Source organism: Paenibacillus mendelii (assembly GCF_024498075.1).
In the GTDB taxonomy this organism is placed as follows: Bacteria; Bacillota; Bacilli; order Paenibacillales; family Paenibacillaceae; genus Paenibacillus_Z; species Paenibacillus_Z mendelii.
The window spans coordinates 1-57671 of sequence record NZ_JANHOF010000008.1 but is presented as its reverse complement, the minus strand read 5'-3'; the positions used below and the strand labels follow the sequence as shown (position 1 = coordinate 57671).

Here is a 57671-nt window from a genome sequence, read left to right as displayed (position 1 = left end):
AGACAGCTGGCTTGAAATTATCGGTCGCTATTTAGTTACCAAGCGTGACAGTAAGAAGCAGATCATATCAATCATATTCCCTCGCTTTCATCAACTGGATGCCACGCGCAAGCTAATAGCGGATGTGTTCAAGGAAGGCCCAGGTCAAAAGTACCTTATTCAACATTCCGCCGGTTCCGGAAAAACAAATTCAATCGCCTGGACGGCACATTTTCTTGCCGATCTGCATGATGCCGAACATAAAAAAATGTTCGACTCGGTGCTAGTAGTTAGTGATCGAAATGTACTGGATGCACAACTGCAAGAAGCGATTTTTGATTTTCAGCGTACCGCAGGAGTTGTCGAGACCATCAAAGGCGAGTCTCAGAGTAAAAGCGGTGAGTTGGCAAATGCGCTATCAGGCGGCAAAAAAATTGTTGTTTGTACAATTCAAACATTCCCATTTGCTTTAAAGGCGGTGCAGGAGCTTGCTGCCACCCAGCATAAGCGTTTTGCCGTCATTGCAGACGAGGCGCACAGCTCACAGACAGGCGAGGCGGCCTCTAAGCTGAAGCAGGTGCTTTCAGCTGAGGAATTGAAAGAACTGGCCGACGGCGGCGAAATAGACACGGAAGACTTGCTCGCAGCAAACATGGCTGGACGATCGAATGTGTCGGGCATTACCTATGTTGCCTTTACCGCAACACCGAAATCGAAGACGCTAGAACTGTTTGGTCGGCGCCCCAACCTTGATATACCCTCCGGTCCGGATAACCTACCCGCACCATTTCACGTATACGGAATGCGCCAGGCTATTGAGGAAGGATTCATCCTCGATGTATTGAAAAACTATACTCCCTATAGTTTGGCGTTCAAACTGGCAAATGACGGGCTTGAATGGGACGAGAAGGCAGTCGAGCGCAGTGAAGCCATGAAGGGGATCATGCGTTGGGTGCGGTTGCACCCCTATAACATCGCTCAGAAAGTACAGGTGGTAGTGGAACATTTCCGTGAAAACGTGTCGCTTCTATTGAACGGTCATGCCAAAGCGATGGTAGTAGTGGCCAGCCGTATCGAAGCGGTTCGCTGGCAGCTGGCAATCGAAAAATACATTAGGGAGCAGGGTTACAAAATGGGAACATTGGTTGCCTTCTCCGGAGAGGTAAACGACAAGGAATCAAGCCCTGATCCATTAACAGAAAACAGTAAGATGCTGAATCCGAACTTGCGCGGGAGAGACATGCGCGAGGCATTTGCGACTGAAGAGTATCAAATCCTTCTGGTAGCCAACAAATTTCAGACGGGTTTCGACCAACCTCTGTTGTGCGGCATGTACGTTGACAAGCGATTAGGAGGCATCCAGGCTGTGCAGACGCTTTCGCGATTGAATCGTGCGTATAGCGGAGAATATGGTAAAAAGGACACAACGTATATTCTCGACTTTGTAAATGACCCAGAGGATATACTAGAGTCCTTTATGACCTATTATGAAACGGCGGAACTGGCGGGCGTCACAGACCCCCATTTGGTCTACGACTTGCGCGCAAAGCTCGATGCAACGGGTACGTACGACGACAACGAAATAGAACGTGTGGTAGCGGTGGAGATGAATCCGAAAGCGTCGCAGGCTGAACTTTCTACCGCTATAGAGCCAGTGGCAGATCGGCTGCTTAAGCGCTATAAGGCTGCTCAGGATGAACGTGCGATTGCGAGAGCGAAGCAAGATGCAAAGCGTGAACGGGAAGCGCAAAACGAGATAAATGCACTTATCTTGCTCAAGCGGAACCTAGGGACTTTTCTGCGCGTCTATGCATTCCTCTCGCAAATCTTTGACTATGGTAACACCGCAATTGAGAAGCGAGCGATCTTCTTCAAGCGTTTGATGCCGCTTCTTGAGTTCGGACGGGAACGCGAAGGCGTTGACCTTTCAAAGGTTGTACTGACCCACCACAAGCTTAAAAACAAAGGTAAGCTCGACTTGCCACTTCGTGACGGTGAGGCTGAGAAATTAAAACCGCTTACGGATACCGGAAGCGGTGAGGTGCAGGAGAAAGAAAAGGCTCTTTTGGCCGAGATTATTGCAAAGGTAAACGATCTCTTCGAAGGTGAGCTGACCGACGACGACAAGTTGGTCTATGTAAACAACGTACTGAAGAGTAAGCTGCTAGAGTCGGACGTCCTAGTACAACAAGCTGTGAACAATACAAAGGAGCAATTCGCCAATTCGCCTGATCTGTCGAGAGAACTGATGAATGCCATTATGGATGCCTTCGCCGCGCATAGCACTATGAGTAAGCAGGCGTTGGATTCAGAGAAGGTGCGCCATGCTCTTAAGGATATACTCCTTGGACCAGCTGGGCTATATGAAGCACTTCAACAGCGTGCTGACTTAAATGTAAGTTAGGACGGAGAGTATCCACGGATATAAGCATATGCAATGAATTGATAGCTAGCGGAGAAGGGATCCACGGTTTCGGATAGGGGAAATCCCTTCTTTTTTATCCCGCTTGGTTTCGCGTTTGCCATTCAGCTGTGATGTCGCGGCGTCACCAGCCTCGTTCGTTCCGGATCTCATCCCCGAGGTTATCGGATACACTCGCTAATCGGCCGGAGAGCTGTTCCGCAGTCGCCGCGTGTATCCTTGTCATTCCCCGTCCTCCGTGGGTTAATCTTCTCCTCTAACTGCATATTTGGGCAGCCTAACCGATTCCAAGCTGCTATTTTCTTTCGTTTTCTAAAGTATCCTTTCGATTCATGCATTTAGTGGGAGGGGGCTGTAGTATGGACTGGTCTTATGTGTCGGAAAATTCGTCTACTGATCAGGAGCTTGATGTTATTGTTGGAGAGTTAAAAAGAATTGCACCACATATCAGATGGAGGATCTAACGCAACGATTACGAAACACTTGACGGTACATTAACCTATTACACCAGCCTTGTCGTGCCGGACGATCAATTGGAGGAGGCTGAGGAAATAATCGAGCTTTGGGAAAATGGCGAAGATCTCGAGCACTACTCATAGTTAGATCGTTATGGGGACTTGTATATTAAGCTGGAGGGTGAGCGTTTACTTAATCCCGCGGTTAAAAGGTTCCAATCTTTGATATGGGAGTACAATAAAATACTGAAAAATGCTCGAAATATTAATGTTGAAGAAGCCATAAAAGAGATTACTAAAATCATTTTGACTATATACGCAGCCGCGCTTGATTTACCCAATATAAATATAAACAACGACTCAGAAGAGGAAGAATTTACAGGAGAAATTTTTGATGAGGAAGCAATGATGGATGAAAAATTCACTTCTTGTAGAAATGAGCTTAGGGAGTTTGCGGCCAATTTAAGTGAAATTTATGCGACTCTAAATATTATCAATGATTCGTGGTATGAGTACCAGTATAAAGGAGGCTCATTGATTGGAGAGCTTACACTGAATGGATTAGCCCAGACGTTAGACCAATGGAGATTTTACTTTTTTGCAGAATATGATTGGGGCATAGGTAACATGTGAATAGACACTTTAAGATTAGCAAAAACGGTATTGAAACAATTAAAGTAATCTAACAGCAGGCCATCTGGTGAGTCTGATAGCTGTGGATAGTCTTTAATCCGACAGGGGCGGGGGGAGTTGTACGGAACTCGGTTGGAGTAGCCAGAGAATTTCAAGAAATATGCAGGGCAAAGCATACAGGGAAGACGTGACAGGTACGTTTGAATCAAACGACTTGTACCGGAAATATTAAAAGGGTATAAAACAGCCCATTCATTCAATGGCGATACGCATCCATGTCCACTACGTACCTAGTTTATTCCATGATCCGTCGCAGGTTCAGCGGCTAAAGACGAACTGGGCGCTCCGAGATCTCCTCTTCAAGGTGGCATGTCCTCCAGCTCATAGGAATGAACCGCACCAATCACCCAATCAAATGAAAAACCGCTCAAATCGGCTTAACCTCCATCGCGGCAATTTTTTCTTGTTCTTTAACCTCTCCCTCAAACGCATTTGAGGTAAGCCCGAGATCGTGGCTCACCTCAAATTTACTAAATGAAAGCCCCCTAAATACGGGGGGCTTCGGTGATCTTACTAGCTGACTTTAGCGTCCAATACAGCTGGAATTGACTTGATGGCTGCGCGTGTACCGATAAATTGCATCCGACCTTTGTTAAGATTGCCCCCACCGTGTTTCGCATAATCTACGTTGTCATATCCCCAATTAAAGTCAGATAGCTTCTGGAGAACAGTCTGACGGTCATTACGTGGCATATTGAAGAGCTTATGTCCCCAAGCTGCTAGCCCTTGGATATAGACCGACTTGGTGATCATGTACTTCCCTCGGTTATTGTAATCATCGGGGAGTACGGCAAGGAGGTCCTCCCAGAATGCTTTGAGTTTAGCCTTTGTAGTGTCGTAGTCGCGTTCTTCATCATCCCACTCCTTGGCAAGATCGGTTTCTTTCGGGCCATTTATCAAAATACGGTTAACGCGGTTCCAAGTTGCCAGCGTTGAAATATATTCAAGTTTATCCGAAAGCACTTTCGATTCGATGTCGACACCAAACTTCGCGATATCAGGAATTTCATTTGCCAGCTCTTTGGCCAGCTTATTATATATATCACGTTTGTCATGCTGCAGGGCTTTGGATTGATTTACCGGTGTTGCCTTAAAGTTCATATCCGAAAAAAGTTGCTCCTCCTCATCCAGAGTCAGCCCTGTGTAGATGACAACAGGCAGGGTACTTGTCCCGAACGCATTGAAAATGCGTTCCCAGTTTTCACGCTCCCCTTCTTCATCAATTTCCCAGCGCATATTCGAAGCCCTTTCATAAGCTTGAATAATTCCATAGTATCGATGCTGCCCGTCGCAAATAAAGAATCGGACCCCCTCATGCTCGTCAGGTAGGTAAATTGTTCCAGTTTTTTCGTCGTAATTTAGCTCACCGTTTCTTAATGAAACCGCGATAGCGTTAAAACCGGAGTATTGCCCATTGAATCCATCGATCACGTACTTTTCAAGGTCATCAACCTTCTTTGGGAATACTCGTCTTTGACGAGCAGTGTCGATTGTTAACCAACTCTTCAGTCTGTTGTAGGGGAGCTGTGTAACGAATGTTGTCTTTCCGTTTTGTTGACCCTTGCTGGCACCTACTGTAATACCTCTGTTAGAGTCCGTTGTTGTCATCGATGCTGCCTCCTTGATGTTTTGTTGCAGCAGCACCGACTTATCGTTGCTGCATGTTGGTTATCGTCTCGCAGCAAGCGTCAATATACTCTCGGTAAATTATGGATTAAAATAAAGGCGGACTACTATCGATAAGCTGTAACTTCTTGCCGTCTTTAGTGATAAAAAGACACAGGAAGCTGATAGGGCAAAATTGCAATGGGTAAGCAATAACGGCTGTAATGTGTATCTTTTTTCAAATGACGAGGTATGGCGGTTCGTTACAGTGGACGGTGTGATTGTCGGATATCAACATTATAAGCATCAACTGATGGAAGAAAAGGAAGTAAAAAGAAATGCAACAGAAGCTATAGCCACTGTTTTCTCAGCTCTTGAAGTCGAGGAACAAGGGTACTTGCAATAAGAAAAAGAAAACCAACGCGCTTCAGTTGGTTTTCGTGATTTAATAATTTGTAGAATTAACTACTCATCCTCGAGTATGCTGGCCATATCGGCTAGTGGTGGAACATAGCGCATGGTGGTTGCTACATCATTCTGGCGTAGCTGATTTTGAATATCAGTGATATTCATGCCGGCGGTTTGCATTAAATATCCTGCTGTTCGTCTGAGGTCATGCGGACGTATGTGCCGAGATAGCCCAGCATCACGGCTTAACTCGGATAATATCCGGTTAACCGTATAAACAGTCATGGTTTTTCCTTGTTGATGAAATAGGAATTCATCCCCCTGATTGGCATATTTTAAATAATCAGGATGTTGTGTATATCGTTTAAGCTCCTTGCTGAGATCTTTCGGGATCGCAACAGGCCGTTTATCGTTTTTTTGTGCTTCAAATACATGTACAATCCTTGTCTCCAAATTTATCCGCTTCCGCCGAAGGAAGCGGACCTCCGAAATGCGCAGACCCCTGATCAGCATGAACCAAATAAACACGAATTCTTGCCTACAAAAAGGGTTTTTCCGCAAAGCAGCTTTAAGAAGGGCGTAGCACTCTGCTTTGGATAATGAGGTATTCTGAATGGGACTCTCAAATTTAGGTCTAGGATAACCTAAAAGGGGATTGTGCTCAATTAAATCCATTTCGTAAAGAAAATCAAAAAAACGTTTAAGAGGGGTAATGGTTTCCGCTATCAATCTATATTCTAAACCCTTTTTCTTTAAATCAATAACAAAGCGGTCAAATACTTCTCGCTGAATAGGAATGTACCTATTAGGATGTTCATGGCTGGCATGAAAGTGATCAAAATCAAGCGAGTCTTCGAAGCCTTCACTCAGCAAGAAGGCCTCTAATCCGCTTTAGGGCAATGATATATTTCTCTTTGGTGCTTTTACTCAAAGTGAAATGAGCATTTCAGAATTGAAAATAACCGGACTGAAACAGAATCCCCATACGGACTTCCTCCAATGTCAAAAGAGATCGCTTGCTTTAAGCTGAGCAAGGGGATGTTGATCAATCGCCTTCAGGCTGCGGCTCTTACAACCAATTTAACTATCTCCAGCATTTCCGTATTTAATCCGAGCTTAGGTGCATTGACTATATGGCAATCGGGGGAAGAAAGCTATCCCATTTCTTCGAAACGCAAGCCTATGAGCTGGTGATCGAGAAGAAGCAGGATTTGGAGCTCGTGTTTCATCATGAGCATGCTCCGCCAGGCGGTTAAACCGCTCGGGAAAACAATTCTATCGGGTATTCTAAACTTTCAGAACGAAGTCGGTCTGACGGAGCTTGCGCTGAAGTTGAACGGGCAGGTGATCTTTCAACTGCAGCTCGAGATTTTCCCGTCGAAAATGGATTATAAAAAGGATTATCAAATGATCCTTCATGACGTGAATTAGCAGATCTATAATCTGTCCTTTGATTTTTTGCGTAAGACCTACCATCTGACAGGATTGAAAGAGACGAGAAATCAAAGCTTAACCGAATTTTTCACCATTTTGCAGCACTTGTTTAATCAACTCATACAGGCCGTGGAACGGATTCAAAGCGCGCCTCACTCCAAGCTCAATGTCGAGAAACGAGTCTTGGATGCGGCAAGGGCAAGGAAGCCTAGTAAAGAGAACATCGCCTTCCTAACCAAGCGGCCTCATTATTTGGTCAACGACGAGAAGCTTGGCTTCATTCATAATAACGGTCAATGGTTTCTTCCGAGCCATGTGCTGGAGACGAAGCGGCAAGTCGATTACGATACGATGGAGAATCGTTTTGTTCGGTGGGTATTGGTGCGCATCTCTCAGAAGCTCATCGATTTGAAATCGAGGCTGAGCGAAAAAGGCCGGCTTCAAGATCCGCTGCTGCTCAAACGGTTGGATCTGATGCAGTCCCATTTTCGGCGATTGCTAAAGCTGGATTTTCTGAACGTTGGTGAAATGAAACAGCTCTCGATCTCCTTGGTTCTGCAGATGGCCCCGGGATATCGGGAAGTGTACCGGAATTACTTAATGCTGATGAAGGGCTTGTCCATTCAATCCGATCTATTCCGGCTGTCAATGAAGGACTTAGCTCAGCTGTATGAATATTGGTGCTTCTTGAAAATCCATGATTTGCTCAGCCGGAAGTATGAGCTGCTCAAGCAAGATATCATCAAGATCAATCGTACGGGAGTATTCGTGACGCTGGATAAGACGCAGAAGGCCAAGATGGTTTATCGAAATCCTAAGAACGGCGAGCTATTCACGCTTTACTACAATGCTCTGCCGAAGGGTGATCAAAGCCCGACGCTGTCTCAACGTCCCGATAACGTGTTGACGCTTAAGAAGAATGATTCTTCTGCGGAATATAAATATATTTTCGACGCAAAGTACCGTATGAATCCGGCTTATGAAGGCACGCCCTATTATGAGAAATACAAAATGCCCGGTCCGGAAGAAGACGATATTAATACGATGCATCGTTATCGAGACGCCATTGTCTATATGGATGGGCAGCATCGCGAATTCGAACGGAGTATGTTTGGCACGTACGTGTTGTTTCCCTATCATGATGAAGCGCAGTTTCGGGAGCACCGCTTCTATAAGAGCATTGAATTGATTAACATAGGAGCGTTCCCCTTCTTACCGAATTCGACTGCGCTTATGGAAGCCTTCCTGGACGAAATCATTCAGGATAGTCCGGAGAAAGACTATGAGCGTTCGACCCAGCCGCGGGGGACGAAGGACTATTATCGGAACAAGATGACCGGCAAAAATGTTGCAGTCGGCTCGTTAAGGGAAGCATCGCAGCTAGCTGCTGCCTTGAAATATGGATTTTACCACGTACCATTAGAAAATATCTCAGACCATAAACTATTAACCCAATTAGAGTACGTCGCGCTCTATCAATCGAGAAGCCAATTTCAGTCAACCGGGGAAATGGGCATCCATTGGTATGGGAAGGTGTTGGATTGGAAGGTAGTAAGACGGAAAGAAATTACCGAAATTCCTGCTAGAAAAGGCACGGAAGAAAAACTATACGTGAAGTTTACCGTGGAGCAGTGGATGAAGCGGGACAAGCCGATAATCTCCGGTGGGCGAGGGATTTACACCTTGCTGTATACGTCCAAGTACATGTTCGATCGTGCTTCCGAAATTGCAGAGCTGAAATTGGAGACCGATGAGGATCTTGTAAAGTGGCGTGAGCACAGGCGAGTAGGGCAGGTTAAAGTGAACTTGAACCATGAGCAGGTGGACTTGGCCAGTAAGGTATTGGGGATTGATTTTATGGAATCGTGATAGGTTGCTTAGGGCTACCGCAATAATCCATATCACAACTAGACGGCGATGGTGGTCGTCTTTTTGTCATAATCACAAGTACCACAGGAGGAACATGCATTCGCTGACAGCTCATTTTCATTCTATTATCGTATAATAGAGTTATAACACTTCTATCATTCATTCGGAGCGTGATTCAGATGACAGCAGAAGAACTGCTTATACAGGCCAAGGAATTTATCATAGATGAGAACGAAATAGAATCAATCGAGGCGGAAAGGTTAGCGTTTCTACAGCGTTTTCCGAAAGAATCACTGGCAAATATGACAGTGGAGGAATATGCCGACACCAAAACGAAAGACTGTTTTATTTACTGGCTTGAGCAGCGAAACCTCATTGGCGGCATTGGTGGTGGGAACTCGTCTAAGTTTGGGATCTACCGGTCGGCGAACGGTCATTACAGCAAGGGATCCGGTAAGAACCGTGTAACCTTGCTGGGGGATGTACTTCAGGAAGAGTTTCTCAAGCTAAGAGAGGGGTACCTCAAAGTGTTCGAGCTCGCTGACGGCGATCGCTTCGGTGAGATCCAACAGCTCAAGCTGCCGATTTTTAATACCGTATTGTTGAAGGTACTGCATATTTATTATCCGGAAAAGTTCCTTAACGTATTTGCAGCACCTGTCCTGAAGAAGCTTGGGGAGTCACTGAAGGTGGATTCGGCTCTATTCGAGCCCCATCGTCTCGTTCAGCTCAACCACACCGTACTACAACTATTAAAGCAGCATGAAGAGCTTTCAGATTGGTCTACCGGCAAGCTCGGACGATTTGTGTGGGAGAGGTTCTCCTCTGCCGAAACCGCCGAAGACAAAGATGCCGCCAGAAATTATTGGCTAGTAGGCCATACATATGAAACGGATGGTTCTCAGAAAGATTATTTCATCCAGAACGAATGTGTAGGCATCGGCTTTTTGCGTGAAGATTTGTCTGATTATTTGGAAGAAGACAATCTTGCGGACATCATTGAAGTGAAGGAACCGGAACTGAAGGGTCAACAGGCACTCAAAGCTTTTCTCGAAATAAAACTCGGAGACTATATTGCACTAAAATCAACCTATACCCGTAAGGACGGCGGAGTAACGAAATCTGTACTGAAGGTCAGTGCGATTGGCCGGGCAAAAGCGGATGCCGTAGATGGGTATAGCTTCAATCCTCAGCGCGGTCATTTACTTCCGGTCGAATGGTTCAATCTAGAGGAGAAGGAGTTTATCGGCTACGGCGGCTATCGGAAGACGATTGCCAAGACGAAGAATCGGAACACGGTCAACTATGTATTCCTAGGTCAGTCCATTACAGCTCCGGAGCCTAAACAAGTATTAAAGGCGGAAGCTGCGACCCCTCGAAATATCATCTTGTACGGTCCCCCGGGAACAGGGAAGACTTATGAAGTTTCCCGTAAGGCGCTGGAATTAACAACGGATACCCAAACCTTCGAGGAAATCTCTAACGATGGGCGGGAAGCGATTCAGAATGAATATACGCGTCTGACTCGAATTGGACGAGTAAGGTTCGTAACCTTTCATCAATCGTACTCCTATGAGGATTTCATTGAGGGACTCCGCTCGGACGGACAGGGCAATTTTATTCCAGAGGACGGGCTTTTTAAACGGGCTGCCATCGAGGCGTTATATGCCGGACTGAATAAGAACGTACAGGAGCTTTCGGATGAAGTACATTTTGAACGCATGTACGATTATTTGGTTGCAAGAGGTAAGGAACTACAGCCCCAATTCGTATCCAAGACAGGAGCAGTTAGTTACATATCTGGTATTTCGCCGCAAGGGAACCTGATTGTAACCAGTGAAGGGGCTCAAACGGAGAGTACCATTTCTAAAGATCGTCTTCTACGTATTTTTCGTTATGCCCACGAGCATCAGGTGGAGTGGCAGGATGAAGTTCATTTTATTAAGAAAGCGATTGGCGGTAGTAACGAGACCCGCTATTGGTCTGTTTTTAAATGGATGATGGACAATAGGAATGAAGAGCAGGGTACGCAAGTTGACGATCCTGCCGTATCGTATTCCTATAAGGAGAAGAAGGAAATTGTGATGAAGGCGCTGGAACAGGGCGAACCCTTTGATTTCACGAATGCGGAATCCTTTGTCCTTATCATTGATGAAATCAACCGCGGGAACATTTCTAAGATTTTCGGTGAGTTGTTAACACTCATCGAAGAAGATAAGCGGCTCGGCAAGGATAATCAACTTATTGTTGAGCTCCCTTATACGAAAGAGCGATTCACACTGCCGCCTAATTTGCACATCATTGGGACGATGAATACAGCAGACCGTTCCATTGCTTTAATGGATACGGCATTGCGTCGCCGATTTCTGTTTGAGGAGATTATGCCGAATCCAGAATTGCTGGATACTGTTGGCAGCTTGGATCTCGAAGGACTGCTTACGATTATCAATAAACGGATCGAAGTTCTGTACGATCGCAATCATACGATTGGCCATGCTTATTTCATTAACGCGAAGACGGAAGAAGAGGTGATTGAGGTTGTCCAGCACAAGATTATTCCTTTACTTCAGGAGTACTTCTACGATGACTGGGAGAAGATCGGAATGGTGCTGGGCGGTATTGGGAAGAGCAAAGAAGGTCCGTACCTTATATACGAGGAACAGATCGATTATTCGCATTTGTTTAAGCAGTCCTTCACGTACCCGACTAGAAAGCAATATCGTGTCAAAAGCAAAATAACTAGCCAGGAGATAACTGCTATTTATGAAATCTGACTTAATCACGATAAGGGAAGCGTATGACTGGATATCTGCGGATGCACTTCCCCCAGGGTATTTTATGAAGCTGTGTGATTATCTTCGCGAGAAATACCCGACCGAGGATGTTGTGGAGTATGGCGCATACAACCGCCTTCGGTTTATCAACTATGTTGGGGTTATTTGCTTGGAAGGCATAACAATTGAAATTTTGCCGAAGATTGCTGTGTCAGCGATGGATAACCGAAAAGCACTCCTATCCATGCTGCATCACGCACGATTTTTATCCGTTTCCTTCTTTGAGCAGGTATCGAACGGATGGGGACAGGATCACCTACTAGATGCCTTGCTGGCTGCTTACATTCTGCGGCTTCAAGAGGAGCTGCAGCGAGGCATCTTCAAGAGCTATATGGAGCATGTTGAGAACCGGGGCGTACTGCGCGGGAAGGTACTTCTATCGGAGCATGTACGGAAGAATGCTTTCACTCCGGCGCGAGTGATGTGTCAATTCGATGAGCATTCGGAGAACAACTTGTTGAATCGACTGCTAAAATACGCCCTTCGGATTGGACAGAAGCAGATTGCTTACCGGATGCACCTCCAAATTGAACGATGCCTTGCTCTGCTGGATGAGGTAGAGGACGGTACCGTACACAAGGAAGATATAGGTCGACTGGAGTGGAATCGGCAGAATGAACGGTTTAGAGACGTTGCGCTGTTCGCGAAGCTCATCATTGAGAAGGCCTCCGTCCATCATCTGGGAGAGCATCACCAGTCGTTCTCGTTCCTGTTTGAAATGAACAAGCTGTTCGAGGCCTATGTCGGGGAAGCCTTAACGGAGGTAGTAGGGGCTGGTCACGTGTTCAGTCAGCATACGGAAAAGAGGCTGTTACTTAATAAGCATACGAACCGAATGAACATCCAGCTCAAGCCGGATTTTGTTACTTCAGGTGGCATCATCTTAGATACAAAATGGAAAAGTGCTGTCATGAATGCTTACCAACAGTCGGATCTCTATCAAATGTATGCTTATGTAACGGCTTATAAGGAAGCGTCACGATGTATCTTAGTCTATCCTTACCAAGAGGAGCTTGCCGCTCCAGTCTGGAATGTTATTGATACCGATAAGACGATTGAGATGGTTTGGGTTCGACTCGACGATTATACAGCCACGAAAGAGGATTTGAGAAAGATCCTGGGGCAGCCGAGTTCATAAACTACTACTAGGTAGATGAGCCCCCTCAGCATTGAGGGGGATAGTTCTATGAGGACATCACGGCAAGAAAACAGATGGCTTATGAGATATTCTTTGGTAATACTTTTTGAAAGGGGATAGGAAGGCTCCGACTCGGGATCCCATGATTTGTTTTAGGAGTTCCCTCTATCCACGGGCATCTCGGCTAGAGCGGCGCCGGCCAAGGTATGCAGCACCGAACTATCCATCGGTGGGTTGTGCAGGCCGGCGCGAACATCCCGGTAGAACCGTTCCAAAGGCCGCTTGCGCTCCAGACTTGCGGCACCGACAATTCGCATCGCCAGATCCACGACTTTGATCGCGTTGTTGGTGGCCACATATTTGGCCATGCCGAGCTCCGGTTTCAATGCGGGCCGGTTGTCTATCTCCCGATCCCAACGATCCGCCGCCGCGTAAAGGAGTGAGCGTGCGGTTCGCAGCTCGATTTCCATTTCTCCAATCGAATGCTGCACGTAGGGGAGAGCGGCGATCGGTTCGTTCATATGATTAGGGCGATAGGATCGGGCAAAATCAAGGGCATAATCACGTGCCGCCATAGCAATACCTATGTAACAGGCCGGAATATGCAGAAACCAGCCGCCCCCGTCATCGATGCCTTTTTCGGAAAGCCTCATGTCTTTGTCCACAAAAACACCATCCAAGACCACATCGTGGCTTCCGGTCGCGCGCATGCCAAGTGTATCCCAAGTATCCACCAAGCTAACCCGGTCCGTCCGGTGAACCAGAAAGTCTGCCGTACCCTCTTCGTCCGGAATATACGCCGTAACGACAAAACGGTCGAGGATCGGGGAAAGCGTACTGTAGGTTTTGCGTCCCGTAATCAGCCAGCCGCCTTCTGTAGGGATCGCCGTCGTTTCAGGCTTTCCGCCCCGGCTGGGACTGCCGGATGATGCTTCGCTGGCGAAGGTGTTGATCATCGCCCCGTCGCTTACGACGGAACGGCACAACTCTGCAAATATGGCCTCAGGCCACTTCCGGCTGGTTCGGAGATGAAGAATCTGACCGATATGCCAGCCAACGGCGAGTGCAGTCGATCCGTCTCCATAGGCGAGCCGTTCCTGCAGCATGACGAGGTCGTACAGCGTAAGCCCATCTCCGTCGAATTCTTGAGGGACAGTAATCTTTAAGTATCCGGCCTCATGCAGGTCGGCAAAATTCTCAAAGGGGAAGGAGCCCTCCCGGTCGTGCATCGCGGCTCTCTCCGAGAAACGGGCAGCCAGCTTCTCCACTTTGTCGGCCCTGGTCCTTTCTTCCCCGCTGCGTATATAGTCATCGATGATTCGATTCATGCCATGCACACTCCTTTCCTTTGTATTATAGCCGCTGTCGTATAAGCGCGTACAACAGGAAATACGGATTTTTAGCTGTTTTTTGGGGATGCTGACTGTTTGCATCCCGGTACAGGCATCTACTGTATGCAGAAACAGTATGAATTGGCGGCTTAGTATTTCATGCGAGCCAAGACGGAAGCCCCGAATACGGTCTGGACGATACAGCAGCTGCTAATTGCCAACATTCATCTAGTACTTGAATTAATAATAGGATTTCTTCCTATAATCGAACAAGAGAGCGCGAACCAATCGCACTCTTTTTTTTCGGCGTTTTCAGAGTGAAATGGAACATTTTTCTCAAGTCGTAATACTTTCACCATGTTCGTTCCCTTAAAAATAAGCGAATATAGGTACATAAGGCCGACACGAAATGGTGTTAGCTTTAAACAAGATCATCGAGGCGCTTGGAAGGGTTACTTCGACTTTTAATCGGCGTGTCGTTGGTTCGAACCCAGCTTCCTCCTAACGGAGGAATAGCTCAGTTGGTAGAGCAGCATTGTGCCTTTCCGACCAACTTCCTCGATGATCTCCAAATGAAGTACATAACGAAGCGAGGCGACCGAAAGGGCTACTTCGACTATAGGGATAATTGATGGTGTCTGTCAGACACTAACGGTGCCTTTTCAATCAATTCCTCGCTTCGATTCTTTAATAATTGTATAACCGGTGAGGCGCTGGAATGGGTTACTTCGAGCTAAATCGACCAATGGTAATACCACCCGGGCAATACGGCAGGTTCGACTCCTGCAGCAAACCTATTCCGCTCTTTCCTCACCGGTGTTACATGAAGGAGGATTCCATCGATGAGTATAGCCAAGAAGCTGTTCGGCTCTGTTAGGCCGAATACATTCAATAAAGATCATTACCCGGCGTTCATACGATCTGCGGAGGAGCAGTACGTACAGACGCTGATGACCAATACAATGAGCAACACTTATTATGCGGATCAACATGAGCTTCTCCGTGAGGCAGCGCAGCTGCATCATGAGATGGCGAATAGCAATCCGACTTTCATGGCGCAAGCGATCGTGTATGCACGGAATGAAGGCTTCATGAGGCTGCAGCCGCTATTCGGCCTTGCTATCCTTTCTATTTATAACCCGGACTTGTTCGCGAAGATTTTCTTGCAGGTCGTGCGATACCCATCCGATCTGTCCGACTTCTTAACGATATTAAAAGGGCTTGGACGCGGGGAGGGCGGCCGTGCTGTGAAACGGCAGGTGAACCGCTTCTTGTCCGGTGTATCCGAATACTGGGCGATCAAGTACAACGGCCGCGGACGGGGGTACAGTCTGGGAGACGCCATTGCAACCGCACATCCGAAGCCGCAAGAGTTGAAGCAGCAGGCGTTGTTCCGTTATTTGCGGGGATTGGATACGAACCTTGCCTTACTGCCGCAAGTAGAAGCGCTGGAGAATCTGAAGTTGGCTGCAACGGAGGAGGAACAGATTGCTTGGATTGAGCGCGGCAAGCTCCCGTACGAGACAGTTACCGGGGCGATCAAGCCATCGAAAGCCGTCTGGGAAGCGCTCCTGTACCAAATGCCGACCTTTGCTATGCTTCGTCATATGAATGCTTTGCAGCGGGCTGGTGTGCTCACGGATAAGCGGAACCTGGATTATATCGTGAGCCGGTTGACCGATCAACAGGCACTGAATAAAGCGAAGATCCTGCCGTTCCGGTTAGCTACTGCTTTCCGGCAGGTTGACCATCCGGAGCTTCGGGATGCTTTGCGCGAAGCCGCTGAGCTCACTTTCGATAACCTTCCGGAGCTCGGTGAACGTACGGCTATCTTCTTAGATATCTCCGGTTCCATGGAGGGGCAATACCTGGAGATCGGCGCAGTGTTCGCTTTGGCCCTGTATAAAAAGACGCAGGGGAACTCTCTGTTCTGGTTGTTCGATACGGAGGTTGTGGATGCGAAGCCCTCCCGTAAGGATAGTATCTTAACACAGGCCGCACAAATCCGCACCCGCGGGGGAACAGATACAGGGGCGCCTATACGGAAGCTGATCCAGGATCAGAAGAAGGTGGACCAAATCATCATCATAACGGATGAGCAGCAGAACAGCGGCAGCCCGTTCTATAAACAGTTGAAGCAATACCGTGCAAAGATCAACCGGGATGTGAAGGCCTTCATCGTCGACATTGCTCCTTACCGGCATGCGATGGTACCGGATCACGATCCTCAAACCTTCTACATTTATGGGTGGAGTGACACCGTGCTTTCCTACATTGCACAATCTGTTCAAGGGTATTCGTCGCTGATGGAGCGGGTAGCCGAGCTTAGTTTAGGTGATTAATATATCACGCCAGGATGGGTTGGAAGTGACGAATTGGGCGAAACAACGAACCCTAAGCAGGGGGATCCAAGAAGGAGTTCATTACACTCCTCTAGGATCCCCCTGCTATTTGTTGTATAGTTGAAACTCTCCTGCCCGCCTACGAGCCGCCGCCGCGCACTACTTCTTCCTCCCATACTGCCTGGCATAGGACATAATATTACGATACATGCTCTTGTCCTTCATATTCTTCAGCGGATAGAACTGGGGTCTGGTATTCACCTCAAGAATCCACACTCTACCTTCCTTGTCGAGGGCTACGTCGAGGCCAAGCTCTCGAAACCCTCGGCTATATCCGTCGAATAATCGTCCGACCGATACGCCAAGCCTCTTCAGCTCGGCTTGCTTCTGCGCGATACGGTCCTTGCTGAATCCTGCTCCAGACAGTGTTTGCGGGAAAAAACCGATCTTGCCGCCTTGCGTGTAGTTTGTCGCAACCTTGCCTGGCTTGCCTATTTTCGTGAAGAGCGCCGTGCTGTTCCAGGCACCCTTGTTCGTTTTTTGAACCATGACACGAATGTCAAAAGGCCTGCCTTTCGTTTCGGCAAGCTTGATTCCCTTCTGCAGCAAATAGGAGCTACCACGGGCACGCTTCTTCAATTGCTCATAGAGTGCGTCGAGTGTCACGTAATGAGTTTTCGTCGAGTTGTGCTGGATCTGATAGCCTTTCGCCTGCTTTTTGATACGAAAAATATTAAAACCGCCCGTTCCGCCGGTAGGCTTGAAGAAGACAGTAGAATATTGAGCAAGCATGCTGCTGAGGCTGCTTCGGCTGAATGGCAAGGTTTGAGGAACATATTTGCGTAAATTTGCGCTTCTATTGATCCACTTCGTTTTCGTCCATTTGCTCTTAATGGTCGTGCTTTTATAATTCATCCCGCATCCCCACTCCTCTCTCCCCAACATATGAACGGTGGTTGAAGCCTGCTCGTGCTCCTGTCTAGCAATTCCGCCTAATGGTGTGTAAAAATGTAAGGGTATACCTCGCACTGTCAGCTCACTATCACTCTCGATTCGGGAACATACTTTCGCTGACAAGATCCAGTCATTGGAGTATGGGATGATTGTGTGAAGAATAGCGGGCGTGAGGAGAAGATCGTATGAATGAACCTATTTATGTTGCGGTAACGGGAACCAATCATTATTTCGGAACGAATTTTATCAAAATCGGTTATCCGCTTCGGCTGGTGAAGGACCCGGATAATCCTTATGATCAAGAAGCGATTCGAGTTGAAATGACGCCGCTAGGCAAAATCGGTTACGTGGCGAACAGCCCTCATACGGTTGCGAAAGGCTGCAAAAGCGCAGGGCGTATTTACGATACTTTCGAAGTGACGCTATATGGCGTTGTTCGATTCGTTGTGAAGGATACGGTAATCGTTGAGCTAACCGGTCAGACGACCAAGGATGGTCTCCTTCTCCAATCCTTTTAGTAACGGAGCCGGACCGAAACTGGAAACGAAGCCCTTTCTAACACGAAGGCTGGAACTTTTTCCGATCATTCATTATAGGAGGAATTGAAAATATGAATCATGAAACAGAACTGAATTTGGATCGTTACCAAGGATGTCTTATTGGATTAGCGGCAGGGGATGCGCTAGGTACAACGGTTGAATTCAGTCCGCCCGGCACGTTTGCACCTGTCACCGATATGGTTGGCGGTGGCGTATTTAATCTCGTTCCCGGACAATGGACGGACGATACATCGATGGCGCTATGTCTGGCGGAGAGCTTGCTTGAGGTGGAGGGATTTGATCCAGCGGATCATATGTCCCGTTACCGGAAGTGGATGCGAGAAGGATACTTGAGCAGCACCGGAGTCTGTTTTGATATCGGCAATGCTACCCGTGACGCCATTCTGCGGTTTGAACGGTCGGGAGAGGGATATTCCGGCTTGGACGATCCGCGATTGGCCGGCAACGGCTCGATTATGCGCCTTGCTCCCGTTCCGATGTATTACGCCGAGCAGCCCGCTATGGCTGTTCAATATGCCGCGATGAGCTCACGCACGACTCATTCGGCCAGGGAATGCGTAGACGCATGCCGATTATTCGCAGCCCTGATTGTTGCCGCGTTGAGCGGCTTACCGAAGGACGAAGTCCTGCGACCTGAAGCACACGCAGTGTGGTTAGGAGAAGAGCCGCTCGCACCAAAGGTTCAGGAGATTCGCGATGATTCTTATCGGGTCAAGCAGCCGCCGATCATTCAGGGAACCGGGTATGTCATCCAATCACTGGAAGCGGCATTATGGGCCTTTGCCCAGACCTCGTCGTTCGAAGAGGGAGCACTGCTGGCCGTAAACTTGGGCGATGACGCGGATACAACGGGGGCCGTATATGGTCAGCTTGCCGGCGCCTATTATGGATTAGGAGGCATTCCTGTCCGGTGGGTTGAGATGATTGCGAAGCGGGAGCATATCTCGTCGTTAGCTGAGAATCTCTATTGGAAGCGGTCATTCTAGTAAGAGATGGTTAAGAAGGCGGAAGGTCTGAGGCTAAGAAGCGCCGGCCAGGGATATGCCAGCGCTTCTTAGGTCGGGACGATGATTATGGATCAATACTGTCTCTTATAATACTCTAGCGTAACGGCATATGTGATGTTTGTAATAATTAACACGCCGAGAAGCATCATTCGGTAGGTTTCAACAGAGAAGTCGATAAAAATGCCGAGTCCGATTAGAACACATAGCGTCATCATGACGATGGAGAAAGTAACACCATTGGAATGGCTTCTTATTTTAGCGGCACGTTCATCCTTCCCTTCTTTTTTTAAGAAGATCAATTGGGACAACAGACTGAAAAAAGCGGCTGCTAGTGAAACGATGGAAATGATTGTTCCGACCATGATTACGGCTCCTCCTCGTACTTGGTATATTGAAAGACTTCATTGATATCGACTTCAAATAATTGAGCAATTTTAAAGCCAAGGATTAAGGACGGATTATACTTATTGGCTTCAATGGATGCGATTGTTTGCCTGCTTACGCCTAAGCGGGAGGCGACTTCCTGTTGGGACCACTTCTTGGTGGCCCTTAATAAGTAAAGCGAATTTTCTAGCTCGCCGTAGGTCTCCATATTTTCCCTCCCTCTTCTTGTAATGTATACTATTTCTAACAGAATGTAAATTATTTTTTACAATATGTAATTTATTTTTAACGTGAGGTGCCTCACAATGAAACTCTTATTCTGCTCCGATCCATTGAATGATAGACAGGTTGATCCGGAGTATGAGATGGAATACAACATGGCGAAGGAGTTGAGCATACCCGTCGAGCTTGTCTCCTTAGAGAGCTTGCTTGAGGGGAATTCATCCAAGGCGATTAAGCGGATTCCAACCTCCGAATCGCAGGAAACGGTCATTTACCGGGGATGGATGATGAAGCCGGCGTATTACGAACAGCTGTATAATGCGTTAACAATAAAGAATCTCTTCTTGATCAATTCACCGGAGGCGTATGTGTACGGTCACTATTTTCCTAACTCCTATGAAGTGATCCAGGCTGCGACTCCACTCAGTATTTGGCTGGACATCGAATCGCTTCATGAAGGACTCGAACCCATCCATGAGAAGCTGAATGTATTCGGCAGCCGGCCAATCATCATCAAGGATTACGTGAAATCAAGAAAGCATGAATGGGAAGAGGCTTGTTACATACCGGATGCATCGGACAAGCATCAGGTGCAATACGTGGTCGGGAATTTGATCGAGCGGCAGGGCGAGGAGCTGAGTGGAGGGGTTGTGTTCCGTGAATACATCGAGCTGGAGCATCTGTCCAAGCATCCGAAGAGCGGGATGCCGCTCGAATGAATTCCGGTTATTTTTCTTAAATCATGAGCTGTTAACAAGTACGGAGTACTGGGATGAGGCATCATATCAGCAAGAACAACCAAGTTTGAATCCCTTTATCGAGCTGGCACAGGGAATCAAGAGTCGTTTCTTTACGATGGACATTGCGAAGACGGCCGGTGGAGATTGGGTCGTGATCGAAGTAGGGGACGGTCAGGTGTCGGGTCTCCCAATTCATACGAATATAGAGCAGTTTTACCGATCCATAAAGAACCATATGATTTAGGCCGGATCAATCTTCATCAGCAGTCCACGCATGGTCAATAAGCGTGGACTGCTTTTTCTTGAAGACATGAAACGATGCTTTTCTCCCGAGCCATGTTGTGCTATAGTTCTCATAGTTTATGTAATCGATTACATTATTGATCTATTCCATGATGCCTATGCTCATTACCTACTTGAATGGAGAATGGCGATGAAATCCTCTTTGTTATTCATTAGCAATATGAAGCTCAAGCCCAAGCTGATCTTTTCCTTTGCCCTGCTCATATTTCTCTCTGCGTTTAGTATCGGGATTGTTTCTTATTATGTGCTCAAGCGCTCCATTGTGAACGAGCTGGGACAGTCCATTCAGGAGATGCTGCAGAAGACGATGCAAAATATTGATTATAAGCTCAAGGATATCGACGATATTTATGTGAACGTGATCATGAACCAGAAGCTCCAGCAGCTAATGGAGCTGCCTGCAGTTCAACCCGGCCAGGCAGAAGAAGCGATTAAAACCTTCTACGAGGATATCTACCCCGACGTCTTCGGCGGACGCTCGGAGCAGCTCGAGTCTGTCGCCATCTATGGGGAGAATGGCTTGAACCTGACGTATAACCTGGGGCAGAGCGCCATGAACCGGCCGATTGAGGAAGTACGCGGAACGCCGCTTTATAAGAAGGCCTCCGAGGGCCGCGGGAAACCGATGTGGTCGTTTGAGAATCAGGATTTAATTCCAGGCGGAAACTCCAATTCCATTACCAATGTGAGGAAAGCGCTTGCGTTATTGACCTTCAAGGATTGGGGGTTGATGATCATCAGCGTCCGGGAAAGTTATATATATGAGAGCTACGAAGACACGCTGAAGAAGCTTCATTCGACCACCTTCATGGTGGATGAACAGGGGAGGATCCTCTCGCATCCCAATAAGAACCTGCTGTCTACCCCCGTAGATCCCGCCGTGCAGGGGCAGCTGGAGAAAGGGTTAAATGCCAGCTCGCTGATCACGATCGGCGGATTGGGCTATTCGCTTCATTACATCACCTCGGATTATACCGGCTGGAAGCTGGTTACCCTCGTTCCCCAGTCCGAGATGAATCAGAACATCACGCTGGCCAAGAACACGATTTTCCTAATTATCGGCATTACCGTGATGCTTGTATTTATTCTCTCGATTGCCATCTCGACCGGTATTACCCGGCCGACCGTAAAGCTGCTGCGGCATATCCGCAAAATTAAGGACGGCGATATGGATACGAAGCTTAATCTGGGCACGCAGGAGGAATTCGGGGAGCTGGCGGAAAGCTTCAATGAAATGACAGGGGAGCTCAAGGTGCTGATCAATCAGGCGCGCGAGGATGAGAGACGCATCCGCACGGCGGAGCTTAGAGCGCTCCAATCTCAGATTAATCCCCATATGCTTTACAACTCGCTGGATGCCATCTATTGGATGACGCTGACGAAGGATTATGAAGAGATTGCCGAGATGACGACATCGCTCGCCCAGTTCTTCCGCTTGATTCTCAATAACGGCAATGAACGGACAAGCATCGCCAAGGAAGTGGAGACCATCGAACAGTATCTGCGCATACAAATGCTGCAGTTTAAGGATAAAATCCAGTACACCATCCAGATGGAGGAGGAGCTGCTGCAAGAGTCCTGCATCAAGCTGATTCTACAGCCGCTCGTGGAGAATGCGATTCTGCATGGGATCAAACCGCTGCGCAGCAGGCAAGGACAACTAAGCATAGCGGGACGAAGAGAAGGCCGCGACATTCTCCTTGAAGTGATCGATAACGGAGTCGGGATGAATGCGGTGCAGATGGGGACGCTTCTTGAGCCGCCACTTCAAGACAGCGGGGGTTACGGGGCTTATAACGTGCATGAACGGATCGTGATGGCTTACGGGCCGAAGTATGGCATTCAATATGAAAGCGAGCCCGGACAGGGAACAAGGGTCCGCATTCTTATACCAGGGGGAGAACATGTATAAATTAATTCTGGTCGATGATTCGGAGCGGGTAAGGAAAGGGCTGCAGGCGAGTGTGAATTGGAGTGAGCATCGTATTGAAATCGCTGGTGAAGCGGAGGATGGGGAAGCTGCTCTTGAGCTGATCGCCCAAGTGAAGCCGGACCTGATTCTGACGGATGTGGTCATGCCCCATATGACAGGGCTGGAATTAATCGGAAGGGCGCTGGAGATCGTACCGCTTGCCAAGGTCATCCTGCTCAGCGGTTATGATCAATTCGATTATGTCCAGTCCGCCATCCGCAGCGGAGCCTTCGATTATCTCCTTAAGCCCACGAAGGTGGAGGAGCTGCTCGCTGTCGTGAACAAAGCCAAGCAGAGCATGGAGCAGGAACGCGGACAGATTAAAGGGATCGTGGAATTAAAGCAGCAGCTTCATGAGAGTATTCCCGTACTGAAGGAACGTCATCTGCGCCACCTGCTGGACGGACGTGTGCCGCTTTCTGAGATCCGTGAGAAATACGGATATTTGAAGCTGTCCATCGGCGATAACAGATGTGTTTGCTTGGTTCTTGAGCTGGATGAAGATCAGGTACTGACGCAGCATGATCGGGATGATGACCGGCAGCTTGTTAAATTCGCCTGCAGGAATATTACAGAGGAGCTGTTCAAGGACAAATTCCATACTGAGATGATCGAGAATAGCGACAGTCAGCTTGTCATGATCGTCAGCGGCAGAGACCCGCAGGACCTCGAGCATGATATAGAGCGCCTGCTGGTTCTGTTGAGAAAGATGAGAGCGTACATTCTGAATTATTACAAAATGCGCGTTTCCATTGGGATCGGTAATGTTTATGAGTCGCCGGAGTGGATTGTACCGTCTTACAAGGAAGCGGCGGAGGCGATGAAATACAGACTGTATGCGGGGGACGAGGGGTTCATCTTCTATCGTGAGATTAGCAGCTTCCGCATGCAGGAAGCAACCGTTTACCCCTATGAGCTGGAGAAGAAGCTTTGTTTGGCGCTGAAGGCGGGCGATAAGGAGGAGGCCACTGCAGGCGCCAAGGAATTTCTCCAAGCGATTGTGGGCGGGCAGTCCCCTGATCCGGAGCAGCTGCGCAATATTTGCTGTCAGCTCGTGTACACCATGCTGCGCATGCTGGTTGAATGGAATATCTCCGATGGCCGGGTTGTGGATTTTACCGCATTGGATGGGCAGATGCGCAAATGGACGACCACCCGGCAGGCGGAGAGCTGGCTGATTCATTATGTGGAGGAACTGTCCGACATGATTGCCATTAAGATGCAGCAGCGCAGCACCTCGATGGTGCAGAAGGCAATAGCCTTCATGGAGCAGCAGTATGCGAGGGATCTTTCCCTGCATGAAGTGGCGGATGCTGTTCATTTGACGCCGAATTATTTGGCCAATCTGTTTAAGCTGCGTACGGGAGAGACGATATTGAACGTCCTGTCGGGCATTCGGATGGATAAAGCGAAGGAGCTTCTCAGGAACACAGATATGAAAACGTACGAGATTGCCCGGGCGGTCGGCTTCGCGGATGCGAAATATTTCGGCCAAGTATTCAAGAAGGTTGTCGGCGCAACGCCGCAGGATTATAAAAGGCAGTAATTCGATGCAGCCCGCAATTTCCCGTAGAATCGCAAACCGATCATAGGAATTTCACCTATTCCGCCCATGCCGTATTTCGGATAATAGGCATAGGGAAGGCAAGGGGGTGAATGAGAGTGATACTGAAGAAATTAAACTTGTCTAATAAGAATGTCGTCGGTTATTTATTTCTGCTGCCGCTGATTCTGGGCGTGCTGACGTTCTCGTTGTATCCCATAATAGAAGCGTTCCGGATCAGCCTCTATCATCACAATGGCGTGCGGGGGGTATGGGCGGGCCTGAGCAATTATGATTTTATATTGCATGATTCGACGTTCTGGAGAGCACTGCGCAATACGTTCATGATGGGGATCATGGGGCTGGGGATCGGCCTGCCGCTGAGCTTTATCGTCGCCTCTCTGGTCAACTCGATTGTCAGGCCGGGGATGAGCATGCTGTTCAAGGCCATTTATTTTCTGCCCAACGTGACCTCCACCATTGCCGCCTCCATCGTATTCATGCTGCTGTTCTATCCGACGGAGAAGGGGATCGCGAATTCGTTATTGAACGTATTCGGGCTTGAGCCGCTGGGATGGCTGTCGGACCCCAGATATGCGCAAATAAGCGTGATTCTAATGGATACCTGGCATGGACTGGGCTACTCGGTGCTGATCTGGCTTGCCGGGCTGCAGTCGATTTCCCGGGATCTCTATGAGGCGGCGGAGGTGGATGGGGCCAAGAAGCTGCAGCAATGGCTGTATATTACGATTCCATCCATGAAGCCGGTCATTTTCTTTATGGTGGTGATGGGCACCATCAACGCCTTCAAAAGGTTCGGCGAAGTGTTTGTTATCGGAGGACCGGACGGGAATCCGGGCGGCTCCTTGTTCACCTTAATGCTGTATGTGTACCGATACGGCTTCTACACCTTTGATTTTGGCAAGGCTGCTGCCGCCTCCTACATCATTTTCATTATTATTCTGGTATTCACACTGCTTAACTTTACAGCTTTCAAGAATAAAGACTGACCGGAGTTGAAACCTATGTCACAGATTTCTACTGGAACGCAAGCCAGGCTTCAGGTGCAGTCGAAGAGAAGATCGGACTTGTTTCTCCGTTCGTTCATTATTCTTGTGTTGACTGCTGGAAGCGTACTCATTATTGTGCCATTCGTGGTGATGCTGTCGATCAGTCTGGATCAGGACGCGGTATTTGAATTTCCTTTTCCATTCCGGATCATACCCGAGCATATCAGTCTGGACAACTTTAAGACGGCGATTGCCAACACGAATATGATGCGGCTGTACCTGAACACCTTTATGGTGGCTGTCGGCGTCATTTCTATCAGTACATTCTCGGCTCTGTTGGCGGGGTACGCGCTATCGAAGCTGAAGGTGGCCGGAGGCAAAATTGTGCTGCTGCTGGTGCTCGCGACCTTGATGATTCCCGGCGAAGCAACGCTCATCCCGCTGTTCATGCTGTTTAAGAAGCTGAATATGATCAACACCTATTGGGCCTTCTACCTGCCGGCCATCTCTTATGTGTTCGGCACCTTTCTGGCCAAGCAGTTCATGGACAGTCTCCCTGGGGAGCTTCGGGAAGCCGCTATTATTGACGGGGCGAATGAGTTTCGCTGCTTCACCCGGATCTATCTGGCCTTGAGCATGCCGATCGTCGCGACACTGGTCATTCTTTCTTTCCTGGGGGTATGGAACAGCTTTCTGTTCCCGCTCATCATGCTGAATGATCCGGCCAAGTATACGATTCAATTGGGGATCGCGCTGCTCAAATCACGTACGTCAAGCGGAGAAGCACCTCCGGGAATGAATATGGCGGCAACGGTGATGTCGATCGTTCCGGTTCTGCTGGTTTATCTGTTTTTTCAGAAATACATCATTCAAAGCGTTGCTCATACCGGTATCAAGGAATAGTGCCTATTCATAAAGGGGAGAAAACGAGATGACGATCAGTCAACCATATAAAGCATGGGTGTGTATAGCAATTTGCTCGATTATGCTGGTATTAACGGCTTGCGGAAGCAATGGCGGGGAAAAGGGTACAAGCGGCAGCAATCCGAATGCCTCGGGCAGTGAGAAGGAATTGTCCGGCGTGGTGAAAATCGCGGTATTGGGCTTCCCGCTTGATGACGGCATCAATCCTGCTACAGGAAGGGAGGCCAAAGGCATCAAAGCCTTGTTCGAGCCTTTTCTTGCCGATCACCCCAAGCTATCCATCGATTACATCGAGGTTCCGCAAGATGACCGCAAAGCCAAATGGCAGGCGCTTTTGCTGAGCAACAGCGTGGACATTCTGTTCCTGGACGCGGCGATCGATTTCTATAACCAGGGATTCCTGATGCCGCTTGACGATTACTTAGCGAAGGACAACTGGAAGGCGAACTTCATGGAGTCCTTATGGACGGATAATGAACGGCTGACCAGCGGTGCGGATGGGAAGGTAATGGGCATGCCAAGCGGCATCGCTACAAGTACGGTCGTTTATGACAAGCAGATTTTCGAAGATTACGGCGTGGAGCCATTGAGCGAGAAGCCCACTGCAGATGAAATATTAGAGAAGGCGAAGAAGCTGACAGGAATCAATCCCAAGACCGGCCAACAAACGTACGGAATGACCTATAACCCGAAGGGGTCCTCACATCTGAATCTTGATATTTTCTCGGATGGTCAGGGCGTTGAGTATGGCACGATCGATTGGGGCAATTTCGGAAACAGCCAATTGAATTTCAACACGCCAGCGATCAAAAAAAGCTTGCAGACGATGATCGACATGGATCCCTATCTGCCGCCTGGCTATGAAATTGGCCGAGGTTCGGAGAATTGGGGCAAGGAATCTAATAATGTCGCGATCTGCTTATGGTGCAATAATATGGATGAGGTGTTGAAAAACAATCTCTCTGACCGGTATGTGATGACCAAAGGGATTCGTGACAAGAATGACAAAACAACCTGGGGAACGGCCCGCGTCATGTCGATGGCCAAGGACAGCAGCAATCCAACGGCTTCTTGGGAGGTATTGAAGTACTTAACCGGTCCTGAAGGGCAGAAATTCATGTACGATAACTACAAGGAGCTGCCATCATGGAAGAACGCGGATTGGGTGAAAAAAGAAGATAATCCGTATGCCGACCAGCTGCTTGCCGTCGTTCAGGATACCAAGAATCAGCTGTTCCCGCCCATTATGTTCTCCACGATCCGCCCATGGATGGCCGATATTATTTCAAGGGCCATTCACGGTCAGAAATACGATATCGACAGCGAGCTGGCACAGATCCAGGAAAAGGTGGATAAATGGGTCGAAGAGCAAAAGGCGATTAATGCGCAGAAGAGCGGCGGATAGAAAGTAAGAGGAGAGGGGAGCGGGAACTTGAATATGAACAGGTATACGAAAGCATGGGGAATCAAGCAGCAGCAGGAGCTGTTCACTGCAGCAGGTGTGGATCCGGAGCAGTGGGGACTGCATATTACCCGGCTTGCGCCTGGTGACGGATGTGTGGTGGTCGACTGGGTGAGTGAACTTCAGGAGCAGGCCGGGAATGAAGCCTTGAGTTTCCAAGTTGAATACGGACTTAGGGGTGAGGCGGTTAAGAGTGTTCATGAGGTGGAGGGGCCATCAGGGAGTTACAGGATACCCTCTCTGATTAATGGTTCCGATTATGAAATCCGATTAGTCGCCCTAGACGGCATGACGCGGCAAATCGCGGCGAGCAGTCCGGCGAGATTAGCCCGGCCGGGCATCGTGCCCGGTACGGTCATCAATTACATCCATCCCGAGGATTACACCTATGATTTCTCCGGGCGGTCAACAGCCAGCCCTTCGATCGTCCGGCTTCCGAATGGGGAACTGCTCGCTTCGCACGATATATATTGGGGACTTGGAGGCCAGAATGTAAGCGCCGTCTTCCGCTCGGATGATGAGGGCCGATCATGGCAGTATGTGACGTATCTCTATCCCTGCTTCTGGGGCAAATTGTTTGTTCATCGCGATCAGCTCTATATGCTGGCAACCAGTACGGAGTATGGAGATTTGTTGATCGGCTGCTCTGCAGACGACGGGAAAACCTGGAGTGTACCCCGCGTAATCATAGAAGGGGGGTCGCGGGAGGAGGGTGGACCGCACAAAGCGCCTATGCCGGTTGTTGTTCATAACGGGCGAATCTGGACGGCTGTGGAATATGGATCATGGTCCACAGGCGGTCATGGTGCGGGTGTGATCTCCGCACCGGAGGATGCGGATCTGCTGGATCCGAACAATTGGACGGTAACGCCTTTTCTGCGATATGACGCAGCCTGGCCTGGAACGATTGAAGGCGGGAATGTGCCAGGGATTCTGGAGGGCAATGTGGTGGTTACTCCAGAGGGGGAGCTTGTCAACTTACTCCGATATCAAACCGACGGCGGAACGCCCGATTACGGCAGAGCTATCATGCTCGACATCCGGCAGGATCATCCCGGGGGGCCGCTTGAGTTCCGCAAGGTACTCCCGTTTCACGGCAATTTGTCGAAGTTTACGATCCATTATGATCTGCAGTCGAAGAGCTACTGGTCACTTGTCAATCCGGTCACAACCCCTTATGTTCATCAGCGGAATATCTTGACGCTGGTGGTTTCGGATAGCTTGGAGGAGTGGGAGAAGGTCCAGGATATTCTGGATTACGAGAGCACCGCCTGGCATGAGGATAGAACGAAGGTCGGCTTCCAATATGTGGACTGGTTCATAGAAGGGGACGATATTCTGGTGGCCTCCCGCACGGCGATCAATGGAGCGCATAATTATCATAATGCCAATTACATAACCTTCCACCGAATTGAAGGCTTCCGCCGGTTGAGGGCGAAATGAGGGGACAACGATGAACCATTTGGCAGGCGGAGTATGGCCAACGATGGTCACGCCTTTTACGGAAGCGGGTACCATTGATTATGATGCACTGGAGCGGGCTGTTGAGTGGTATATCGAGAAGGGGGTGGACGGCTTATTCGCCGTCTGCCAGTCCAGCGAGATGTTTCATCTGAGTCTGGAGGAACGTGTGGAGCTGGCTGCATTCGTGAAGCGGAAGGCGGCGGGCCGGGTTCCGGTCATCGCTTCCGGCCATATTGCGGATACGTTCGAGGATCAGGTCATAGAGCTGCAAGCATTGGCGGATACGGGAGTCGATGCGCTCGTACTGATTACGAATCGTCTCGCGGCAGAGAACGAGTCCGATGACAGGTGGACAAGCAGGCTGGAAAAGCTGCTGCTGGAGCTGCCTGCCGATCTCCCTCTGGGCTTCTATGAATGTCCTTATCCCTACAAAAGGCTCATTACGCCAGAGCTGCTCCGATGGTGCGCCAATACGGGCCGGTTCCACTTTCTGAAGGATACCAGCTGCGATATCGCAAGCATACAGGCCAAGCTTCAAGCTGTGAAGGGAACTTCCCTCAGTATCTACAATGCGAATTCGGCAACGCTGCTGGAAACCTTGAAACTGGGGGTCCAAGGCTATAGCGGGGTTATGGCGAATTTTCATCCCGAGCTGTATGGCTGGCTGACAAAAAATTGGCAGCAGCTGCCGGAACAAGCCGAAGCGTTGGAGGATCTGCTGAGCATCATGTCGCTGATCGAAAAGCAGCTGTATCCGGTCAATGCCAAATACCACCTCATGCTGGAGGGCGTATTCAACACGATGTATGGCCGTTCCAAAGATCACCGTGCATTTACTGCGACCAACCAGTTAGAAGTGGAACAGCTGCGCCGGATTTCCCAGGCGGCTGCACTGCGGTATGGCTTATAAATAGGAATTCTCTTGATTCCGTACTTACGCCGCAATAATAAAAGCCCTGCCATCGGCAGGGCTTTACTCCATATTAAGGAAGCTATTCCGTGCCTAATTCACCATTCCCAGAATAGGTGAAGAGAGGTCTGCCGGTGCGTATGTTCCGCCCGGAGTTGCATAACGCAGCGCATTCGTGAGCATGACTGCCATTTCCTGACGGCCGAGGGCAAATCCTTTGCCGCTGGCTATGAGCATGTCCTACGCGTACCACGCGCTTGCGTCCACATCCCTGAGGCAGCTCTTCTTATCCTGCAGCCCGGGTCTCCTGACTCTGAGTAGAGCGGCGAACTCCACCCCCATCCTCGCAAATTCAATATGGTAGACATTGTTTATATGTGATAGATTAGGGAATATTCAACAACAAGTGGGAGGATTGCCCGAATGATGAACCCTGTAAGAGTCATCCTGGATACGGATATTGGCCCGGATTGCGACGATGTGGCGGCGCTGTCGATCCTGCATGCCTTGGCAGATCAGGGGGAAGCGGAGATCATCGGCGTAACGCATTGCACGTCCAATCCTTGGGGAGCGGGCTGTATTGACGCCATTAACCGGTACCATGGCCGCCCGGATATCCCGGTCGGTACCTTGAATGAGACCGGGTTCTTGGATGAGGCCATCCATTGCAAATTCAATCGTCATCTTGCCGAGAACTATCCGAATCGATACGCGGATGGCGCCGGTGTGCCGGATGCGGTAGACCTGCTGCGCGAGCTGCTGGCCAAGGAAGCGGATCAGAGTGTCGTTTTCATAGCAATCGGACCGCTCCGGAACCTGCTCCACCTGATGCAGTCCATCCCTGACCGGCATTCGGATCTTGACGGATCTGAGTTAATCCGGCGCAAGGTGGAGCGGCTCGTCGTTATGGGCGGCGCGTTCCCGTCCGGCAAGGAGTGGAATTTCGAGATGTGTCCGGCTTCCGCGCAATATGTGACCGAACACTGGCCGACTCCGATCATGTTCAGCGGCTTCGAAATCGGAGAGCATATCCTGACCGGCGGCCCGTTGATTACCGAAGCTCCAATCGACAGTCCGGTGCGCGATGCCTATGAACGTTATCTGGGAGAGACGAAAGTCCGGAACAGCTGGGATCTGACCGCCGTTCTGTATGGCGTTCGCGGTCTTCGCGATTACTGGGAGGCCGTAACCGGCGGCCATGTACAAGTCGAAGCGGGCGGCGAGAACAGCTGGCAAGCTTCAGAGGATAGAGGGCATAGTTATCTGAAGCAGCGAATGGAACCCGAGCTGCTCCGGGATTTGTTGGACGAGCTGTTGGTAAGCCGCTATCATTCCCATTTGTCGGAGTAAGCGGCAAGAAAGGACTATTGATTAAGATTAACAATGCCCATCTGGAATGGGGTCATTATGCCATCTATGAGATTGAGGTCAGATAAGAGCGCCGGAGTTCTTCATGACCGAAGGCGATAAAGCTATCAGTTATCATGGCTGCTCATACAATCACGAACCAATCAACAACCCCGGAAAGTCCCCTTGTCAGCCCAGGCTGACAAGGGGACTTTTCTTCTGCCCGCAAAGCGCCAAACAGGCTAGACCAGCGCTGATGATGCGATAGAATGCACACGGCTAAACAAATGCAAACCCCCAAAGTAATGCCAATTTACACGGTACAGACCCGGTGTTACATTCGTGAAGCCCGGGTGATTAAAAAATGGTAAAGCGCTTTTTTACAGAAGGTAGGATGGGGATGAACGCGACTTATAGCTCAGGAAAAAAGTTGAAAAGGATCCGCAGGAACTGGCAGCTCTATCTGTTGTTTTCCTTGCCGCTCCTGTACGTCATGCTCTTCCACTATTATCCCATGTACGGCGCGCAGATCGCCTTTAAGGATTTCAATGCCGTGCAGGGGATATGGGGGAGCGATTGGGTTGGCTTGAAGCACTTTAAGCAATTTGTGGAATCGTATGAATTTTGGCGCGTACTGCGAAATACGCTGCTGCTCAGCGTGTACAGTCTGGTCGTAGGCTTTCCGTTTCCTATTATATTGGCCTTGGGACTCAACTACGCGTCGCATGTCTTCTTTAAACGATCGGTTCAGATGATTACGTACGCACCGCACTTCATCTCGGTCGTCGTCATCGTCGGGATCATGTTCCAGCTGCTCGATCCCCGGCTGGGGGTTGTCAACCGGATCGGGGAAGCGCTTGGCTTCGAAGCCGTCAATATGATGGCGAAGCCGGAGTGGTTCAAATCATTGTACGTGTTCTCGGATGTCTGGCAGAATGTCGGCTTCGCCTGCATCATCTATTTGGCAGCGCTGTCAGGCATCGATCCGGCACAGCATGAGGCGGCGATTATGGACGGCGCATCGATTCCGAAACGAATGTGGCATATCGATCTGCCGGGCATTATGCCGGTAGCGGTCATCATCTTCATTCTTGGCATGGGCGGCATTATGAGCACAGGCTTCGAGAAGGTGCTGCTGATGCAGAATCCGCTGAACATCCGGACGTCGGAAGTGATCGATACTTACGTTTATAAGGTCGGTCTCGTTTCGGCGATGCCGAATTATTCGTACTCGACGGCCATCGGATTGTTCAAATCGGTCGTCGGCCTGCTGCTGCTTCTCGGCGTCAACGGGTTCGCCAGAAAAATAAACCAAGAAAGCTTGTGGTGACGAAATGGGCAAGGGGAAAAAGGGGAGTCACCTCGCTCATTCACGCAGCGATAAAGTGTTCCTGTTCATCAATTATGCCATCCTGTCCCTGTTTACATTGTCCGTGCTCTACCCTTTGATTTATGTCTTAAGCGCATCCTTCAGCTCGACGGAAGCGATTATGCAGGGGAAAGTGTGGCTGCTGCCGGTTCAACCGACGCTTGACGGGTATAAAGCGGTCTTCGAGTACAAGTACATCGGAATCGGGTTCGGAAATTCACTCATCTATGCGGTAGCTGGAACGGCTCTGAACGTGGTGCTGACCATTCTGGCAGCCTACCCGCTATCAAGGCCGGACTTCGATGGGAGAAAAGCATTCATGCTGCTGTTCGTGTTCGCGACAATGTTCAGCGGCGGTCTGATTCCTTCCTATATGCTGGTGAAGGATCTCTCCCTGCTAAATACGTACTGGGCGCTTATCATTCCCGGCGGTCTATCCATCTGGAATGCCATTATGATGCGCACGTATTTCAAGACGACCATTCCCGGCGAGATGCTGGAGGCGGCCCAGATCGACGGCTGCAGCGACGTGAAATATTTGCTGCGCATCGTGCTGCCGCTCTCCGGGCCGATCATTGCCGTCGTGGCGCTGTTCTGCGCGGTCGGCTTCTGGAATCAGTATTTTTCGGCGGCCATCTATTTAAGTGATAAGAACCTGTTCCCATTGCAGTTGATTATGCGTGATATACTGATCCAGAATGAAATTGACATGTCCATGCTGTCCAATGTCGAGGAAGTGGTCAAGCGGAACGGCTTGCGGGAGCTGCTGAAATATGCGCTCATCGTCATTGCCTCTGCTCCGGTATTGATCATTTACCCGTTCGTGCAGAAGCACTTTGTGAAAGGCATTATGATTGGATCACTGAAAGGCTAATTCGGTTAACTATAGCATTCTGATAACAATTACGGGGGGAAACACCATGAGGAGAACGCTGTCCGCATTGATCGCATGCATCATCCTGATTGCCGTGTTTACGACGGCTTGCTCGAATAATTCAAATAATGTTAAGGACAATGAGCCGAAACCAGAGCAAGCGGCAGGCAATACGCCAACAGAACCGGCAGCGGCCGAAACGTCCGATGCCGTCGCGCCGGCAGGCGAGTTTCCGATCGTGAAGGAAAAGATTACGCTGAAGGTTATGGCGCCTGAGAATGCGGGCGTCGAGAATTATGCGACGAATCTCTTCACCAAGGAGCTGGAAGAGAAGACGAACATTCACCTCGAATGGATTATGGTGCCGGAGAAGAATGTCGTCGAGAAGCTGAACCTGATGCTGGTCAGCGGCGACTATCCGGACATTCTGCTCGGCATGGGCGTCAACAAAACACAGGAAGTCGTCTACGGCGGACAGGGCGCATTCCTGCCGATGAACGACTTAATCGAGAAGTACAGCGTGGAGACCAAGAAGCTGATGGAGACGCTGCCGCTGTTTAAAGAAACCATCACCGCACCGGACGGCAACATTTACTCGCTTCCGAAGGTGAACCAATGCTTCCACTGCACGATGTCGCAGAAGATGTGGCTTTACGAGCCTTGGTTGACCAAATTGGGTCTGAGCATGCCGACGACAACCGAAGAGTTCTACACCGTTTTGAAAGCGTTTAAGGAGAAGGATCCGAACGGCAACAGCAAAGCCGATGAAATTCCGTTCATGACGTCGGTTACCGGCTGGAATTCGGCGCTGGATGATTTTCTGATGAATGCCTTCATCTATAACAGTAAAGATCCGAACGCTCCAGGCCTGCTTATGCGAGACGGTAAAGTTACGGCCGCTTACGACAAACCGGAGTGGAAGGAAGGACTTCAATATTTGCGCCGCCTGTTCCAGGAAGGTCTGATCGCGCCGGAATCGTTCACGCAGGACAAGAATCAGCTGCTGGCCGTCGGCAACAACCCGGATGCCGTGCTGCTGGGGTCATCTCCAGGGGGTTTCCAAGGCGAGTTCCTGCAGCTTGGCGACGTGAATGATAAGCGCTGGCTCGGTTACAAAGCGGTACCGGCCTTGAAAGGGCCGGCAGGTGTGCAGCTTTCCGCCTACAGTCCGATGGAGTACTATACCGGACAGTTCGTCATTATGAAAGGCAATAAATACCCGGAAGCCTCCTTCCGCTTGGCTGATATGTTCTATGACTGGGATATTACGATGAGGCTTTCCAGAGGTGTCGAGGGCAAGAACTGGAAGAAAGCCGAGTCCGGTGATATGGGGATTGATGGCAATCCGGCCAAATGGGCGCCGATTCCGAATACGGATGAGAAGATCCAGAACGACTACTGGAACGAGCTTGGACCGATCAATCTGTCCAATGAATTCCGCCTCAGCCAGAAGAACAATGGTCCGGAGGATCTCGAAGTCCTCTTGTACCAAGCGACGAACGACAGCTATGCGCCGTACAAGCCGGATGTCAGCATTCTGGTGCCGCCGCTCGTGTTCAACGAGGAGCAATCGGCGGAAATTGCCGGACTGCAGAAGACGATCGACGATTACAGAAAAGAAATGCTGGCCCGCTTCGTGACCGGCGATGCGGATTTGGATAAAGATTGGGACAGATATGTAAGCACGTTGAAGGACATGAGCCTGGAGCGTTATCTGAGCATCTATCAGGAAGCTTACGACAAGACCAAACACTAACCGGAAGATTCAGGAGGAAGATAGATGCGCAGCAGAGAAGAGCGTATGAAGTGGTTTAAGGAAGACCGGTTCGGCATGTTTATCCATTGGGGGATCTATGCGGTTCCTGCCAAAGGAGAATGGGTGCAAAATCACGAAACGATCAGCCGGGAACGGTATCGGACGTACTTCGAGGAATTCGATCCGGTACGTTACGATGCGCGAGCCTGGGCGAAGGCAGCCAAGCAAGCGGGCATGAAATACGCCGTGCTGACCACCAAGCATCATGACGGCTTCTGCCTGTTTGACAGCATGCTCACCGAATTCAAGTCGACGAATACGCCCTGCGGACGGGATCTTGTCCGCGAGTTCGTCGACGCGTTCCGGGCGGAAGGCCTGCGGGTAGGCTTCTACTATTCCTTGCTGGATTGGAATCACGAGCATTACCCGACCTACGGTGATTTCTATCATCCGGAGCGAGCGAATGAAGCCTATAAGGATAAGGAGCAGAACTTTGACCTGTATGTAGACTATCTGCACGGTCAAGTACGGGAGCTGCTGACGAATTACGGTACGATCGATCTGTTCTGGTTCGATTTTTCATATGAGAGCCTGATCGGCGAAGCGTGGCGTGCGACGGAGCTGGCGAAGATGGTGTATGAGCTTCAGCCTGGCATTCTCATGAATAACAGGCTGGACCATACGCTGCTCAAGAATGGTATCTCGACCGTGTACGGGGGCGACTTCGCTTCTCCGGAACAGGCGATCCCGACGCGGGAGGTCATGTCTGATATTCACGGCCATCCGATCGAATGGGAAGCGTGCATTACGCTTAACAAGCATTGGGGATACCATGCGACCGACACGGATTACAAGCAGGCGAAGGATATTATCCGGCTCCTTGTAGACTGCGTGAGTAAGGATGGCAACCTGCTGGTGAATGTGGGACCTAATGCGAAAGGCGAGATCCCGAAGCCGGTCCTGGATATATTGGCGGAAATTGGGCAGTGGATGGCGCTGAACGGCTTCAGTATCTACGGCTGCAGAGATACCGCTCTGCCGGTGCCGGAATGGGGTCGATTCACGCAAAAGGACGGCAAGCTGTATGCGCATCTGTTCGAACGAGGCATGGGCGCTTATCCGCTGAAACGGCTGAAGGGCAGAATCGGCAGAACCCGCCTTCTGTGGGACGGTGCGGAAGTGACATCGGGCGAGTCTCATAACGATTATCATACCAAGGAGGATGCGCACATCCTGATGTCGCATTCAAGGCTGCCCGACGATAACGATACCGTAATCCAAATCGAGCTGCTGGGCGGCAGCGTATAGAAGAACGAACAGATCGAATAGGGGGATTGGATATGACGGCGGAATACAAACGGCGTAAACGGCGAATCATCGCGACATTCTCGGCTTCTTATATCGTCTTGCTGGTTATTCCGATCATCGTCAGCGTAATCGTCTATGATCGGACGGTGGCGGTCGTGAAGGAGGAAGTGGTGCGCAACAATATGCTGCTCCTTGAGCAAGCCAAGAGCATACTGGACAGGCGGATGGCCGAGCTTGATTCGATTGTCTGGCAGATCGAGGCTGATCCGCGTATTACCTCCTATCGCTACATGGCCAAACCGTTCGAGGGGGCCAACACGTTCAAAACGTGGTACACAGCCAAGCATCTATACGATTTCAGCGCATCCAACAACTTCATTCTCGATTATTTCGTGCTCTATAAGAAGAGCGGGATGGTACTGAGCCATCAGAATGTATATAAGTCCTCGGAGTTCAGCGATCAAGTGTTCCACTATACGGATATGGAACCGGCTGCCATGGAACAGCTGCTGTACGGCAGCAATCACAGGTACGAAGTGCTTCCTGCCATGGAGGCGTCATACCGGGGTAAATCCTATCCGATCGTCAGTTATGTGCAATCGCTGGACAGCGGCAGCTCGCCGGGTGCGGTAATTCTGGTGCTGATTAACAGCAGGGAGATCGTTAAGCTGCTCGAAGGCTTCGACGTCTCCTCTGGAGGAACAGCCTTCATTATGGACGGCAAGGGCCAGACGATCGCCTCCGTCTCGGACGGGGCAGGCCCGAGCCCGCTGCTGCAGCGCTTATCGGGAACGCACGGCGTCATTGAAGCCTCGCCGGATACGAACGGCATGCTGACGACGTATACGAAACTGGAATCGAAGGATTGGTATTTCGTCGTCGCCCAATCTCCTGAGATCGTGCTTCACAAAGTCAATCAGATCCGCAAAATTATTATCGGACTCTCTGTCTTGCTCGTGGCTGTGCTCGTGCTCTACTGCTTGTTTGCCTACCGGCGGAGCAAGCCGATTCGCAAGCTTCTTCTGCGGATCATGGAACGCTCGGAGCCTGTTTCATACGGAACCTTCAAGCCATATGCCATGATCGAGCGGAATTATTCACTTCTTGAGGATGATAAGCTGTTCTTGCAGCGGGCGCTGCAGGAGCAGCTCCCGCTCATCCGCAGCTCGTTCCTGCAGCGGCTGCTGAAGGGCGACTTCTCTACGGAAACCGAGCTGCTGACCTTGAAGCGCCATGCAGGTACGGAGCTGAGGGGTGCGTATTACGCCGTTGTGATCACCCGCCTGCAGAGCTATGAGGGAGAACTGACGACTAATATTCTGGAAGAGCTTGAGATTCGCAGAATTATGATGAAGGATGCTTTGAGTAAGGACGCTTTCTCGGGCTGTGCCTGGCATGACACCGAGCAGGACAAGATCAGCATTATTCTGCCGCTGGAAGTTCAGGATGCCGAAGAAAGCAGGAAGCAATTGGAGCTGCTGCTCGGCATGCTGCAGGAGCAGCTGCATATACAGCACGCGATATCTCCCGTATTTGCGGTAGGCGGCCTCTATCCGACGCTTGCGGAAATTTCACGTTCCTACGAGGAAGCGAAGCAGGCGCTTGGAGGCGGGCAGGGTGAGCCCGGCATCAAGATATTGTGGTATGACCGGCTTCCGCAGGAGAGGTCCTTCTACTATTATCCGCCCGACGCGGAGCTGCGGTTGATTCATCTGACCCGGATGGGCGCGCTGGAGGAAGCGGATGCCATGCTTGATGATCTACACCGGACCAATGAACGCATGAATCTGTCTGCCGACATGATCAAATTCCTTCATTATGAGATGTGGGGCACCGTCGTGAAGATTACGGAGGATCCCGATCTGAAGGACATGAACGGCATGATCGCGCTGCGGTTAGACACGCATGAAGCCGGTGCCATGGACCTGGACACGCTCATGAAGGATTTGCGGGAAACGTACGCCCTCATTGGCAAAAGAATTCATATGCGGAAGAATACGCAGAAATCCGGGCTCAAGGAGCAGATGATCGATTATATCGAATCCAACTATAAACGACCTGACTTTTCACTCACGGAGCTGGCCAATCAGTTCAACATGTCGGAATCGTATTTATCCCAGGTGTTCAAGGAGCAGGTCGGCATCAACTTTATTGAGTATGTCGAGAATGGGCGTATGAAATGCGCCAAGGAGCTGCTCGTTCGCACCGATATGCCAATTCATGAAATCGCCAGCACGATCGGGTACAGCTTGAACAGCACGTTCTGCAGAGCGTTCAAACGAATTAACGGCGTGAGTGCATCCAACTACCGCCGGCTCAATACGTAAACAAAGTATGATGGGAGGATCAGTTAATCATGTTACGGTACAAAAAAATAACGGTCTATCTATGTACGATGCTCATGATCTTCAGCGGCATCAACATCGGATATGCATCCGCTGGCGATCCGCAAGCACCGCCGCCGGCTAATATCGCCAGTCTGGCTAACTCGGTTCATGCGGATGATCAGCTTGTCTCCACCCCAACGTTTCAATACGGGGATGCGCAGTGGGGGGCCAATTGGTATCCGTTCGGCGTCAATGTCGCTAATAATGCCCCGGGTAAGATCATCGACTGCGATCCGTCGAGCTACTTTATCTCCCAGAAGGGCGCCGATTTCGCAAGCGGACCACGCTACATTACGCTAGGGTGGAATCAGGCGCAGACATTCAACACGGCCGTATTCGCTGCGGAATATGCCAAGGCAAGAGGCATCAAGGAATACAATATCGAAACGACGGTTGACGGTACGACTTGGGTGCCCGTATTCGGCACCAATCAAACCTTGGCTTGGCAGTATTTCCTCGGCCCGGATAGCAAGCCTGTTGTTGAGCGGCTCAAAGTAAGCTTCGATACGCAAGAAAATATAGTTGGGGCAAGAATCGCGATCTACAGCGTATATACGGAAGAAGCCAATGGTGACTACGCGCTCAATGAATTTGAACTTTACTTTGACGAGGCACACAACACCCCTCCATACTTTGACAGCCTTCGCGGCCAATCGGTCCCGGTTGGAAGGGTATCAAGCTTTCCCGTTAAAGCATCCGCGTTTGATGGACACTCTATTTCGTATGCGCTTACAATCGGTGTGCCGGCTTGGGCGGCCATCGACTCGGGAAGCGGCGTTATGACGATTACCAATCCTGCAGCCGCAGATGCTGGGAATCATATCTTGACGGTCATAGCAACCGATAATGTTACGGGCGCTAGTGCCGAGCAGGCTGTTTCGTTAACGGTAACCGAGCTGACCAACATCGCGCGCTTAGCGAGCGCGATTGATTCACCGGGTAAGCTTACGGCGGATTACAGCCTGCCTGCCGGTTATTATAAGAAACAAGCTGGCGAGCCGTATTGGTATCCGGCCGGCACCAGCTATGTCAACAATGCCCCTGATAAAATGATTGACGGCGATAAGACGACGTTCTTCGTCTCCAAGATTAATACCGACATGGGCGGCGAGCCTTCCTCCGACAAACCGCATTATATCTCTCTCGCCTGGAATGAGCCGCAAACGCTTAACGAGTTCGTGTTCACGGCCGACTTCGGCAATCAGAAGAGCATTCTAACCTACAATATCGAGGTCACCAAAGATAACCAGACTTGGACCAAGCTGTTTAGCGCGCCGCAGCGGCTGGATTGGAAGTATTCGATCTATAATTTCAGCAATGGCCCGAATCCCGCAGACTTTACGGAAACGATCAAGGTGAAGGTGCCTGCGCAGAATGATGTACGGGGCGCACGTGTCGTTATTATTACCGCGCCCGATACCAACTGGGGGCAAGCTCCTGGCCGCAGCTACTGGTTGAATGAGCTGGAAATCTATAATAACCCGGCCTACAACATACCGGAATTTACGGCAATCGGCGACAAGACCTTCAAGAAGAACACGGCTGTCAGCTTTAAGGTGTATGCCTATGCGAATAAGACGCCGGTCATCTATTCGCTGACCGAAGCTCCCGATGGCATGACGATCGACGGACAGAGCGGAATTATCAGCTGGACGGCTCCGAATTCAGCAGGGGAGTATACCGCAGTCGTCCGGGCAACCAGCAGCACGCTGTCTACCGCATTCGCGGAGATGACGATCCCGATCCATGTTACGGATTCGGATGTAACGGATGTATGGACCGTTAGTTCCATTCAGCCGATCTATGAAGCGGATATCAAGCCGGATGGAGCGGTTACCGATCATTATCAATTCGTCATGGCGAAGCACGAATATGAGAGTGCCCAAATTGCGATTAGAAGCTCGACTGATTTCAACATTCATAAGGTCGCGTTCAGCGGTCTCGTTAGCGGAAACAACGCGATCGATAGCTCCAATTTCAAGTACGGTTTTCCGGAATACCGGATTCCGGACGTTGCGCTGCCAAGCGAATTCAATTACATTCATAACAAAGAAACGGCCAATCTGTATCCGGGTTCTTCCGTTGATCAGCTCCCGGACCCGATCTCCAATGAGCAATCGGCCGATGTAGCTACGAATACAACCCAACCGGTTTTCTTCACCCTATACGTCCCTAAGGACGCTGCGCCCGGCGCGTATACCGGTACGGTTACGTTACAAACATCGTTGGGCGACATGGTGTTCGATGTCGGCGTTGAGGTCGCTGACGTCACGATCCCCGATATTACGGAATCGGCGCTTACCGTCTACAATTGGACGGCGATCTACGGGCATACCCGTGAGAAGACCGATTTCATCAACCAGTATTACGGGGCGGAGAAATACAGCGAAGAATGGTGGTCGATCATCGGGAACTTTGCCCAGAATCTGGCCGATTACCGGTCGAATATGCATATGATGAAGCCGATGCCGTTCTTATCCGACCACGGCTATAATTTGAACAGCTTTATGGGCGATGCTCCGCCGGTAATTCCGGATGAGGCTTGGGCGGAATTCGACCGCTATATCCAAATTTTCATTGATAGCGGCGTGACCCGGTTTTCGCTGGACCATCTGGTCGATAAAGTGATTCAGGTTGTCGGAGCCGATGAAAATTGGAATACGTACGACAGGAGCTTGATCAATGAGGATGGCACTATTGATGCCGGAACCTTACCGGATACCGACAAGTTCATCACCAACTATCTGACCGCGGTTTCCGCGCATTTGAAAGCGAAGGGCTGGCTGGATGAATTCAAATGGTATGCGCATATTTTCGACGAGCCGAACGTGGCAAGGCCGGGGTCGCTTCTTTGGTGGTCCTATGCGGCCAAGCTGGTTAAGAAGACCGTACCTGAATTCACAATCGGCGATGCAGGACTTGTCTATTATTATCCTGAGCAAGTAGAAACCTATGTCCCTGAGATGAACGAATACTATCTGGCCAAGGATAAATTCGATTCCTGGTATGAGACGTATAAAGACGATGGGAAGGAAAAGTGGGCCTACAGCCTAGGGTTCGATCCTGCGCTCAACAGATTGACCAGCACACCGACGCTGGCAAGCAGACTGGTATTCTGGGATTACAGACGCAACGATCTGACCGGCTATTTGCATTGGTCGTGGAATGGCTGGTGGGACGGCGAATTTGTCGGCGATACCTATGAAGTCTACCCCGACGCTGCGCACAAGACGGTCAAGAGCTCTTTACGGTATGAAGCCCAAAGAGACGGCATTGAGGAATACGAGCTTCTTAGCAAGCTGAAGACCAGCAATCCTTCTCTCGCAAACGAGATCTTAAGCACAGCCTTAAAGTCCGGAACGAAATATACGCTCGATGTGAATTATATCAAGACGCTGCATGATTACATGGTCAAGGCGGCAGCGGGTCAAACGGTCGGAAGCATCCCGGCTCAGCCTAAGCCGTTTGTGGAGGTTGTTAGCGGCAGCGAGCTCATCAATGATACCGACAGCCGGGTTGAATATGTCGGAACGGGCTGGACGAAGGTGACGTCGCCTAATCAGATCAATAACGGCATTAATTTGACGAAAGCCGACAGGGCCTATGAGAACAACGTCAGCACGACCACGGTTGACGGCGATTATGCGGAGCTTGAATTCTACGGGTATGGGATCAACGTATACGCGGAGAAGAACAGAAGCATGGGGCTGGTCGATATTTATATCGACGGTGTGCTGACAAGCACGGTGGACGCCCATGAGGATGTGCTATACCGGTTTTATCCGATCTATACGAATTACAATCTGACAGACGGCCCCCATACGATTAAAGTGGTGAACAGGGAGAATGAGAATAATCAGAATCGGGACCGCACGAACAAACGATTCTTGGTTCTCGATGCCTTCCGGGTATACAGCAGCACGGATCCTGCCAAGCAAAACGAGCTTGCGTCCGTCAGCGTAACGGGCGGAGAGTTGAATCGGGATTTTGCATCGTACGTGATGAACTATGATATGGAGATCAAGCATGATCAGGAAGTGGTGACGCTCAAGCCTGCGGCCATCAATCCGAACGCTAAGATCACCGTTAACGGCACTAAGGTTAAAAAGGACGGCAAGGTTACGGTTTATCCGCAAATCGGGAAAAACGTCGTCAAGATGACCGTGGAATATAACGGCGCATCCAAAGAGTACGTATTTAACATCATTCGTTTATCTGCCAATATGGCATTAACGGCGGAAGCTTCGGCTGACAATGCCATCACCCCGGATTATGTCCAAACGGGAACAGGATTTAACTATGGCGTAGGTGAGCACAAGGCTGCGGAGAGATCTCCATCCAAAATTACAGACGGGAACAAAGAGACGTTCTTTATCACGAAGCTCCGCTATGATTACGACGGCTATATTGACGATGCCACTTCTCAGCGGTGGGCTTTCGTGGACGGGATTGAGCAGAGACGGTATTATACGCAAGGCGGTCAACCGATCACCTATTATATCACCTTGAATTGGGATGATCCTCAGACGTTCGATACACTAAGGCTCTTCACGCAATACAGCATGGCATGGGGCATTCATCGCTATAATATCGAGACGACGTCAGATGGTTCAACATGGGAGCCGGTGTTTGCGGAGCCGAAATACTTCTCCTACACGACCATATCATCGGGGGAGAAAGAGCAGAAAGACGTGCTTCTTCCGGTTCAGACAGATAAGCGTGGCGTTCGGCTGGCCATTACGGCCGCATCCTTCTGGGGCTCGGAAGCTTACGCGCTTAATGAATGGGAGGTTTACTTTACCTCTGAAGTTCAGCCTAAGATTGAAGTGGAGAAGGACCCTGATACGGGAGGCGGCACCGTTACCGTTGTTCAGCCTCCGACCGGCGCAGTAATTACCCCTGCTGCCGCTCCAGGCGAGCCTGTCGTTGTCACGGTAGAGAAGCCAGTCCTCGATGCTTCGACGAGCGAAGCGGCGGCAGCCGTGACGGCGGATACGGTCGCGAAGGCAATGGGGATGGCCGAAGCCGATTCGGCGACAGGTGTGAAAACAGTCGAGATTGTCGTTCCTGCCACTGCTGGCGCGACAGCTTATTTCCTTCAGCTTCCTGCCATGGCGCTTAGCTCCGGCCATGCTGATGAGGTATATCGAATCATAACGGGGCTGGGGACGGTATCCATTCCGGGGACGATGCTGCGCGAAAGTGAAGCCGCAGGAGCCCAGTATGCGGGTCTTGTAATAGCTAACGCAGATACCGCCAAGCTGAGCTCAACTCTTCAGCAGCAAATCGGAGTTCATCCTGTCATTGAGCTGAGCCTCAGGATCGATGGTTCTGCAAGAGCATGGAGCAATCCAGCCGTTCCGGTAACCGTATCGATCCCGTATACGCCTACGGCGGAGGAGCTCAAGAATCCGGAGCATATCGTAATCGGGTACATCGATGAAGCAGGTCAATTCGTCGCTGTTCCGACAGGTAAGTACGATCCGGCATCAGGTAAAGTAAGCTTTACGACGACTCAGCTTGGACAATATGCCATCGCTTTTGTGAAGAAGACCTTCGCGGATACGGCCAACTATGCGTGGGCGAAGAAGGCCATCGAGGTTCTCGCTTCCAAAGGCGTCATCAATGGCATATCCGACCGTCAATTCGCACCATCACAAGCCGTCAGGCGGGCAGACTTTGTCCTGCTCCTTGTCAAGGCGCTAGGGCTAACGGCAGCTTCCGAGCAGCAGTTCTCCGATGTGAAATCGACCGCCTATTACGCGGAAGCGCTTGGTATAGCCAAGACACTTGGAATCGCAACCGGTGTCGGCGGCAATCAGTTTAATCCGGATACGCCGATTTCCAGGCAGGAAATGATGGTGCTCATCACCAGAGCGATGACGATCGCAGGCAAGAAGCTTCCTGCAGGAGCCGCGTCCGACTTGGCTGGATTCGCGGATCAAGGAAGTATAGCTCCATTCGCAGCAGACAGTATCGCAGCGCTTGTGAAGAGCGGAATCGTAACAGGCAGTGAAGGGAAGATCAATCCGGTTGGGCATGCTTCACGAGCCGAGACAGCCGTATTGATTTACAGAATCTATAACATGCAGCACTAGTAGCGGTGAGCGAGGAGCGCAAACTGGGCTGTGTGCAGGAGGAGAGAGGCGGCGTTTACTTACGCGCCTCTCTTTTTATATTGTTTGAGTAACAAATCATCGCACATCTACCGTTCTGCCGCCTGAGCTTGCTATCGGCCCAGCATTCTGAAGCTGTAAGGCCTAAAAAGGGCGTAACAGCTTACGCCCCGGCCCAGATGTAATCTGTAACGCCCTTTTCTACCGTTACAGCATTCGAATCAGCATCTAGCCCCAGCATTTTGCAGCTGTAAGGCCTAAAAAGGGCGTAACAGCCCACGCCCCGACCCAAATGTGAATCTGTAACGCCCTTTTCTACCGTTCCGGCGTGGAGCACTCAATTTGACTTTCTCGGGGAGGGAATAAGGGATGCGGTTAGTAGCGTTCCGGCCTAATTCAATGAAAAAAGCGTATAGCGGATATTGCCGGACTGGAAGTTGAACGGCGCTTATCCATCAGCCACGGCTATCGGGACAATAAAACAAGATAAACGGTATGCGTCAAATGCTTCCCGCCTTAGCAGTCCAATGAATTCCCTTTTATGGCAGCCCAATCAATGGGGGAATACTCAATAAGTTTACGAATTTTGAACTATATCATGAAATTTCCATCTGGTATTCTATGTTATAGAAATGCAGGTGTTGTGATAGATAAGAGTTTAATGGTAGGGTTGAGTATGGGAATCTTCACAAATCTTGCTAAAATATTGTAGTGCGACCACGGGACAGATGCCACGGGCGACAAGGGCGTTACAGGCGCTATAGGTGCTCTTGCTCGACCGCAAACACGCACTAATAATTGCAATTCCCCAGTATAGGCTGAATCAAGATAACGGAATCGTTGCAGGCATGGAACGGTCCACATTCATTCAGAATGCCATAAACCGTAAAAGTGAGGTGCTGCGCGTGCATGCCGACGATAGAGTAATCGAAGTAGACGGGCTTTTCAAAAAATACGGGAACTTTACCGCTGTTAACGGAGTCAGCTTTGGCGTGAGCCGGGGGGAAGTATTCGGGCTGCTTGGCCCCAATGGCGCGGGCAAAACAACGACAATGGAGATGATCGAAGGGCTGCGGAAGCCGGACGGCGGCAGCGCCAAGGTGGCGGGGCACGATACGCGGACCTCGCTTCGCAAAGTGAAGGAAGTGATCGGCGTGCAGCTGCAGTCGACATCGCTGTTCGAGTTGTTGACCGTGGAGGAAATATTGCGGATGTACGCAAGCTTTTATCCGCGTTCGGTGCCGATCGAGCCGCTGTTGGACGACATGATTTTGCAAGATAAGCGGAAGGGGCAAGTCAAGCACCTCTCCGGCGGGCAGAAGCAGCGGCTGGCGATTGCCATCGCGCTTATTAACGATCCGATCGTGCTGTTTCTCGACGAACCGACGACCGGACTCGATCCGCAGGCGCGGCGGACGCTGTGGGATATCGTGCTCCGCTTGAAGGAACGGGGCAAAACGATCGTACTGTCGACCCACTATATGGACGAGGCGCATATTTTGTGCGACCGGATTTGTCTGATGGACCAAGGGAGCATCATCGCCCTCGACACGCCGGATGAGTTAATCCGTTCGCTGCAGTCGGAGAATGCGATTGAGTTCAGGCTGCCTGATCAAGTGGACGGATACCAAACCGCCTCATCAGCCATTCAATCTGATTCTCACATTCCACCCGCAGCCGGAGCGGATGGCTCGGAAGCTCCCGGCATGTTGATGGGTCTGCTGCAGCATATTCCCGGCGTCCAGCAGGTCGAGCTGCGCAAAGATACCTATGTTCTCTACACGAGCGATCTGCAGGCAACGCTCACGAATTTCGTGCAGCTCATGTCTGAGCGCAATATAACGTTTACTGACCTTAGGACACGAACGGCGACACTGGAAGATGTGTTCATCCATATGACCGGAAGGGGGCTCAGAGAAGAATGAAGGCTTACTTGCAATTGACCGTATCGCAGCTGAAGCTGTTTGCGCGCAACAGGCAGATGCTGGTATTCACGCTCTTTTTCCCGGTGTTCTTCATGCTGATGTTCGGATTTCTTTTCAATAATGACGGTCCGATGTCGCTGGATGCTTCGATCATCGACCAGGATCGCACCGAAGCGTCGCAAGAGCTGGCGTCAAGGTTTGGTCAGACAGGCGTATTGAACATCAAGACGTCTGATACCGAAGCGGCTGCGCTGGATGCGCTCAAGCACAACGATCTTGGCCTGGTCGTCGTCATTCCGGAAGGGTATGGCGACTCGCTCAGCAAGTTCGCGCAAGTGTCCGAACCGTCTTCTGGCGGCACGAATGGCGGATCGGCGGCTGTGAACGCCGGCACGCCTGCACAGATCCGGATGATTTACGACAGCTCCAACTTGACCACGGCCGGTATGGCCAAGGCTGCGGTGAATGCCGTCACCGACGGCGTGTCCAAGGAGCTCGTGCATTTTACCCCGGCTGTGACGGTAGCGGAAGAGAGCGTTCAGTCGCAGCAGCTGTCTTACATTGATTTTCTCGTTCCCGGAATTGTCGCCATGATGATTATGTCGAACAATTTGAACGGCGTAGCCGGGCAGATCGCGTCCTGGCGGGAGCGGGGGGTTCTGCGCAGAATGCAGAGCACAATGCTTAGACCGTCTTCGTTCATTGCGGCGCAAATAACGGCGAGGCTTGCTCTGAACGGGGTTCAGGCAGTCATTGTTCTGCTGATCGGCCAATTCATATTCGGCACGCAGGTGAGAGGCTCGTGGGGAACGCTTCTGTTCTTCGTCATCATCGGCACGCTGGCGTTCATGTCGATCGGCTTTATTGTTGCCAGCCTGGCGAGGACGCCGGAAAGCGCTAACCCGATCGCCGCCTTTCTTTCGTTCCCGATGATGTTCCTTGGCGGCGTCTTCTTCCCGATCAAGAACATGCCGGAATTCGTCCAGAAGATCGTGAATCTGCTGCCGATTGCCCATCTGTCAACGGCCATGCGCGAGGTGATGAATACGGGGGCGGGCTTCGCGTCCTTATGGACACAGACGCTTGTTCTCGGCGGCTGGATGATCGTTGCTTTCGCGATCGCCTCCTACACGTTTAAATGGGAATAACAAGGTTTATCGCTATGCTGCCAAGGCTGGCGGTTCAGCAACCAAGGGTAGAGCCACTCGCGGGCTCTATCCATGTTTCATTTTTCCACGAAAAGCAAGTGAATTTCTTTCTTTCCCGATTCGTGAGGCCCGATGATCTTCTTGCAGCCCGCTAGAACATATTGCATCCCAATCGCTTTATCTTCACGCACAACGTCCCTCGAAAGGATCTTTTCACAAGTGGTATTCGACTTCCCTCTTGATGTCCCCCCAAACTCATCTCTGGATGTATCATAACTGTATTTAATCTTCTTACCATCATAATGAAGATCACTTATTATGGGGTCGCCTTCGTCCGTATAACTCGTAATTCGCAAATGACTCTCCTGACCGTTATCTACATTAGTAATGAACGGGATTATTTTGTCTGTGTTTAACGGCCCGCCTGGACCAACTACAATATCGCCATTTCTCTTGGCTTCTTGACTTGAATACGTTGATGGTGTCGTACAGCCGGTTAACAGCAAGGCCAGTGTTAACAGGATTAGCATTTGTCTCATGGTAAGCACCTACAAACTTTAGACGTCCAGACATTTCCATTTGTTTCTGGCCTTAAGAAGCCCACATAAAGATGTTTTTTATCTCAATTATGCTTTATAATGAGAACGATTATCACTCCAATGAAGAAAGGCTGAGTGCAATGAAGAACGGTCCATCTCTATCGGATCATCTCGCTTCATATCTATATAAATTGGATGATATCCAGCATATCCATTCGACTGCCCCGGATTTTCAACATGAGACTACGCTATATGGCATGCTGCTGTTCAAGCAAGCTGACGGGGACATTCAGATTGGCGGGACGAGCTATCCTCTGCACCGGCAAAAGGTGTTCATCTTGGCGCCGGATACCGCCTTCAAGCTAAGGCTTCGTCGAGCGGACTCGGCCGACTATTATTACATACGTTTTCATGCACTGCAGGCCGCGGAGCAGAATATCTTCGTCCCTGCCACGCTGAATTGCCCGGACGAGCTGTCCGTCTCGCATTTTTCCCTTCTGATTGAGCGGCTGGATGAGATGGAGAGGAAGCAGCACAGCGGCAATGGCTGGGATGCCATGAAGGCCAATATTCTCTTCCAAGAACTGCTGGGAGCGTTATTCAAGGACGCCAACCATGGTCATAAGCAGGATGTGAATCAAGCGCTCACCCTTACCATGGAATATATGGAGCAGAACTACCGGTTGAATATATCTCGGAAGCAGCTGGCCGAGATGGTCGGCATTAGCGAGGATTATTATTCGCGGGCATTTAAGAAGCAGGCCGGGAAGAGTCCGATGGAATATTTGGCTGAAATCCGGGTCAATCAGGCGAAGCAGTCGCTGCTGCTCTCAGGTGATTCGTTCCGTTCGATCGCCCAAAGCGTCGGATTTAGTGACGAGTTTTATTTTAGCCGCAAGTTTAAAGCGACGACCGGCCGCTCGCCGACTTCTTATGTGAATACAATCAAATATTCGGAGAAGATCGCTTCGCTCAAGCATCTGCTCACGGGCCATCTCATTGCGCTCGGCGTTGAGCCGTATGCGGCAATCATTAATAACGCATACCCGATTACAACCCGGCTCCGCAACACGGTTGACGTAGGCGACTCCAAGCCCGACCTGGAGAAGCTGATGACAGCCAAACCGGATTTGATCATCACGCGCGATTTTCGCGATTTCGGGAAGACGCAGAAGGAGAGGATGTATAATCAAATCGCTCCGACCGTCACGCTTCCCTTCGACCAGAATTGGCGGATTCATTTGCAGACCGTCGGCAAGATCATCGGCAGAGACAAGGAAGCCAGCGACTGGCTGGAGCGGTACGAGTATAAGGTTGAAGCGATCCGCAGGCAGGTGATGCCTATAATCAGAGACGAGACGATCCTTATCGTCGGAATCGGCGAAGGGCAGATGTGCGTGTACGGTCAGCGCAACCTGGGCTCGGTTCTATACGGGGATTTGAAGCTGGCGGTTCCGCATGGCGTAACCGAGATCAAGCATTTCAAAGAGGTCACGCTGGCGGATCTGCCTTTGTTCGATGCCGATCGGATTCTATTAACCAGCTATAAGCATGATGGCTCCGCACATAAGGATCAGGCGATACAAAGCGAAGTAAGAAGGCTGTATGCGAATAAGCAGTGGCGTGCACTGAAGGCTGTCAGGAATCAGGCAGTCTATAATATGTATGATAGCCAGCATCATTACACGTGTTATACCTCGTTGTCACATGATCTGTTTCTCGATAAAGCCCGTCAGCTGTTCATGTCGGATTCGTCCAAACAGCGGACGTAAATGTCCATGTTCATTGTGGACGGCTTTCGTATAATTAAGAATGAGAATCAGTCTCGTTTATAAGGGCGGACAGACAAAGGGAGAGGGAAAGAAATGTATAAATCCAGAAAGGTATTCGCTGCGCTAGCTATGATGCTGGTGTTTATGCTCATTATTGCCGGCTGCGGAACGAACAAGAACGAGGGGACAGAAGGGCAGAATAAGCCTGAAGAGAAGGTTAACGGTACGAATAATAAAGAAGCTGCGGCGGGGGGCAACGAGCAGAGCGCAGATGTTCGGGTCATTGAGCATGCGATGGGCAAAACAGAGATCAAAGGCACTCCGCTTCGGGTCGTTACCCTGTATCAAGGCGCTACCGATGTGGCGGTTGCGCTGGGCGTAACACCGGTCGGCGTTGTCGATTCCTGGGTTGAAGAGCCGATGTATCTCTATCTGAGGGATCAGCTGAAGGACGTTCCGCATGTCGGCTTGGAGACGCAGCCGAATCTGGAGGAGATTTCGAAGCTGAAGCCGGATCTTATCATCGCATCGAAATTGCGTCATGAGAAAATCTACGATCAGCTCTCTCAAATCGCTCCAACCGTAACCCATGAGACGGTCTTCAAGTTCAAGGAGACGCTTGATTTGATGGGGAAGGCGATGAATAAAGAGGAGGAAGCGGCCAAGCTGCTCGCCGATTGGACGGACCGGGTGGCCGATTTCAAGCAGAAGATTGAAACGAAGCAAGGCGCCGAATGGCCGATCGAGATCTCCGTGCTGAACTTTAGAGCCGACCATTCCCGCATCTATGTGACGGGATACGCCGGCGATATTCTAAGTGAGCTTGGCTTTACCCGTCCTGCATTCCAGCAGGAAGAAGAGAAGAAGGGGACAGTCGTGCTTAAATTGACGAGTATGGAAAGCATCCCGAGCATGGACGCGGACGTGTTCTTCGTCTTTACATTCGATGCCGGCGAAGAAGACGGCGCGGTTCAGAAAACGTATGAGGAATGGACGGGTCATCCGCTCTGGAAGGAACTGAAGGCCGTGAAGAACGATAAGGTGTATATGGTGAATGAGGTTACCTGGAATAACGGCGGCGGCATTATTGCAGCCAACAAGATGCTGGATGAACTCTATGATCACTTTGGATTAGCAAAATAATGACAAGCGCGAGGATCAACATTTTTTCTCGTACCTCTACGAGAATTGCAGGGCTTGTTCTCGCATTAGGCTTGTTCGCCGGTTGTTTCATTGCAAGCATCGCGCTCGGGCAGATTGCGATCCCATTTTCGACGACGATCAATGCTTTCGTTCATTATGACCCGTCTTCAACGGAGCACATTCTGATTACGACAACCCGAATTTCCCGTGCCGTCATTGCTGCAGTGATTGGAGCGGGGCTGGCGATAGCGGGAGCATTCATGCAGGCCTTAACGAAGAACCCGCTCGCTTCCCCAAGCATATTCGGCATTAATGCGGGTGCAGTATTTTGCATCGTATTTGCGGCGACTTTCTTCTCGGTCTCTTCTCTCACGCATTATATGTGGATCGCATTCGCGGGAGCCGGAATTGCCGCTTGCTCGGTTTATTTCCTGGGCTCCCTGGGCCGGGACGGCTTGTCTCCGATAAAAATTGTATTGGCGGGCGCAGCTATATCGGCACTATTCGTTTCCTTCACACAAGGCATGCTGGTCATCAGCGAGCAGAACCTGGAGGGCGTCTTATTCTGGCTGGCCGGGTCGGTCTCGGGTAGAACGATGGATATGCTGCTGCCGATATTGCCTTACATGGCGGGTGCGGGAATCTTGGCCTTCCTGCTCGGACGCTCCGTGAATATCTTGACGACGGGCGATGATATTGCCAAGGGCTTGGGACAACGAACGATCATGGTCAAATCATTGATGGCCGTCGTCGTTATCGTCTTGGCCGGCGGATCGGTTGCGGTCGGCGGCTCGATCGGGTTTATCGGCCTGGTCGTTCCGCATATCGTGCGTTCGCTGGTCGGGATTGATTACCGGTGGATCGTTCCTTATTGCGCGCTGCTTGGCGCAAGCCTGCTGCTGCTGGCCGATATCGCGGCCAGGTTCGTCATTATGCCTCAAGAAATGCCGATCGGGGTCATGACCGCCTTGGTCGGAACGCCATTCTTCATCTATATCGCACGCAGGGGGATGGCGAGGGAATGAGCAATTATGCTGGCATACGCAATAAATCGGGCAAGCTTTCCTTCCTGGTCGAGAAGAAAACCGTCGCGGTTACGCTGGCCCTGTTAGCAATTGTGATTCTGCTGTTCATTGCAGGTTTATCGATCGGAAGCACCATGATTAACCCGATCGAAGTGGTGAAGCACCTGCTTGGCATGGGCAGCGGCGAGTATACCTTTATTCTGGAGACGCTCCGGCTGCCGCGCATGCTCCTATCGCTGCTAGTAGGTGCTGCACTAGGCATATCGGGTTTAATTCTGCAGGGAATCATCCGCAATCCGCTTGCTTCCCCTGATATTATCGGAATAACCGGCGGCGCATCGGCAGCGGCGGTTATATTTATCATCTATTTTGCCGGCGCGGTGAGCATCCGCTTGCTTCCGGTTGCTGCCATTATCGGGGCGGGAACCGTTTCACTTCTTATTTATTTGTTGGCTTGGAAGAAAGGCGTCTCGCCGATCCGCCTCGTTCTCATCGGGATTGGCGTGGCTGCGGCGACGGGAGCTACGACGACGATGCTGATCGTGCTTAGCTCCACCGCCTCTGCGAGCCAGGCGTATATCTGGATGACGGGAAGCGTGTACGGAGCCAACTGGGAAAATGTTTATTCCATGCTGCCTTGGGTGCTGGTTTTTGTCCCGCTTACGTATATATTCGCCAGGTCGGTTAATGTGCTGGAGCTGGGCGATCAGGTGGCGGCAGGCCTTGGGACGAAGGTTCAACTGCAGCGGTTCTGCCTGCTTCTCATTAGCGTAGCGTTGGCGGGATCTGCCGTCGCATTCGCGGGCGGGATCGGATTCGTAGGATTAATCGCCCCTCATATCTCGAGGAAGCTCGTCGGGCGTTCGTTCGGAGGATTGATTCTGGTTGCCGGAATAATAGGGGGATTAATGGTCTGTTCGGCGGATATGTTAGCCCGTACTGCCTTTCTTCCGCTTGATATTCCTGCGGGCGTATTCTCCGCGGCTATCGGCGCTCCATTCTTCATTTATCTGTTGTATGCGAACCGGAACAAATAAGATTGGGACAAAGGGAGAATCGGAACATGAGCCATGAGGGACCGCTCTTGCTGAAGCGGGAGGAATGGGAATATTTCAAGAATCAGCTGCGCATGACAACCGGGGAATCTCTTGAACGGCGTTATTCGATCTCTTCGCAAGACTTGCTCGATGAACAGCGATGCGCCGCGTTTCTAGATGGCTTGGCGCCAGTGCTTGACTCCGACTCGAGAAAGGTGACCGCTTCGCTATTCGCCAAGCGGTATGCCTTCTTGCTCATTTGTCCCAGCTTCTATGCCATGACGATGTACGGGAAGAGCTTTGACGTATCCATCGGGAATTGTCATGTCGAATCGAATTTCGTGGGCGAAAGCTGGAGGCCGAATCTGCGGCTGGACGATTGGAGCATGACGCAGCCCGCGGACGCCGGGCGCCAAGAATGGCGCGATCAAATTATGAAAGGCATCTTCGTGGATCATCTCGCTCCGATCTGGGCGTCTATATCGAAGGTTGCCCGTCTCCCGTTATCTATATTATGGGAGAATACCGCCATCTTCGTCTACGCGCTATACGAGAAGCGAATTGCCGATGAGAGCAGCGAAGAGCAGAAGCTACGCCGGCAGGAGGATTTCGACTATCTTGTCCGCGATGCGCCGGCAGATTTATTCGGCTGGAAGAACAATCCGCTTGCGGCATACGATAGTCCCAAATGCAGCGTAGAGGGATACGACAAGCCGCTGCGCATTCGCAAAACGTGCTGCCTGTATTATAAAGCTTCGGACGATGGAAGCTATTGCGGGACTTGTCCGCTGGTGGCTGCAAGCAAATAGGGCCAATCATACAAAGGGAGCTATCCTGCGAAGTGAATGTATCCGCTTCGAGGATAGCTCCCTCTTGTATAATCCGCTGAACCGCGCTGTTATTGCGCTGTGTCCAGTGTATAGATCCCCATCTGCTTGCCTTCCAGCGCATACCATGTCAGTGTGTCGCCTTGAACAAGAGGAGCCATATTCCCAGGCGACGGGACACCCTTAAGTGCAACAGGAGCTTTCAGGAAGCTGCCATCTCCACTAACAATCGCATAGAACAGCGTACCTTCTTCCACACCCTCGGTCTCAACCTTCCACAGCAGTGCATACTTATCCTTGCTGATCTTGCTAATGTGGCTTTCTCTTACCATACTCTTGGAGCTTGGCGCATAGTCTGTGATCCAAGCGGTCTTTACGGCTTTGCTATCGGTTGCCGTTTTTGGAACGGCACTGATGAACAGGTTCTTGGCGCTGCTTGTTCCATAAGACTGGGTCAGCGAAACACTAGAGCCGACGACCAAATAGTTCGATTCCGTTACTTCAAGTCCCGTCAAATGAGCTCCGGTGTAGTTATCGCCGATTCGTCCCGGGAAGGTGAGGATATCAATCTCGCTTGTGATTTCACCGGCATCCTCCGTCTGGAGCACGATAGATCTCGGATATGCGTCTCCATGATCGGCATAGACGATTCGACTCCCGTCGAACCCTACATACCCTGCAAAAGAATGACTCACATGATTCGCCGGCCACTGCCCGCCCTTGGCAAGAATGCTCATATCTGAGGTTTGAATCAAGAATGAAATGTTCGATTGATGGTGCAGCCCGTCATCCGACAGGTACCGTTCCCTTGCCGTATGAACGATAAGTTTCCCGTCCTGGCTATCCATATTGAGGTTACTCGCATCGAAGGGTACCGTCACATGAACATCCTTTATATCGGCTTGGCCGATCTTCTTCCACGCTTGATCGTATTTCACGATCGCGAACACGCTCTTCGTATTCGACTCTTCCATATTCGTCTGTCCATACACAACGTAATAATAGCCATCCAGAGAGGCATGGAATCCGCCAAAGAGCGGCAGCTCCATCGGAATATTCGTCTTGCCCAGATGACGATAGGTTGTCTTGTCATAGTCGCTTACGGCAAGCTTGCCTTCATTGAAGTGCAGGATATGAATACGGTCATTATCCGCATACATGTACCGCTCCGCGGGGCTGGACCAATTGCCGTACCAATAATCGGATGTGTCCTTGTTGTCGACTGCGGTGGTGTAGAGCACGGACAAGGCTTGGCTCGAATAGATTTCGATCGACCGCGTGGAAGAGTTCCAGGCAATGGTATTGTTGAAGCTTTCCGATACGAACCGAAGCGGAACGAGCGCTCTGCCCTGAATAATGCGTGCAGGAACGTCCATGGTGATGTTGGCATTGTTGATTTGTGCGATGGGATTATCCAGCTGCACGGTGACGGTGGTGTCATTCAATTTTCCGGTAATCGTTCCCGTCGCATCGTTCCAGGTGACTTTGGCATTCAAGGCTTCGAATACCGCTCGCATCGGTACTAAAGTCCGTCCGTTGTCGGAGATCGGAGGTACATCGAATTTCAGCTGCTTCCCATCCAAATACACCTTAATCTCATTATTGGCCGGAACAGATGCAGATACCGTCATAGGAACAGACAGCATAGCCAGTATCAAGGTGAGCATCAAGCAAGCGGTTGACAGACGTTGTTTCATAACATAACTCCGTTCTATTCTGAGATTAGATTCCTATAAAAATCTGTGTGCTGCCTTCTTTTCTAGAAGAAAGCCAATACATATATCGACAATCGGGAAGGGAAAGTTTACTTCATTCCACAGGAGTTCCAGCAGCTGCTTAAAGGACTCCAAACCGCTATCTCGTTGGTGAAGTCTCATCAATATGAAGAACGAAGTTTGGTTTCAATAGGTATTCTAGCGGATAGATATCATCTCTTGCCGAAATCAACGCCTTGAATATAGCGATGGGCCGTTTATCATCCATATTGCTGTAAGTAATGCCAAGTTCCTCAGGTGCTGCAAGCTCGACTATAATGAAAGCATCCTCGTCATTCGTTAGCTTATATAGGAGATGACCGGGTTTGAAGACGTTCTCCATATGATCGAATGTGACAACATGATATTGCCAGTCTCTCCAGTGGGTTTGGATCACCTTGAAGGCTTGCTGATTCACAAGCTCGATAAACCTTTGATGCTTGAGCGTTAATTCGATTCCTATAATGTAGCCTTGTGGATCCATATCGTTCCCGTATTCGGTGTCATAGGCTGTCCCGCAATCCTGTTTGAATGTATTTGGGGGGATCTTCATCCGATCCAAATCGGCAGCAAGATTATTATCGGTAACGTAAGGGATGCAAACTTGATTCGGATCTATATACTTTGCAAGCTCATGATCAGAACCGGCCGTAGCTGTGGCGTATTTCGTTGGCTTCAAATAGATGTAGCCCATAGAGGCGTTAGCGTCGCAGTAACAAGTGATTTTCATTGTTGGCTGCTCCTTCCATATAACGTGATACGGATTAGACGTGAGTAATGTCAAAGGTTTCTCATTTGTGAATGGCATTGTGGAAGTAATCCTTCCTTCTATGAGAAAGGGAGAAAAGCCAGCAAATTCGGGCATTCCGGTACTTTTTCACCCGACGTCCTATAGACGTGTTTATGTGTTTTCTAAAATAAATTAAAAAGAATTTCAAAAAAGGCTTGCCAGAACCTCGATTAGCATGGTATATTCTTATTCCGGGCCGAAAACGGTACGGAGCATGAACGAAACAGTAACAAACTTGTTCCTTGAAAACTGAACAATGAGCGACCTGTCAAGCAAAGATTTAACAAGTAATGAGCTAACAAGCTTATCAATATAGTCGGTCTTCGGATCGCACTTTTATGGAGAGTTTGATCCTGGCTCAGGACGAACGCTGGCGGCGTGCCTAATACATGCAAGTCGAGCGAATTTCATTGAAAGCTTGCTTTCAATGGAGTTAGCGGCGGACGGGTGAGTAACACGTAGGTAACCTGCCTACAAGACTGGGATAACATTCGGAAACGAATGCTAATACCGGATACGCAATTCTCTCGCATGAGGGAATTGGGAAAGGCGGAGCAATCTGCCACTTGTAGATGGACCTGCGGCGCAT

At 50.2% G+C, this 57671-nt stretch carries 43 protein-coding genes, 1 rRNA gene and 1 pseudogene (1 of these 45 running past the window's edge); 35 read left to right on the top strand and 10 right to left on the bottom strand.

All coding sequences use genetic code 11. The features are described 5' to 3' along the window. Together NNL21_RS22645 and NNL21_RS22640 are read left to right on the top strand one after the other, a co-directional pair. Nucleotides 1-2383: the 3' portion of a type I restriction endonuclease subunit R gene (locus tag NNL21_RS22645; protein ID WP_204821703.1), read on the top strand. The gene continues 749 nt to the left of window position 1, outside the view; only the last 2383 of its 3132 coding nucleotides appear in the window; its start codon lies beyond the left edge, outside the window; its stop codon occupies nucleotides 2381-2383. Nucleotides 2384-3018: 635 nt separating this feature from the next. Beyond that, complete coding sequence (locus NNL21_RS22640) at nucleotides 3019-3489, top strand: hypothetical protein (protein WP_204821704.1); 471 nt, start codon at nucleotides 3019-3021, stop codon at nucleotides 3487-3489. Nucleotides 3490-4062: 573 nt separating this feature from the next. Here NNL21_RS22640 and NNL21_RS22635 read toward each other — a convergent pair. After that, complete coding sequence (locus NNL21_RS22635) at nucleotides 4063-5157, bottom strand: DNA sulfur modification protein DndB (protein ID WP_204821705.1); 1095 nt, start codon at nucleotides 5155-5157, stop codon at nucleotides 4063-4065. A 265-nt stretch (nucleotides 5158-5422) separates the two neighbouring features. On the opposite strand from NNL21_RS22635, the gene NNL21_RS22630 reads away from it, so the two are divergent. Continuing rightward, nucleotides 5423-5560, top strand: a complete 138-nt coding sequence (locus NNL21_RS22630) for a hypothetical protein (RefSeq protein ID WP_204821706.1) — start codon at nucleotides 5423-5425, stop codon at nucleotides 5558-5560. A 59-nt stretch (nucleotides 5561-5619) separates the two neighbouring features. Here the strand turns inward: NNL21_RS22630 and NNL21_RS22625 are convergent, their stop codons facing one another. Continuing rightward, the gene (locus tag NNL21_RS22625; protein WP_204821707.1) at nucleotides 5620-6435 is read right to left on the bottom strand and encodes a tyrosine-type recombinase/integrase; all 816 of its coding nucleotides are present in this window, start codon (nucleotides 6433-6435) and stop codon (nucleotides 5620-5622) included. Between the two features lie 260 nt (nucleotides 6436-6695). On the opposite strand from NNL21_RS22625, the gene NNL21_RS22620 reads away from it, so the two are divergent. The 5 genes and pseudogenes from NNL21_RS22620 (at nucleotide 6696) to NNL21_RS22595 (ending at nucleotide 12837) form a co-directional block, all read left to right on the top strand. Continuing rightward, nucleotides 6696-6818, top strand: a complete 123-nt coding sequence (locus NNL21_RS22620; protein ID WP_256555405.1) for a hypothetical protein — start codon at nucleotides 6696-6698, stop codon at nucleotides 6816-6818. Next, nucleotides 6793-7581, top strand: a pseudogene (locus NNL21_RS22615) (DUF2357 domain-containing protein); the annotation flags it as partial. The gene NNL21_RS22620 and the pseudogene NNL21_RS22615, both read left to right, overlap by 26 nt. Then, nucleotides 7558-8865 (top strand): nuclease domain-containing protein, encoded by a 1308-nt coding sequence (locus tag NNL21_RS22610; protein WP_309145349.1) that lies wholly within the window; start codon nucleotides 7558-7560, stop codon nucleotides 8863-8865. The pseudogene NNL21_RS22615 and the gene NNL21_RS22610, both read left to right, overlap by 24 nt. 179 nt (nucleotides 8866-9044) lie before the next feature. Further along, a complete protein-coding gene (locus NNL21_RS36330; RefSeq protein ID WP_204821708.1) occupies nucleotides 9045-11639 on the top strand; it encodes an McrB family protein in 2595 nt (864 codons plus the stop codon). Further along, nucleotides 11629-12837: an McrC family protein gene (locus tag NNL21_RS22595; RefSeq protein WP_204821709.1), complete on the top strand. Its 1209-nt coding sequence runs from the start codon at nucleotides 11629-11631 to the stop codon at nucleotides 12835-12837. Before NNL21_RS36330 ends, NNL21_RS22595 begins: the two co-directional genes overlap by 11 nt. Before the next feature lie 152 nt (nucleotides 12838-12989). On the opposite strand, the gene NNL21_RS22590 is transcribed toward NNL21_RS22595, so the two are convergent. Further along, nucleotides 12990-14165, bottom strand: coding sequence for an acyl-CoA dehydrogenase family protein (locus tag NNL21_RS22590; protein WP_204821710.1), 1176 nt, complete (start codon nucleotides 14163-14165; stop codon nucleotides 12990-12992). An 845-nt stretch (nucleotides 14166-15010) separates the two neighbouring features. Here NNL21_RS22590 and NNL21_RS22585 point away from each other — a divergent pair. Beyond that, nucleotides 15011-16510 (top strand): TROVE domain-containing protein, encoded by a 1500-nt coding sequence (locus NNL21_RS22585; RefSeq protein WP_204821711.1) that lies wholly within the window; start codon nucleotides 15011-15013, stop codon nucleotides 16508-16510. Nucleotides 16511-16669: 159 nt separating this feature from the next. Here NNL21_RS22585 and NNL21_RS22580 read toward each other — a convergent pair whose 3' ends face one another. Next, nucleotides 16670-17425, bottom strand: coding sequence for a YheC/YheD family protein (locus tag NNL21_RS22580; RefSeq protein ID WP_204821712.1), 756 nt, complete (start codon nucleotides 17423-17425; stop codon nucleotides 16670-16672). A gap of 224 nt (nucleotides 17426-17649) precedes the next feature. On the opposite strand from NNL21_RS22580, the gene NNL21_RS22575 reads away from it, so the two are divergent. Next, the gene (locus NNL21_RS22575; RefSeq protein WP_204821713.1) at nucleotides 17650-17982 is read left to right on the top strand and encodes an HIRAN domain-containing protein; all 333 of its coding nucleotides are present in this window, start codon (nucleotides 17650-17652) and stop codon (nucleotides 17980-17982) included. A gap of 92 nt (nucleotides 17983-18074) precedes the next feature. After that, entirely contained in the window at nucleotides 18075-19010 is a 936-nt protein-coding gene (locus NNL21_RS22570) for an ADP-ribosylglycohydrolase family protein (RefSeq protein ID WP_204821714.1), read from the top strand. 92 nt (nucleotides 19011-19102) lie between these two features. Here NNL21_RS22570 and NNL21_RS22565 read toward each other — a convergent pair whose 3' ends face one another. Together NNL21_RS22565 and NNL21_RS22560 are read right to left on the bottom strand one after the other, a co-directional pair. Next, nucleotides 19103-19393: a DUF2178 domain-containing protein gene (locus NNL21_RS22565; RefSeq protein ID WP_204821715.1), complete on the bottom strand. Its 291-nt coding sequence runs from the start codon at nucleotides 19391-19393 to the stop codon at nucleotides 19103-19105. A gap of 2 nt (nucleotides 19394-19395) precedes the next feature. After that, the gene (locus NNL21_RS22560) at nucleotides 19396-19623 is read right to left on the bottom strand and encodes a helix-turn-helix transcriptional regulator (protein ID WP_204821716.1); all 228 of its coding nucleotides are present in this window, start codon (nucleotides 19621-19623) and stop codon (nucleotides 19396-19398) included. Between the two features lie 97 nt (nucleotides 19624-19720). Between NNL21_RS22560 and NNL21_RS22555 the strand changes: the two genes are divergently transcribed. From NNL21_RS22555 to NNL21_RS22520, 9 genes are all read left to right on the top strand, one after another. Beyond that, the gene (locus tag NNL21_RS22555) at nucleotides 19721-20356 is read left to right on the top strand and encodes an ATP-grasp domain-containing protein (RefSeq protein WP_309145347.1); all 636 of its coding nucleotides are present in this window, start codon (nucleotides 19721-19723) and stop codon (nucleotides 20354-20356) included. Next, on the top strand, nucleotides 20295-20621 hold the full coding sequence (locus tag NNL21_RS36590) for an ATP-grasp domain-containing protein (protein ID WP_309145346.1): 327 nt from the start codon (nucleotides 20295-20297) through the stop codon (nucleotides 20619-20621). Before NNL21_RS22555 ends, NNL21_RS36590 begins: the two co-directional genes overlap by 62 nt. A 189-nt stretch (nucleotides 20622-20810) precedes the next feature. Beyond that, complete coding sequence (locus NNL21_RS22550; RefSeq protein WP_204821717.1) at nucleotides 20811-22592, top strand: sensor histidine kinase; 1782 nt, start codon at nucleotides 20811-20813, stop codon at nucleotides 22590-22592. Then, complete coding sequence (locus NNL21_RS22545) at nucleotides 22585-24198, top strand: response regulator (RefSeq protein ID WP_204821718.1); 1614 nt, start codon at nucleotides 22585-22587, stop codon at nucleotides 24196-24198. Before NNL21_RS22550 ends, NNL21_RS22545 begins: the two co-directional genes overlap by 8 nt. Before the next feature lie 116 nt (nucleotides 24199-24314). After that, the gene (locus tag NNL21_RS22540; protein WP_256555404.1) at nucleotides 24315-25205 is read left to right on the top strand and encodes a carbohydrate ABC transporter permease; all 891 of its coding nucleotides are present in this window, start codon (nucleotides 24315-24317) and stop codon (nucleotides 25203-25205) included. A 15-nt stretch (nucleotides 25206-25220) separates the two neighbouring features. Beyond that, nucleotides 25221-26108, top strand: a complete 888-nt coding sequence (locus tag NNL21_RS22535; RefSeq protein ID WP_204821719.1) for a carbohydrate ABC transporter permease — start codon at nucleotides 25221-25223, stop codon at nucleotides 26106-26108. 28 nt (nucleotides 26109-26136) lie between these two features. Further along, nucleotides 26137-27534 carry an ABC transporter substrate-binding protein gene (locus tag NNL21_RS22530; protein ID WP_204821720.1) on the top strand — a complete coding sequence of 466 codons (1398 nt, stop codon included), beginning with the start codon at nucleotides 26137-26139 and terminating at the stop codon, nucleotides 27532-27534. Nucleotides 27535-27561: 27 nt separating this feature from the next. Then, nucleotides 27562-29034, top strand: coding sequence for a sialidase family protein (locus NNL21_RS22525; protein WP_204821721.1), 1473 nt, complete (start codon nucleotides 27562-27564; stop codon nucleotides 29032-29034). Between the two features lie 10 nt (nucleotides 29035-29044). Continuing rightward, nucleotides 29045-29965, top strand: coding sequence for a dihydrodipicolinate synthase family protein (locus tag NNL21_RS22520; RefSeq protein ID WP_204821722.1), 921 nt, complete (start codon nucleotides 29045-29047; stop codon nucleotides 29963-29965). A 93-nt stretch (nucleotides 29966-30058) separates the two neighbouring features. Here the strand turns inward: NNL21_RS22520 and NNL21_RS22515 are convergent, their stop codons facing one another. Next, nucleotides 30059-30202, bottom strand: coding sequence for a hypothetical protein (locus tag NNL21_RS22515; protein WP_204821723.1), 144 nt, complete (start codon nucleotides 30200-30202; stop codon nucleotides 30059-30061). A gap of 186 nt (nucleotides 30203-30388) precedes the next feature. Between NNL21_RS22515 and NNL21_RS22510 the strand changes: the two genes are divergently transcribed. The 9 genes from NNL21_RS22510 to NNL21_RS22470 all read left to right on the top strand — a co-directional run bounded on the left by NNL21_RS22510 (nucleotide 30389) and on the right by NNL21_RS22470 (nucleotide 48195). Beyond that, nucleotides 30389-31315, top strand: coding sequence for a nucleoside hydrolase (locus NNL21_RS22510; RefSeq protein WP_204821724.1), 927 nt, complete (start codon nucleotides 30389-30391; stop codon nucleotides 31313-31315). 397 nt (nucleotides 31316-31712) lie between these two features. Next, complete coding sequence (locus NNL21_RS22505; RefSeq protein ID WP_204821725.1) at nucleotides 31713-32642, top strand: ABC transporter permease; 930 nt, start codon at nucleotides 31713-31715, stop codon at nucleotides 32640-32642. A gap of 4 nt (nucleotides 32643-32646) precedes the next feature. Beyond that, entirely contained in the window at nucleotides 32647-33555 is a 909-nt protein-coding gene (locus NNL21_RS22500; protein ID WP_204821726.1) for a carbohydrate ABC transporter permease, read from the top strand. 46 nt (nucleotides 33556-33601) lie between these two features. Next, nucleotides 33602-35311 (top strand): ABC transporter substrate-binding protein, encoded by a 1710-nt coding sequence (locus NNL21_RS22495; RefSeq protein ID WP_204821727.1) that lies wholly within the window; start codon nucleotides 33602-33604, stop codon nucleotides 35309-35311. A 24-nt stretch (nucleotides 35312-35335) separates the two neighbouring features. Beyond that, nucleotides 35336-36619: an alpha-L-fucosidase gene (locus tag NNL21_RS22490; protein ID WP_204821728.1), complete on the top strand. Its 1284-nt coding sequence runs from the start codon at nucleotides 35336-35338 to the stop codon at nucleotides 36617-36619. Nucleotides 36620-36651: 32 nt separating this feature from the next. Next, on the top strand, nucleotides 36652-38946 hold the full coding sequence (locus NNL21_RS22485) for a helix-turn-helix domain-containing protein (protein WP_204821729.1): 2295 nt from the start codon (nucleotides 36652-36654) through the stop codon (nucleotides 38944-38946). A gap of 29 nt (nucleotides 38947-38975) precedes the next feature. Beyond that, the gene (locus NNL21_RS22480; RefSeq protein WP_204821730.1) at nucleotides 38976-45104 is read left to right on the top strand and encodes a glycoside hydrolase domain-containing protein; all 6129 of its coding nucleotides are present in this window, start codon (nucleotides 38976-38978) and stop codon (nucleotides 45102-45104) included. Nucleotides 45105-45970: 866 nt separating this feature from the next. Further along, entirely contained in the window at nucleotides 45971-47047 is a 1077-nt protein-coding gene (locus NNL21_RS22475; RefSeq protein WP_204821731.1) for an ABC transporter ATP-binding protein, read from the top strand. Then, entirely contained in the window at nucleotides 47044-48195 is a 1152-nt protein-coding gene (locus NNL21_RS22470; protein WP_204821732.1) for an ABC transporter permease, read from the top strand. The genes NNL21_RS22475 and NNL21_RS22470 overlap by 4 nt, the downstream gene beginning before the upstream one ends. Before the next feature lie 77 nt (nucleotides 48196-48272). On the opposite strand, the gene NNL21_RS22465 is transcribed toward NNL21_RS22470, so the two are convergent. After that, nucleotides 48273-48734: a DUF4362 domain-containing protein gene (locus tag NNL21_RS22465; RefSeq protein WP_204821733.1), complete on the bottom strand. Its 462-nt coding sequence runs from the start codon at nucleotides 48732-48734 to the stop codon at nucleotides 48273-48275. Between the two features lie 71 nt (nucleotides 48735-48805). Here NNL21_RS22465 and NNL21_RS22460 point away from each other — a divergent pair, with 71 nt between their 5' ends. The 5 genes from NNL21_RS22460 to NNL21_RS22440 all read left to right on the top strand — a co-directional run bounded on the left by NNL21_RS22460 (nucleotide 48806) and on the right by NNL21_RS22440 (nucleotide 54520). Beyond that, nucleotides 48806-50506: a helix-turn-helix domain-containing protein gene (locus NNL21_RS22460; RefSeq protein ID WP_256555402.1), complete on the top strand. Its 1701-nt coding sequence runs from the start codon at nucleotides 48806-48808 to the stop codon at nucleotides 50504-50506. A gap of 93 nt (nucleotides 50507-50599) precedes the next feature. Continuing rightward, nucleotides 50600-51649 (top strand): ABC transporter substrate-binding protein, encoded by a 1050-nt coding sequence (locus NNL21_RS22455; protein WP_204821734.1) that lies wholly within the window; start codon nucleotides 50600-50602, stop codon nucleotides 51647-51649. Beyond that, nucleotides 51649-52674: a FecCD family ABC transporter permease gene (locus tag NNL21_RS22450; protein WP_204821735.1), complete on the top strand. Its 1026-nt coding sequence runs from the start codon at nucleotides 51649-51651 to the stop codon at nucleotides 52672-52674. The genes NNL21_RS22455 and NNL21_RS22450 overlap by 1 nt, the downstream gene beginning before the upstream one ends. Continuing rightward, nucleotides 52671-53711 carry a FecCD family ABC transporter permease gene (locus NNL21_RS22445; protein ID WP_204821736.1) on the top strand — a complete coding sequence of 347 codons (1041 nt, stop codon included), beginning with the start codon at nucleotides 52671-52673 and terminating at the stop codon, nucleotides 53709-53711. Before NNL21_RS22450 ends, NNL21_RS22445 begins: the two co-directional genes overlap by 4 nt. Nucleotides 53712-53737: 26 nt before the next feature. Further along, complete coding sequence (locus tag NNL21_RS22440) at nucleotides 53738-54520, top strand: IucA/IucC family C-terminal-domain containing protein (RefSeq protein ID WP_204821747.1); 783 nt, start codon at nucleotides 53738-53740, stop codon at nucleotides 54518-54520. A gap of 89 nt (nucleotides 54521-54609) precedes the next feature. On the opposite strand, the gene NNL21_RS22435 is transcribed toward NNL21_RS22440, so the two are convergent. Both NNL21_RS22435 and NNL21_RS22430 read right to left on the bottom strand, forming a co-directional pair. Further along, entirely contained in the window at nucleotides 54610-56235 is a 1626-nt protein-coding gene (locus NNL21_RS22435) for a copper amine oxidase N-terminal domain-containing protein (RefSeq protein WP_204821737.1), read from the bottom strand. A 157-nt stretch (nucleotides 56236-56392) separates the two neighbouring features. Continuing rightward, the gene (locus NNL21_RS22430; RefSeq protein ID WP_204821738.1) at nucleotides 56393-57022 is read right to left on the bottom strand and encodes a hypothetical protein; all 630 of its coding nucleotides are present in this window, start codon (nucleotides 57020-57022) and stop codon (nucleotides 56393-56395) included. A 395-nt stretch (nucleotides 57023-57417) separates the two neighbouring features. Here NNL21_RS22430 and NNL21_RS22425 point away from each other — a divergent pair. Continuing rightward, nucleotides 57418-57671: ribosomal RNA gene (locus tag NNL21_RS22425) — 16S ribosomal RNA — on the top strand; the annotation flags it as partial.

What these genes read in the sequence shown, in the direction of transcription:
- NNL21_RS36330 (WP_204821708.1), top strand. Translation starts at nt 9,045, where the DNA reads ATGACAGCAGAAGAACTGCTTATACAGGCCAAGGAATTTATCATAGAT.
- NNL21_RS22520 (WP_204821722.1), top strand. Translation starts at nt 29,045, where the DNA reads ATGAACCATTTGGCAGGCGGAGTATGGCCAACGATGGTCACGCCTTTT.
- NNL21_RS22550 (WP_204821717.1), top strand. Translation starts at nt 20,811, where the DNA reads ATGAAATCCTCTTTGTTATTCATTAGCAATATGAAGCTCAAGCCCAAG.
- NNL21_RS22500 (WP_204821726.1), top strand. Translation starts at nt 32,647, where the DNA reads ATGGGCAAGGGGAAAAAGGGGAGTCACCTCGCTCATTCACGCAGCGAT.
- NNL21_RS22530 (WP_204821720.1), top strand. Translation starts at nt 26,137, where the DNA reads ATGACGATCAGTCAACCATATAAAGCATGGGTGTGTATAGCAATTTGC.
- NNL21_RS22435 (WP_204821737.1), bottom strand. Translation starts at nt 56,235, where the DNA reads ATGAAACAACGTCTGTCAACCGCTTGCTTGATGCTCACCTTGATACTG.
- NNL21_RS22490 (WP_204821728.1), top strand. Translation starts at nt 35,336, where the DNA reads ATGCGCAGCAGAGAAGAGCGTATGAAGTGGTTTAAGGAAGACCGGTTC.
- NNL21_RS22580 (WP_204821712.1), bottom strand. Translation starts at nt 17,425, where the DNA reads ATGAATTATAAAAGCACGACCATTAAGAGCAAATGGACGAAAACGAAG.
- NNL21_RS22570 (WP_204821714.1), top strand. Translation starts at nt 18,075, where the DNA reads ATGAATCATGAAACAGAACTGAATTTGGATCGTTACCAAGGATGTCTT.
- NNL21_RS22460 (WP_256555402.1), top strand. Translation starts at nt 48,806, where the DNA reads ATGTTTTTTATCTCAATTATGCTTTATAATGAGAACGATTATCACTCC.
- NNL21_RS22480 (WP_204821730.1), top strand. Translation starts at nt 38,976, where the DNA reads ATGTTACGGTACAAAAAAATAACGGTCTATCTATGTACGATGCTCATG.
- NNL21_RS22510 (WP_204821724.1), top strand. Translation starts at nt 30,389, where the DNA reads ATGATGAACCCTGTAAGAGTCATCCTGGATACGGATATTGGCCCGGAT.
- NNL21_RS22535 (WP_204821719.1), top strand. Translation starts at nt 25,221, where the DNA reads ATGTCACAGATTTCTACTGGAACGCAAGCCAGGCTTCAGGTGCAGTCG.
- NNL21_RS22515 (WP_204821723.1), bottom strand. Translation starts at nt 30,202, where the DNA reads ATGCTCATAGCCAGCGGCAAAGGATTTGCCCTCGGCCGTCAGGAAATG.
- NNL21_RS22610 (WP_309145349.1), top strand. Translation starts at nt 7,558, where the DNA reads ATGGCCCCGGGATATCGGGAAGTGTACCGGAATTACTTAATGCTGATG.
- NNL21_RS22465 (WP_204821733.1), bottom strand. Translation starts at nt 48,734, where the DNA reads ATGAGACAAATGCTAATCCTGTTAACACTGGCCTTGCTGTTAACCGGC.
- NNL21_RS22595 (WP_204821709.1), top strand. Translation starts at nt 11,629, where the DNA reads ATGAAATCTGACTTAATCACGATAAGGGAAGCGTATGACTGGATATCT.
- NNL21_RS22635 (WP_204821705.1), bottom strand. Translation starts at nt 5,157, where the DNA reads ATGACAACAACGGACTCTAACAGAGGTATTACAGTAGGTGCCAGCAAG.
- NNL21_RS22560 (WP_204821716.1), bottom strand. Translation starts at nt 19,623, where the DNA reads ATGGAGACCTACGGCGAGCTAGAAAATTCGCTTTACTTATTAAGGGCC.
- NNL21_RS22450 (WP_204821735.1), top strand. Translation starts at nt 51,649, where the DNA reads ATGACAAGCGCGAGGATCAACATTTTTTCTCGTACCTCTACGAGAATT.
- NNL21_RS22455 (WP_204821734.1), top strand. Translation starts at nt 50,600, where the DNA reads ATGTATAAATCCAGAAAGGTATTCGCTGCGCTAGCTATGATGCTGGTG.
- NNL21_RS22620 (WP_256555405.1), top strand. Translation starts at nt 6,696, where the DNA reads ATGGCAATCGGGGGAAGAAAGCTATCCCATTTCTTCGAAACGCAAGCC.
- NNL21_RS22590 (WP_204821710.1), bottom strand. Translation starts at nt 14,165, where the DNA reads ATGAATCGAATCATCGATGACTATATACGCAGCGGGGAAGAAAGGACC.
- NNL21_RS22565 (WP_204821715.1), bottom strand. Translation starts at nt 19,393, where the DNA reads ATGGTCGGAACAATCATTTCCATCGTTTCACTAGCAGCCGCTTTTTTC.
- NNL21_RS22445 (WP_204821736.1), top strand. Translation starts at nt 52,671, where the DNA reads ATGAGCAATTATGCTGGCATACGCAATAAATCGGGCAAGCTTTCCTTC.
- NNL21_RS22585 (WP_204821711.1), top strand. Translation starts at nt 15,011, where the DNA reads ATGAGTATAGCCAAGAAGCTGTTCGGCTCTGTTAGGCCGAATACATTC.
- NNL21_RS22470 (WP_204821732.1), top strand. Translation starts at nt 47,044, where the DNA reads ATGAAGGCTTACTTGCAATTGACCGTATCGCAGCTGAAGCTGTTTGCG.
- NNL21_RS22440 (WP_204821747.1), top strand. Translation starts at nt 53,738, where the DNA reads ATGAGCCATGAGGGACCGCTCTTGCTGAAGCGGGAGGAATGGGAATAT.
- NNL21_RS22485 (WP_204821729.1), top strand. Translation starts at nt 36,652, where the DNA reads ATGACGGCGGAATACAAACGGCGTAAACGGCGAATCATCGCGACATTC.
- NNL21_RS22555 (WP_309145347.1), top strand. Translation starts at nt 19,721, where the DNA reads ATGAAACTCTTATTCTGCTCCGATCCATTGAATGATAGACAGGTTGAT.
- NNL21_RS22545 (WP_204821718.1), top strand. Translation starts at nt 22,585, where the DNA reads ATGTATAAATTAATTCTGGTCGATGATTCGGAGCGGGTAAGGAAAGGG.
- NNL21_RS22505 (WP_204821725.1), top strand. Translation starts at nt 31,713, where the DNA reads ATGAACGCGACTTATAGCTCAGGAAAAAAGTTGAAAAGGATCCGCAGG.
- NNL21_RS22495 (WP_204821727.1), top strand. Translation starts at nt 33,602, where the DNA reads ATGAGGAGAACGCTGTCCGCATTGATCGCATGCATCATCCTGATTGCC.
- NNL21_RS22475 (WP_204821731.1), top strand. Translation starts at nt 45,971, where the DNA reads ATGGAACGGTCCACATTCATTCAGAATGCCATAAACCGTAAAAGTGAG.
- NNL21_RS22575 (WP_204821713.1), top strand. Translation starts at nt 17,650, where the DNA reads ATGAATGAACCTATTTATGTTGCGGTAACGGGAACCAATCATTATTTC.
- NNL21_RS22430 (WP_204821738.1), bottom strand. Translation starts at nt 57,022, where the DNA reads ATGAAAATCACTTGTTACTGCGACGCTAACGCCTCTATGGGCTACATC.